The sequence below is a fragment of the Acinetobacter sp. ANC 4910 genome (assembly GCF_004331035.1).
Taxonomy (GTDB): Bacteria; Pseudomonadota; Gammaproteobacteria; order Pseudomonadales; family Moraxellaceae; genus Acinetobacter.
Window position 1 is genome coordinate 57,672 of sequence record NZ_SJNT01000012.1, and the last position, 47,410, is coordinate 105,081.

Below are 47,410 nucleotides of genomic sequence, written 5' to 3' on the forward strand. Positions count from 1 at the left end.
ATTGGCTTTCAATCCCTGACTGACAAACTCTGCTTGTGGAGATTGCACAGTCACTTGACGGTTTGTTTCTATTACACGGGTTTGCGGAAATGCCGTCAGCTCATCAGTTAAAAACTGCATTTTCCCCTGCCCTTGATCTAACAACTTGGTAGCAACAACCTGTTGAGACAAAACAACTTTTTTATTGTCTTCATAACCGTTGGCTTGCTTCGCAAAAAAAGTCGCATTTACAGCGCCATCTTTGTACATTGAAGCATTCAAGTTCTCGAGTTTAGTGGTTTGCTTTTGCATATCCTGTTCAAGTCGATCAATTTGAGCACGAATATATAAATTCCCAGCATCATCGGTTTGGGTTAGATTAATTTTTTCTGCGGAATAGGTCATACTCCGTGCAGATTCACTTTCTAATTTATTCCCTTTACCACTGTAATAGTAATAACCACCACTTACAGCAGCAATTGCAATCGCCGTGATATATAAAACTTTGGTATCCATAAGTGTGGTTCTTCACTAAAAACAATTATGTACGTATATAAGCATTAATGCGGGATTGTAATAAATTTTTCAAGTAGCTCTTGGTAAGTCCCTTTCGCCATAAGTAGCATGTCACAAACTTCACGTACTGCACCACGACCACCCATCGCTTGTGTGACCAAATCAGCGCGACGACGCACTTCAACATGACCATTCGGCACCGTTACTTTCATCCCTGCAATAGAAAAAGCTGAAAGATCAGGCCAGTCATCACCCATATATAAACAATCATCTGGTGAAAGGTTGAGTTGAGCACACGCTTCACGCAAAGCCACACCTTTATCTTCACGCCCTTGAAAAACCAAGTCTACGCCTAAATCTGACATACGCTTTTCAACGATATTACTTTTACGGCCTGTAATAATAATCACTTTCACGCCAGACTTTTGTACCAGTTTCATGCCTAAACCATCACGAATATCAAAGGATTTAATTTCATCCCCTGTATTGGTTAAAGTCACAAAACCATCACTTAAAATACCATCGACATCTAATACGAGCGCTTGAATATGACGTGCTTGTTCTAATAAAACATAAGATGCCATGGATTAATTTACCCCTGCTTGAATTAAGTCATGCATGCTAATCACACCAATGACTTTATTGGCATCATCCACAACTACAAATTGATTGATTTTTTTGTCGCGTAATTTTTCTAAAGCTTTTACCGCACGTGCTTCTTGAGAAATGGTCGCAGGGTTTTGAATCATTACTTCTGAAACTGGCAAGTTCACATCAAAACCTTGCTGCTTATCGATTAAACGGCGTAAATCACCATCTGTGAAAATTCCCAATAAACGATCTTCGCTATCTACAACCGTAGTTAAACCCAAACGCTTATTTGAAATTTCATATAGAACTTTATTCATTGGGGTTTCAGGTGCAACTTTCGGCAGATCTGCGCCCGTGTGCATTAGGTGTTTTACATGTAATAACAAACGCTTACCTAAAGCTCCAGCAGGGTGCGAACGTGCGAAATCATCCGCAGTAAAACCACGTGCTTCTAATAAAGCCACCGCCAATGCATCACCCAAAGCCAAAGTGGCAGTGGTACTTGAAGTTGGTGCAAGACCTAATGGACAAGCTTCTTGAATATTGCCTAAAGTAAGTGCCACATCGGCATTTTGTGGCATTGGGCCAGTATCATCAGCACTAATGGTAATTAAGGGAACTTCCAAGTGCTTAATTAACGGCATCAACATCATAATTTCATCACTCTTACCCGAGTTTGAAATTGCAATGAGTACATCACCACGAACTAACATGCCTAAATCGCCATGTCCTGCTTCGCCAGGATGCATGAAGAATGAAGGTGTCCCTGTAGAAGCAAATGTAGCCGCCATTTTACGACCAATATGCCCTGATTTACCCATGCCTGTTACCACTAAGCGCCCTTTGCACTGTAAGATAATTTCACAGGCATAACTGAAACGCTCATCTATTTGCGTTGCTAATACACCTAAAGCTTGTTCTTCAATGCGCAAAGTTTCTAATGCGGCTTTCTGAAAATCGATTGGATTCGGCATGGCTTGTAAATTCAACGTTGGCAACCTTAAACTCGATAAGAGTTGATTTCAGGGCAATTCATCATTATTTAAATAATGATCAACCCCAGTCTCAAGTAAAAAATAATTTTCGCAATTTTATCATATCTATGCAAATGCAACGTTTCTAAATGTATAACTTTTCACTTGCTTATAAAAATAACGTATAAAACTTTGTGAATCATGGACCTTACGTTATGATGAGAAATCTTTTTGTTATCGCAATATGTAAGCCCTATGCAGCCTTTTGTTCTTTACAATTCAGAGCAACGTAAAAAAGTAGAATTTGTACCACGTAAAGAAGGTCATATCGATATGTATGTCTGCGGCATGACCGTATACGACTACTGTCATATCGGACACGCACGTGTGATGGTTGCATTCGACTATATTATTCGTTTTTTACGCAGTCAGGGCTGGAACGTCAAATACGTTCGTAACATTACCGATATTGATGACAAAATTATTAAACGTGCCAATGAAAATGGCGAAACGATTACTGCACTCACTGATCGCTTTATTCAAGCCATGAATGAAGACGCGGAAAATTTAGGCTGCTTACACCCTGATGAAGCACCCCGCGCGACAGAATATATTGACCAAATGCAAAGCATGATTGGCAATTTGGTCAACAAAGGTACTGCCTACCCTGCAAGCAATGGCGATGTATATTTCCAAGTAGAAAAATTTGCCAAATATGGTCGCCTTTCCGGTCGCAAACTGGAAGATATGCAAGCAGGTGCATCGGACCGCGTTGATGTGGAAGTTGAGAAAAAACATCCTTTCGACTTCGTACTCTGGAAACATGCCAAAGAAAATGAGCCTGCTTGGGCTTCGCCTTGGGGTAATGGCCGTCCAGGTTGGCATATTGAATGTTCTGCAATGTCGACGTGCTGCCTAGGTAACCATTTTGACATTCATGGTGGTGGTTCAGACCTCATGTTCCCACATCATGAAAATGAAATTGCACAAAGTGAAGCATCTACAGATGAACAATATGTGAATTATTGGATGCATGTGGGCTTTATTAATGTTGATGGCGAAAAAATGTCTAAATCATTAGGCAATTTCTTTACCATTCGCGATGTAATGGATAAATTCCATCCTGAAGTAATTCGTTACTTTATTGTGTCTTCACACTATCGTAGTCCAGTGAACTTCTCGGATGTTGCGTTAAAAGAAGCCAAAACTACATTAAGCCGCTTCTATCATTCATTTAAAGCCTATCAACAACTCTATGGCACGAATATCGTTGAACAATTAGATGACAACCTAGTTGAACGTTTTAATGCTGCAATGCGTGATGACTTCAATACCGCTGAAGCAATTGCCGTGTTGTTTGAAATTAACAAAGAGCTGAACCGTTCAGTTAAAGAAGAACATGCTGAACATGCTGCGATTTACTATTCCACTTTACGCCATTTGACCAATATTCTTGGCATAGTACAGCATGATGTTGAAGACTTTTTAAAATCTGATATTGGGCAAGAAGTTCTGGGTTTATCTGAAGCAGACATTGAAGACCTTATTCAGCAACGCCAAGATGCAAAGAAAGCTAAGGATTTCGCAAAAGCCGATGGCATTCGTCAGTCATTACTGGATCAGGGTGTGGTTTTGGAAGATACACGTCAAGGTACGGTTTGGAGACGCGCTGATTAATTCAGCAGTTGCATGCGTAGAGAGTTGACAGTCAAATTAAACTCTCTATAATGCACATCCATATTGCGGGAATAGCTCAGTTGGTAGAGCACAACCTTGCCAAGGTTGGGGTCGCGAGTTCGAGTCTCGTTTCCCGCTCCAAAATTAAAAAGGCGCTTATCCAAAAGATAAGCGCCTTTTTTTATTGATTTTATATAAGTTTATTTTTATAAAAATTTCTTATCTTCAAAAAGAAAACATGACAAAACTGTACTTTTAGAAATTCAGCATCAAAATACGACCAACACTATTCACACTCATCGAAAGCCATATTTAAGTACATCACAAAGTACGAAAACTATAATGCACAAAGCCCAAATCAAATAGCCATTTCAAATTAAGCGTTTTCAGCGCTATTCAATCCCATTGACTTCGCATCCTTTTCTCAATGGACAAGGTTCACCACCTAGCAAATTTTCAAGCATGTTTTGCATATGTTGCAATTGCATTATCTTCTCCTGAATCATGCCCAACTTTTCTTGCAAAATTGTATTAAATTGCGCGGCAGGAATCTCATTCTCACCAACAATATCAATAATTTGCTTTATTTCCGTAAGTGTAAAGCCAAGGTTTTTAGCGGTCAGGATCAATTTTAATTGTTGTAGTGTCTGTTCAGGATAATCCTTGTAGCCATTATTGCGTACCAATGGCTGAATCAATGCCATCTTTTCATAAAAACGAATAGTATCGCGACTCAGATTCATCTGTTGTGATAGTTCCCCGATTAGCATACAAGGCTTCCTTTTATATTTCTAAAAATTCTTGACCGTTGACTATACTCCACAGTTTAGCTTAAGCAATAACAATTAAACGAGTTTAATTTTATGCTTAAACCATCTCAAACTGCGCTTGTGGTCGGTGCAACCGGATTTATCGGAAAATTCCTTATCGCACAGCTACTTCGCGATAATGCAAGAGTATTTGCTATCTGCCGCAATGTCGATGAACAATCACTTCAGATACGTGATTGGCTGGCACAACAAAATATCGATTATCAACAGCTTAGTTTTCTTCAGGGCGATATTACTCAGCCCGATTTGGGGCTATCGCTTGAAGATTGGAAAACGTTGAAAGAGGTGAATTACCTATACAATACGAGTGCATTATTCAAATGGCATCTGTCTATGCAGCAAGCTCAAGCGGTCAATGTCGATGGACTAACCAATCTGCTACACAGCGTGAACAAGCATTGCCATTTAGAACGTGCGGTTCACTTGTCAGGCTTTATGTTGACGCTAGATCAGCATTTACAGGCAGTAGGCATATACCGAGAACATATCGAAAAAACTGACTGGCCAAAAATCTATGACACATTAGGTGCCTATGAAGCCTCAAAGATTCAAGGACATTTTAACTGGATTAAACAGACAGACCTATTAAATATACCTTGGACAATCATCCACCCAGCGACCGTCATTGGAGATGAAATAACAGGTGAAATTCCATCATCTCAACCCATTACTGCTCTAATTCAACAACTTCAACAAAAAAAAATGAATGCCCTTCCTGGCACATCAGAGCATTCACTCCCTTTAGTATCGGTCACAATGTTAGTGAATGCTATGTTGCATGCAAGTAAAGACCCTCACACACTTAAACAAGAAATTCTAGTCGCCAATCCCAAGCAGATACCCTTTCAGATACTAGTAAAGATCATTGCTCAGTCGTTACAGATTAATCCTCCGCGCCATTTTATTTCCATCTCTTTTCTAAAATGGATTTTGAAGTGGCGATGGTTAGCAAACAAACTAGATATGTCCCCAGAAATGTTAAATTTTCTCAGAATTGAGCAGCTTGATCTAAGTACATTCAATCAGCTAAATCAACAATGGAAAATCCCACCAACCGAGCTGAAAGAAACGATGCAAAAGACTGTGGAATGGGTTACTCACTGAAATGAATGTAATCGTTTAGCATGAAGCTCTTGCTATCTTTTAACTGCGACATAACCTTTATAAAAATCTAATCCACCGTGCATTTTTAAAATAGAATGCACGGCAATAATCAGCTAAACATCCATTGGTAGCATGTTGACCGCTTACTACTCCTTCATGCTAACCATCTGGGAAGAAATGAATGCGTCTATCGATGAAACGCTTATTCCGTACCCTGCATTTCCATACGCTCTAATGCTGCGCTATACAAACTATTTTTAGGTTTAGCAAAAATGTTACGCACCATAGGCTCAAAAAAATCAAGCGGAAGGATTTCGCCCTTAGGGTCAAATGCAGGATTGTCGTATAAATCGACAAATTCTCGCGTACGTTCATAGTGCTGATGCTCTGCAAACATATCCCGCATGTTTCGATCCATACCGATATAATGGAAAAAGTTATTTCCCTGAAAAACACCATGATTTTGAATCATCCAATGGTTGGCTTCATCCACAAAAGGCTTCAGAATTGCAGCAGCGACTTCAGGGTGATTAAAAGAACCCAACGTATCACCTATGTCATGTAACAATGCACAGACAACATATTCTTCATCACGACCATCACGATAAGCTAAAGTCGCGGTTTGTAAGCAATGGCTCAGTCGATCTATCGGGAAACCTGCATAATCACCATCTAATAGCTTGAGATGCGCGATAATACGGTCAGGCAACTCTTTACTAAAAGGTCGGAATTCTGCTGCAATAATATCCCAATCTTCTTGGGTGCTTTGATCCATCCGTGTAAAACTCGCATTTTTGCTCATGATTAGTTTTCCTTACTCAATCTTTATTTTTAAATACCACAGCGAAACAAAAGAATTTCCCAGATCAAGCCTTCGCTTTATCTATGCACACTGTTGACAACAACCTATCAGTCTCATACATTCTCGTCTAATGCATTATTTATAGGAAACTTATGCATTGAGAGCATCAATTAATTTAAAACAATTACGACATTTAGAATTACTTGCCGAAGAGCTTAATTTTTCGAGGGCTGCCGAACGCGCAAATCTTTCACAAACAGCGTTTAGTCGTAGTATTCAAGCACTTGAAACTGAATTTGGTTTACGTTTATTCGATAGAGATACTCGCTCTGTACGACCAACCCCAGCAGGTCAATATTTAATAGCGAAAGCACTTACCTTGCTTAGCAGAGCTCGGGACTTAGCCGATGATATCTACTACCTTTCCCATGCTGAATGTGGTGAGTTAAACTTTGGTACGAGCTTACTGGCGATTGATGGGCCGCTCAGCAGCGCGCTGATGGATCTAAAACAACAGTCTCCACAGGTAAAACTACATATAGAAGTCAGCCAAACGCCTAACTTACAAACGCACTTAGAACAGGAAAAGATTGAGTTTTTTGTTGCTTACCCAGGCGAACTTCAAGAGGATGAACGCTTCGAGCTTACTTGGCTCCCCTCTGAACCAGTGTCAATGTACTGTAGACCTGAACACCCTTTATTACAGCAAAACACTCCCCCACGACCCACACAAATTCCAACTTATCCTTGGTCAGCTGTAGCTATGGATAAATCTCTCTCACCACGTCTACGTTCCATACTTGGTATGAAGCCCAATCAAGCACTTCCGATTGGACTCACTTGTGATAATTTGCAATTACTCCATGACCTTACATTACATAGTGACAATATTCTGTTTACGTGGAAATCATGGTTAGATAGCAAAAGTGAACTCGTGAATCTTGGAGCTCTACTTCAGCCCCAGTTACCTACAATAGCAATGAATATCGAGTGCTCTATTGTGCAATTGGCCGACCGCTCACTCTCACCGTCCGCGCAGCGTTTAGTTGACTTAATTTTGATGCATGCAAACATACAGTGAGCTCTAAAGAAATAGTCGGAAAATGACTATCTTGAGCTAATAGCCTAACAACTAAATGAAAACATCCCTCTACACGAGTAGAGGGATGTTTCAACTTATCAATGGATTTATCAAATCATTATTTCATTCAACTATACGGACCGACATGACATAGTTGCGCTTGGTTTTCACCCAATAGCGACAATAATAGCAGACCATATTCCATTGATTTAAATATCAATTTAATTAAGTTTTCTAGAAAGTATCCGCAACCTTAATTACGGATACTTTCATGAACATAATTAATAAGGAACTTAATAATTAATAGTATAACTCAAGGCAAACGTTCGTCCTTCCGCAGGAATTGCCAGAAGTGAATTGGCATTCGTCACCGTAGCTTGTTGAGCAAATACGGTTTTATATTGCTTACCCCATACGTTATAAACCCCGAAATCGACTCGACCTTTTGCCATCGGGAAGTGCGCCAATACATCCATAGTGGTATAACCCTTGATCTCTGCCGCACTGTTACTATCTGTGATTCCAGCTGCTTTTAACGCCAGATCATCTTTATAAGCTTTGTCTGTCCCTTTAATAGCTAACATCTGAGCCCGTACACCATAACCTTCAGCATTGCTCCATTCTGCAAATAAAGTACCTTTCATTGGTGAAACTGCAAAGGCATTTAACTCGTGCCAATTATCCGCAGCATCTTTGTACTGACCACGTGTATAACCCAGAGTGCCCCCCACTTTATAGTTGTCCATAAATGGATAACTCACAGTGGCTTCTGCACCATAAATGCGTTGGTCGGTATCGACTACATTGACAGATCGGTCAGAGTTAAATTGAACGACTTTATCCGAGGTATTGTAGAACCCTGTTAAACCTAAATTTAAACCTGAATCTTGATTTAAACGCCAACCCAATTCATAGCTATTGACCGTAATTGGCTCAATACCCGAAGTCGTTAAGGTATATGCTGCGACATCACGTAAAACGCGTTGTACATCTGGATAGCTATAGCCTTGAGAGAAGTTGGCATAAAGTTGTTGTGCATCTGTCAACTTGTAAACAGTCCCTAAATTGAACAGGAATTTATCTGAATCAGTCGAATCCGCTGCCATTAAGGTATAAGGCTTACGTGCTGTTAAATAACTGTCGGTATCCGCTTGAACATATTGATAACGTACACCTGCCTGAATATTGAGCCGATCAGTTAAAGCATAATCTCCTTGTAAAAAAGTCCCGATATTCTGAATTTGAGTATCTGGTCCTGAGCCTTGTGTTTCACCCGTTGGGGTATAAACCAAACCTGTGTTGCTAGGCAGATAAAAGTCAGCCCATTGATGATCTTTTTCCCAGTCATAGTCCAAACCATAAGTCAGTTTTAACTCACGATCTGCCACTTTCAAATCGGATTGTAAGGTAGAGCGAATGCCCGCATAGTCCACATTGGACTGGCTTTGTTTAACACTTACGCCATCTTTCGAATAACCATAAGGGACAAATCTAGATTTTTCATTTCGATAGTAGGCTTCTACATTCAGAATCTGCCCTAAAAAATCCTGATTTTGATATTGGGTATTAAAAGCATAGCGTTCTGTGAATGGCTGTTTGTCTAAGCTCCACCCTTTAATCGCTTTTAAAGAAGGTTCAGTTTTTGTCAGTAGATAAGAATAATCAGGACCATATTCGGTATCTTGTTCATCTTTATAATATTGCGCGCCAAAACTTAAACTTTGGCTATCCGTCAAATTAAAATTCAGTCGTCCATTTACATCAATAGTATCGGTATCCATCGTGCTGCCCTGCCACGGGCTTAATGAAATACGATCACCTCGACCATCAAACTGGGAACCGCGGTTGGTATAATCCACCCCTAAAAAGCCATCCACTTTGTCATTCGCAAAAGAAGCGGTCTGCCCAACTTGATAAGCCAGACTGTCACTACGGAAATTATCGGCGGCGGTTACACCCAACTTGGTCTGAAAACTGACAGGTTCAGATTTGTCTGCTCGTTTAGTAATAATGTTAATAATACCGCCCGTTGCGCCAGAACCATAAATACTGGTCGCACCCGAAACGACTTCAATATGATCAATCATATTCGGGCTAATACTGTTCAGTTGACGCGCGACATCACGTGATCCTGTTTGAGATACCCCATCAATCATCACCAATACGTTACGGCCACGCATGGTTTGACCATAGTTACTGCTTGTTCCACTGCTTGGCGCAAGTGAAGGTACCAGTTGCGCTAAAATATCGGCAACTTTACGACCTGTTCCTGCCTGTTGTGCAATTTCATCTGCTGAAATGGTTTGAACTGTCCCCGCAATTTCCGCAATACTTTTTGGTGTTCGTGTTGCCGTCATTACCAGAGTGGGGAGCTTCGCTTCGGCATTTTGTGTTTCAGCCCCTATCGCAACGGAATCATTTGCATAAAGTTGGGTGCAAATTGCTGTTGTAAGCAAGCAAAGACTAAAGTGTGACAAGCGCATTTTTATTTCCAAATAGTAAGTATTAATATTGGTGCAAATAGTAATCATTATTATTACGATTGTAAAAACTTTTATTCCAATTTTTTATTTTTTTATGGATTTTAATGGCTATGTCTAAATTCAGTTGTGGGACTAAGTTTTGTTTAAAATACAAGCTAAACAATGTCTCCCTAATGGAAGACATTTCTAAAATACCCGTTATCTTTTTTATGAACGAGCTAATGCTCCACACCTTTCATAAAATTTATCTCTGAAACAATGATATAAAATGGCTGTTTTTTCTAACATGTGTATCTTTTTCTGGGCTTCAAAAGCAATCTCATGGGCAACATATTCATAAGATTTCACACTCTCATCGGGCTCCCCTACAATTTTCTCTGCTGGAGAATGCTCAAAAACAAAATAACTCATCATGCGCATTACAGCTTTAAAATGCCCTTTTCCCACCACACTTTCTTCGCCCAATAAGATATGCCACCCTAAATCATGCTCTGATGCAGGATAATATAAGGACAACCGATCCCGTTTAGCCTCGTATATTTCTAAATAGCCCACATCCTGCCCTTCAATTTGAATAATATACAAACGTTGATGGTCATCAATTAGCATCTTCTCAAAATAGACAGCCAGCTCCAGTTCAGGTTTGTTCAGTTGCCACTGCGGGATGACATGAGGTGTATGCATCCATTTATAAAGCAATGGAAAATCTTCAGGTAAAACCACTGCGCGCAGCGCATAGGAAATCCCTTTTTCTGCATAAGAAAAATAATGAGGAAGACTTGAGGATAATGTTTGCATAGAAGTCCTTTCTTTTTATCTTAGACCGATATTTAAATGCTGTGATAATACTGTTCAGTTGGATGCTGACTAAAAAACAGCTCTCTTTTTTGTTGTTCCAAAAGTTCCATATGTTGGAATTTTTCTGAATGGAGTGCAGCCACCTCAGGCTTTAAAATGAAAACGCCATCTGCATCAGCCACAATTAAATCGCCTGTTGAAATGATTGAATCAAAATATTGAATATCCTGGTCAAAGTCGACCAGACTTTCTCCTTCTGCTCGGGTGGTTAAACAACTCACCGCTTGAGCAAATACGGGAACTTTCATAGCACGTAAAGCACAAATATCAGTGACTGCACCAAGAACAATGATGGCAGCCAATTCATGGTAAATCGCTGCACGATGACGTTGTTCTCCCCAACAGGCACGGTAACCCAGTTTCCGCGCATCAATCACCAGTACGTCACTCGCTTTGCTTTCTAACAGTGCATTGCGTAGCAGCATGGCATTGATGGAGTTTAAAGTGACCGTTCGCACCCGCCCTACAACATGTTGAACTGAATTAACTGCATGAATTTCAGGTAAATAACCCGTATCTAAAACATGCCCAATGGTTGAGCTGGAAATATTGGCATACTGTGTAAATAAACGATTTAATTGATCTGACATGGACTTTGATCTCTTTCTTGATCCTTTTTAGCTAGAGGGCAACTGCTGCAATATTCACGTTTGGATTCAGGGAGTTGAAAATAAAAACAGCACTTTTTCCTTAGGTAACTTCCACTGTTTAACTTTCGTTTTTGTTCCAACAAAAGAAATGGATTTTGTTTTAAGCCAAAATATTCAGCGGATAAATTTGATAAGAATTGGCGTTGCTGCAAAATTTTTGTCAAAGTCTGTTGAGATGCATCTTGTTTCTGCATCAGATCATAGAACTGTAAAATCCTGAGCGCTGTGTTTTCCCAAAGCAAAAACTTCTGTACTTTGGCAACTTTACTCATGACCTCAAACACTTGACTTAAATCATTAAAAATCCTCAGCATGGTTGCTTTATAGGTTTTCTGTTGTGTCCACCACGTATCCCTTTTTAAAAAAGTGGGTTTAATATTTAAATGACGGTCCCAATACCATGTCGATGTTATTTGCACTGAAAGCGCAGACAATTCCCAAGGTAAACTCACCTGTTCCGTTAATAATGCGTATAAATAAGGGAACAACAGTGGAACTGCCCAATATTTCATAAACATTGAACCTGAACAGGTTAAGTTAACAGCCTGTATCCGTGTTGAAAATTCGGTGAGCACCTTTAAACACTGCTCAGGATCTAATAGATCGGCAAAACTATCTGCATCGTACATATGCAAATTGATTTGAATATTGAGCCTTTCAGCCAAAATATGCTTGGCTTGAGAAAGACCCAATGATTCAAATTCAGGCTCTGAGACAACATTCACGACAGAGATATGGGAACGCACGCTATACAAACCTGTTCAATCATGCTTTTCAGCAGTCTGTAACTTCTTGAATAAATTGCAGGTTTGGCCCATACGACTTGGCATGCTTCCAGTTCGATTATTTTGCTCGAGTAAAGGGCGAATAAGCTGTTTATATGGCCAATGCTCTTTTTCAAATAAAATATGCTGTAAGGCTGAACGGGCTTCATCACTGAATGGCACGGCATTTAGAGCCTCCTGCAACGCTTGAGCCAAAATCTGCCATAACTCGAATGTATTGAGCTGATAATATTCAGCAACTGACTCCAGTATGCTGGCTAAATTAACTTGTATTCCTAAGGTCTGTAGGTACAAAATAAGATCTTCTATCGAATCATGATAAAGCGTGATTCTGAAATCATGTGGGCTTAAATACTGCGGATCTTCCAAACCCTGTTGTTGTAGCCAAGGTAAATAAATGCGTAATGAGTCATGATCACGTAACATAAACCCAGCAAACTGACCCTGTTTGAGTACAATACAAATATTCTGACCATGAATTTCCCCCATTAACCCCAGATGGAAGAGCCTTAAATTCACGTCAAAAAAATCTCGACACAACATCTTGAAAGTCGCAACAATATTTTCTTTGGTCGACTGAAGCTTTTGCGCGTTTAAAATAAACTCAAATGGATATATTTCTCCCGCTAAACATTGTCCTAAACTGGCCATCGGAATAATTTGGTAAGGTTGTTGTAAGAGTTCAGCAGGAATACGGCGCCGTTGTACCGCTAAATGCATGGGCTGCTCATCAAATAAGGTCAAATTATCTGGAGTTAAATTTTCAGGCTGATGGGGTAAATATGCCCACCACTGATTTTCATCACACAACCATAAACGCGTGTTTAAAACCTCATCCAGTTTCTTTGCATCTTGCAACAGCTTTTGGTTTTTTTGCCCATTGATCATTTTCACAATCGGCAAAAAACGCAGTGAACCCAAAGACTTCACGGCCAAAGGCAGCTTTAGACTGTCCTGTGGTTTTGAGGCTGATAATAAGCTTCTTAAGGACGAACTCGCATACATTTCGGTAGATTGAAATTCCAATGGAATCATCACGCCATCTGCCAATTCTTGAGCAAATTTCTCCGACAAAATATGCTTAAATTGCCAAATATGCATCGGTAAAACCAAAAACTCATCACCGATTTCTTTTTGCTTTAATTCCTGCGCTAAGGCTGTATATTGCTCATGATCTAAAAAAATTTTAGCGGGTTGCTGGGTTTCAATCTGCGTTACCGCCTGACCATAGACCAGTTTTTCTTTTTTAACTGCGACCCAACACAAAGGAATAGGCTGAGAAAACTCTGGGCTAAATTGCAGATACTCCTCTGCCGAAAAACCATCTTTTAATTTGGCCAGCGGATGATATGGACGGTCCCTGAGTCCAGCATATTGTTCAAGTTGAATAAACAATTCGGCAGGACAATCTAAACCCCATGTTTCGGTATTAATCTGATGCTGTGCAGTGAGCTGACTTTGCATCATGGTCAGTTGCAGATCATCTCTAAATGTTTCTAACTTTGCAGTTTCACAGTGAGAAAAGTAGCCAAAACGCTGCATCACATCAAAAAAATCTAATGCGCTTAATGCGCGTAATTGATAATTTTGATCTGCTTGAATCCATACTTGGTAAGCAGGCATATGCGGTTGAATAACCCAATCCTGTTGAATTGCCTGCTGTAACGGGAGAACCATAAATTCCGAAAAATCGGCGTGAAATAAAAGTGCGAAAGAGGTTTGATCTAAATACGTCTCGAACAAAGCATTGAAATTCTGCTCAAAACGATCTTTTAACAGTGCCAATGCTTGTGGCTTAGTAAAAATGACATGCTCTGGAATATAACCTTCCACCAAAAAACTATTCACCAAATCCACCAAAATCATTTGGGTCGTTACGGTTGGTGAAAACAACATCGTATTCATTTTTAACCCTCTTGAGCAGTTGGTTTGCGGAACTGATAAAGTGGATTATTCACCAGACGAAGTTGCACCTCGCCATCTCCAAACAAACGTCTTTTGGTTAAAGATTCAATGCAGAACTGTGCTGCAAACACATCAAATTTTTCATATCTATTTTGATGTTCAGGATTTTGTTGTTGGAAATGATGAATGATGTTGGCCGCAATTTGCCAAAATTGTTGTTCAGGAAAATTGATTTTCTGCTGTAATGTCATCGCAATATCGCTTAAAGCAACGAAAAATAGGCAGGCACAACTAAAATCTCGTACAGCATTTAAATCATCGGTCAAAATAAATGACATGCGATTGGCTTTTGCATGTTCTGCGGGTAAGGCATGTAATTGAGGATATTCATGAGGATGAGTTAAATGTTCTGGACTAAAGCGAACACCATCGTGAAAATCTTTCAAAATAATTCGCGTAGGCCAGCCATTTTTATGCACTAAAATAATATTTTGACCATGCGATTCCGAGCCAATACCTTCTGCATGTAATAGAAATAAAATCGGTTGAATCACCACAGAAAGGAATTGTGTAAGCCACGCTTCCGTACCATATTTTTCTAGCCACGGTTGAATAAGCAACTGCCCATCACATTGAACATGACTGACGCCATTGAGTGGAATAGCATCTTCTTCTGGCTTTAAGTAAGCGTGAACACTTTCACGCCACAAACTCCCAATCGTGCCATAGGCTTGTTTGGCGTGTGACGTAGGTAATTTGCTAAAATCAACCGCAGTGGCATGCACTTCTCTTAAAATTGCAAAATCTAAAGACTTTGCCAGTTCACTATTTTCGATTAAACGCTGTAACCAATCCGTAATTAACGGACCATTCATTGCAGCATGTGCCGCTAAAATGCGTGAACTGGAAGTATTGGTTAAACTCATTGCAAGTTTAATATAGGGCTTTTCTGGATGCTGTAAATTGGTCAAAGTTCTTAAGGATTGTTGCGCTATGTACGCATCACTTCCGTGACCTAAATAGACAATTTTTTGTTTCGCAATTTCTTCAAAGAATGTATGAACCAGCGTATTTTCCCATTGCCAAGGATGTACGGGTAGCCAGGTATATTCGCTGGTATTTAAATCCTGAGCGCTCAAAGTTTGATCAAACAGCGCTTGATCTTGCTCAGTTAATTGTTGCTGTAAAAACTGTTCCGCATGAATAGACTTCGAGGCATTTTCTGAAAGCAAGGAATGATGGATGGCTAACCATACCAAGTGGATCGGCTGTGCGTATTCCACACCATATTTCAGGTTGTCCTGTAAGCTAAAACCAACACGTGACTTGTAACAAGGATGATAAGGATGACCATCCATTAAATATGTTTCTAGAACATCATAATTGTACTGTGTCGCAGGAAGTTGAAATTGGTTTTGACAGTGTTGCGATTGCACATCATGAATAAATGTCCGTTTTAATTCATAAATGAAATCTTCCAATTTAGCTGCGTTTGGAATCGCACGGACAATTTCCTCAATCACCTGATTTAATTGTGCCGCTGACTGTTGTCCCGCATGGTCTTGACGAATCACCTCTTGTTCATCCAAACGGACTAAACCAAAGCTCAGATAGTGCTTGCCTGCTGCACGGTACTGAATTTCTTTTTGATTTTGATCGAATGCTTGGATGATAAATACGTCATTTTCAAATTTTGCATCAATCACTTCTTCAAAAATTAAAGCCTGAAGCAATTGTTTGATGACACGTTGTTCTACTTTGTTCATTGCAGTTTGATCGGGTTGTTGCCAAGCTAAAGTTGCGACATAAGAGGCATTGTTTTTGTTCGTTAATGTGGGATGTAAATGACCCATAACCGATTCCTTCATATTAAATTTTAAATGTGTATATGTTGCTGTTTTTGATGTGGAAACTTCCATGCAAAAGGCAGTGCCAAGAGCGTTATGCAGGCGCAGAAGAAAAATAGCTCTTGAATGACGTGCCTTTGTACGATGGCTAATTCAGGACTTTCTAAGAAATTTTGCGTGTGTATTTGCAAATAAAGTGCAGCAATCACAACTGCAATTGCAGCGCAAAGCCTACGCAATAAGTTATTTACCGCCGCACCATGTGTCACAAGTTCTGGATTGGGTAAATGATTCAGTCCTGCTGTGGTCGCAGGCATATAAGACAAGCCAAACCCCAAACCATGCATCACCATGCAGAGCATTAATAAGACGATAGAGTGATTAGTTGCCAACCCTAAGCCGACAAAGGATATTGCGGTCAGTACGATACCGACACTTAACAGCCGTTTTGCCCCATGCTGATCTAGATAGCGACCAGCACGTTTACTACACAAGCTGGTGGTTAAGGCACTACTCATCAGTAACAGCCCTGACCACAGTGGACTTAACTGCAAACTATTTTGAATGAGTAAAGGAATCAAAAATAAGCTCAAAAATAAGCCGATGGTATGCACAACCGATAACATCAAACTGTAATTAAACTCACGACTTTGAAATAAAGACCAAGTAATAATGGCATCTGGCTTTTTTCGGCTAGCCCAAAAAAATCCAAACCCTGCAAAACCACTCAGTCCCAATAACCACCAGAACGTAGGCTGATAGACATCCTGCAATTGTTGAATGAGACTTAAAGCCAACAGCAAGCAAATAATGAAAATTGACAATAATCCAAAACCAAGCCAGTCAAATTTTAAATTCTGAATGGCGGGTTGCCGAGGCAGATAAAACCACCCCATGATTAAAGCAATAATTGCCAATGGTACATTTAATAAAAATAAGGCATGCCAACTGGATACAGCGAGCATCAATGCACCTAACATTGGACCACAGGCTAAGGTCAGCATAATCATTGCTCCCCATAGCCCCGTTGCGGCACCCCTCTGTTCTTTCGGCGTAACTGAAAAAATAATTCCCAATGACAAAGGAATCATCAGCCCACTGGCAAATCCTTGTAAGGCTCGGACTGTTAACACGGTCTCAAATTGCGAAGCGAAGGCCCCGAAAATCGAGCTCAACATAAAAAGACTTAATGCAGCTAAATACACACGATGCTTACCCCAACGCTGACTGAGAAAACCAGTCAGCAGCAAGCTTAGACTCATGGTTAAAAGGAAAATTACCATGACCCAACTTACTGTTGCTTCAGCAATTTGGAAATCTTGCATCAGTTGAGGAATAGCAGGATTAAAACTGCTGTTATTAATACTTACTGTACCTGTACCCAGCATCACTGAAAGCATGACGCAACGTTGCGACAGCAAAGCATCAGAAGTCGCGAGAGAATCTAACTTTGACATTTCAGCCATGCCTATTCCCAGCCCTACTTCATCAAATATTCAGGATAGTGATCCGCAGCTTTTCTTGAAATCTGCGATGACATCACATCCGTACGAGCATGAGTTTTAGATATCGCACTCTTCATAAATGGACGTTCAGATTCTTGGTAGTGAAAATCCTGAAAACTTTGTCGCCCTTCAATATTGAAATAGGACTCACCCAAAATCTGATTGGCAATTTTTGCAGAACGAAAAGCCCCTAATCCGAGGTCAGGTGTACCCACGCCATGATGTCGCAAATCAGTATTCTGAATATAAATTTTGCCTTCACCGTGATAGTTCAGTTGATGATGTTCATTGATCTCCCAATGATGTTGTCCATCTAGGGGAATATCACGACTCAGCTTCGTTAAAAAGTCTAACGAAGGATATTGATAACCCGTTGCCGCAATCACCATGCTGGCTTGAAGGTTTAAAACTTGCTGTTTCTGGGTTTGGAAAAATTTCAGTTGAATATTTCTTTCGTTGATTATTTCTGCATTTTCAAGCTGATGATGTCCTGCAATCGTGACATGTATCTCTGCATCTCCAATGCTACGCTGATATAAGCGCTCATAAATATCACGAATGGTTTTAGCACTAATGCCTTTATATAAATTTGCCTGTGTCACAGGTAAAGTATCTTTGAGTTTTTTAGGCAAGTGATAAAAATAAGACATATAGTCTGGGCTAAAACTTTCCAAACCGAGTGGCGTATTTTCCATCGGGAAAAACCCAGCCGAACGCGTCAGCCAATATAAATGAAATTGTGATTTACCCGTTTCAGGATGTATCTGCTTATCAAATAAATCTATGAATATCTCAGCGGCAGACTGACCTGAACCAATCAGAACTACATTTCCTGATAAATGATCCTTGCACTGATCGATATAATTTGATGAATGTATACACTGCTGTGTCTGCTCAGCCACCCGCTGTAACGGTTGCGGTAACTTAGGTATAGTGCCTGTACCTAAGACCAACTTTTGGGTTTGTTGAACCGACAGACGACCTTTATGCTCAGTAATCACCTGAAAACCACCTGAAATAGGTGCAATATCTGTTACGCGGCTTGCAAACTGTAAATTACGTAATTGTTTGACCACCCACTGACAATAGTGATTGTATTCTTGCCGTGGAATATACATATTTTCCCGAAAATAAAACTTATATAAACGCTGATGTGCTTTTAAATAATTCAGAAAACTATAGGGGCTGGTCGGTTCGACCAAACTGACCAAGTCTGCCATGAAGGGAACTTGCATCATCGCATTCGGCAACTGTATTCCTGCATGCCAGTCAAACTCATGCCGCTTATCCACAAATTGATATTTGAGTGAAGCATGTTGATTGAGCAATGCAGCCAAACTTAAATTAAATGGTCCTAAACCAATACCGATAAAATCAAGCATGTTCAGTCTCCACTACAGTTTGGGCAACATACAATGGGTTTTTTAAATTGACATAAATCGACTGTTGAGAAATATCCGCTTGTAGCTCGTCTAATTCATACAAGCGCGTCATCAAATTGCCCTTATAAGGGAATGTCGTTTGATGTAAAACTGTCTTTAACAATTGGCTTTCAGGATATTTTTGATATGCTTGAGTTAAATAAGATTGTAATTTTTCAATCAGTTGCTGTTCTTGAACTACCCCCGTTATGCCAATTGCATTAATCAAACCAAATAAGGTATTTCCAATAAAGTAATATCGGAAACGCTCATCCACTAAAGCCTGCGGGCAAACTGCCTGACCATCTGTCGCCAAGGTCGGAAAACGTGCCAAAATTTCGTTGGCTAATTCTTGAATATAATAAAAACCTTGATTGTCTCTAAACCAAACATTTTTTGGCATTCCATCTTCAAGTTCAATCAGTGTATTTTGCTGATGGGCTTCAAATGCCATACCAAACTCGTGGTACAACTCCATAAGGGGTAAAATTGTAATTTCTAAAAAGCGCTCGAACCACTGTAAAGCCACATCTGTTTGATTCAATCCAGTTTGCTTTGAAACTTCAGCAAAAATTTGACTAAAACGATTTTTAGATTCAAACGGATGATCTTGGCACAACGAAGCGATACAGGTTACATCATCACTTTGCTTGAACGGATTTTCCCGTAGAATACAGATGGTTTCATCCAGAACTTGACCATTCACTTTTAATGCAATCCAAGCGGGATCACTGATGGTCTGTAATCGTGGATTACGTTGTCTAAAATCTGCAAGACAGTCATCATTCCATAATTGATAGCTCAATAAACCACGATGGCACTCTTTATAAAGATTTACCCGAATCGAATTGGTCACAGCCACAGTCATTGAAGCCTTAAACATCCAAGGTGCTTGCTCACTATATAAAGTTCGCACGGATGTCGTCGCCTTAACATCCCAACCCAAAGCACCAAAATCAATCAATGCTCCCTCATGTAACAACTGCTGATACCAGTCTTTGTCTTTTAAATATCTTGCCTGCCACGGATGCAACGGCAGCAACGCGTAATCAGGATACTGCGCCATTTTTTCATAATGATAACTATTAAAGTATGGTGCTAAATCTTGTTTTAATTGACTTGGAATCGATAAGTTATGTGCATTATCATGGATGACATAATCTGGATGCACATATAAAAAATGCATTTTGAAAGCGGTCTGAGTTTCTGGAGAATAACGCTTCCAATCATCTTGCACGAAACCCTGACGGCTCTTTGGTGAAGGATGCATACTATGTCCAAGAACAAGCGCTTGCTCACTTTGAACAAAGTGTTGCTTCGGCGCAATAACTTCATCCATTTGATCTTTTCGATGAGTTAAAAACTGTTGTAATGCCCGACGGCTTTGAATCCAACACTCCAATAAAGATGAGGTATCCAACTGTTTTTCATTATCTTTTAGGGTTAGATTTTCCAATAAATTAGCGGCCAAATTTACAGCACTAATTTTTAAAATTTGATTGTCTTGCTCAACCCATGGTAAATCAGCCAAACGATGCCGACCCACTTTACTCATATATTCAAGCGGTGCATAAACATATCCAGCAAGGCTATCCAAAGGAATACACACCAAAACCTTGCCTTGACCCTGCTCACGTAAATGTTGTGATTGCTCAGCCACAGGAATCAAATGTCCATTTCCTGTTTCTTGTAGATATGAATTAATTAAATGTTGTAAAGCGATCTTATCCGTAATTGATTTCATCGTTATCACTTCTATCTATTAAGTAAAAATAGTGTGATGCGTACGATATACCGATCAATTTAAAATGTAAATGATAATTACTATTAATTACACTATCATTTAAAACAATGCCTATCCTGTCTCAAATATCGTCAATAAGGTGTGTTTATCAATACAAAATTGATGATGACAATGGAAAATGTTGTGCAATAGTTTAATGCTGTGTTGTGTTTAACAAGACTTGCTAAGCCCATTTCCACTACGATACATATGACTTTCAACATAATAATTTCATGAACCTCTGCCATACATAACAGGTATATAACCACCTTAAGCTGAATGATTCTGTACTTTATATTGTGGGTTTATCTTGTATAAATACTAAATATCTTCTGAGCTTAGTAAGATTATTTTGATCATCAAATTGAACTCATCACCTCAACTGAAGGCACAGATCAACCGTCGCTTTTCAGTTTTAGACTTCACTAGTATCAATAAATTACACAGCCAACTATGCCTAAAGGATGGAGGCATCAATAACGACTAAAAGTTAATTTTTTAGTCGTTCACCTAAATGTTGGAATTATTTTTTAGATTTTTCTTCATCTGAAATAGCTGACTACTGCTTGTCTATCGTATTCATCTCCCTGCTCATGGTGAACTCTAATAAGCAAAAAGGACATTGAATCGATTTCCTATATAAAAGATCTTCTAAAGTAATGACCAACAATTTACCGCATGTGGGATTAGGACACTGCATCGTAGGTTTTGTGGTTCTATTTGAATTTTATAACATGTTCTTCCCTTTAATATTAAATATAAAAGAAAGCAATGGATGTAAAAAGAGAGAGCTAAAGCCACTATTTTAGTCAGTAAATCAAATTCTTATACCTAAATGATTAAATGTAATACGTATTAATCACCTTAATGAGTAGAACTGATATGCAGACAATCTTTTATTATAGAACTACAATGCCATTAGCTCTTTTTTACTTTTGCCAAATACATGCTAGCTTAGAAATTAACTTTAAATGCCAATGAAGCAAAATCTCGGTCATCAACAGTACTAAAATCATTCGAACCAAAAAAGTTCACATAAGCAAGTTCGACATTATATTTTTGCCGATACGTTGCCGAAACTGCCGCAGCCAAACTCATTTGTCCTTCTTGAAAATTTTGGCTAAAACCATTCACATCATGACGAAAAATTAAGCTTGGTGTAATAACAGTTGCGGGGAAAATATCTTTATAATTGAGTGCCCCACGTATCCGATAACCATAGGACCATTCCGTAAAAAAGCCTTCTGTATTACAAAACCGCGCGTTTAAAGAATCAATTTCTGCATTGGATAGATGTGCCGTACCATAAGGTGTGCATTTATGTTCACCCGTTGCAGAATTATAAGCACCAGAGGACAATTCACTTCGACCAAAAGCCCCTACGCGTCCAAAACGGTGATTGCCTATATCCGAGATATGGTTCAAAGCAAGTTCCGCTGCCCAATTCAATGAATTTGCCCCTAAAAGGTTTGCATAACTATCCGCAGTACCGACTGAGAACTGTGTTACAGGTAGACGTACATAGCCCTGTAAATACTGTCCAAGTTCTGGGGTTAGACCCGGTTCAGTCAATGGCGTTTCATTGGATAAGACTTGTGCATACACAATATCCGTGCCATTGAGCTGTAAAGGCTGATTAGGCTTATGGGTTAATTCACTAAATACAGATGTCGTTCCAAACTTGCCTGATAAGCTCAGCCCATACATTTTTATATCTTCGGGATAAATCGAGAAAAACTGAGCTGTGTCAAAATTAGCAGGTCCCAGTGCCGTTACAGCTGTACCATCAAAGTTTGCGTTTCGGCTGTGAAAATTTGCAAAATAGAAGCCCAATTCCGCGTTATTTAGACTCGTTAAAGTTTGCTTGAGTGAAAAGCCGTATTGCCCATTATCTTTTGCATAACGACTATCTGAACGAGGTATCATAGTTTGAGCTTCTAAAGCAGTTTCAGATAATTTGTCGCCCGGCATCACTGTAAGAATAATCGGACCACAATGTTCTGGAACAAAGTCTGAAATTGCAAAAAAAGTCCCACAACCATCCACCACAGTAGGTCTGAATTTAAATTGATAGAAACCATCAAACTTCAGATTCTTATTCACCTCGGCCTGAAATGAAAACATTTCAACCGGAATGACTCTTTCCTTTGAATCTACTCCTGGTCGGGTCATCCCAGCATAATCAAATGCACTCACAGAATTTAAACCATTAAAAAAGAACTGTGATTTCCCCCAATTTAAAGTATGTTTGCCTAAATTTAACTTTAATTTTTCACCATTCTCCGCCTCAAAAGTCGTCCAAATATACGCATCCCAAAGCTCTATTCCTTTAAATTTTGCCAATCTTGGCCATTCCGAATCATCATAGGCTTTTAAATCACCATGACCTGTTTCATACGCATGGTCATACCAGTATTTTGTACTGAGCACCGCACCTGATCGCTTACCTTGAAGCTTAAACTCGGTGTACCCTTTTATAATTTCTGAGATAACATCGTTTTTACTGAAATTCACCCGCCCATCATCACCATTCACATCAATACTAGAACCCGTTTTTCCAATATGATTTGCATCGGGCTTATAAACTAACGCCGCTGATGCATTCTGTGTACTCCAATTGGCACCTAGGCTCAGTGTTGTATTTGTTTCAAATTTCCAATCCTCATTTAGATCAAAACTCGCTGCTGAAACTTCCGAGATGACCAAAGCAAGGCTTAAACAAAGAACCGTTTTTTTCATCAATGAAATATGATGATTTTGTCTGTTTAAAGACACAAATTGACTGACCATATCATCTCCATATCGATATGATTTAATTTAGTTATTTCTACGATTACCCTTCATTGGATGCGTAAAAGGATTTTTGTTTTAGAATTTTTATTGAAGTGACTTAAGCAAAATTTGGCTTAAAACACTGCGAAATGCGTCAGCGAAATATACCGACTGTGAAGTCTGCGTATGATTCGAACATCAAGAGACTGGCTTCATTCGCTATTAAGATGCGACGTGCCCGTGAATCAAATCTAGTCGCTTAATTAAGTCTTCCGCCTGTGACCAAAAACCAAATCCCGAGGCAGGATTAAGATGCCCAACAGCACCTGCAACAACAAGTTCACTTCCCCATGCTTTTGCCATAGCTTCGACAGCATCTAAACTTGCTAAATGATCATTGGTGCTGGCAACCACAATACTCGGGAAAGGCAATTTTTGATTTGGTAAAGGCAGCCATCCTTCTTGTTTAAGAATTTCAGGCCGAGGATAGTTTTCAGGCCAATTGGCGGATATGTCTGGTGGTGTAACCAATAATGCACCTTGAATCAGATGTTGATATTGTTCTACCCAATGTAATGTCATCAGCACACCTGCGCTATGCGCAACTAATATGACTGGTCCACTAATTTTTTCTAATTCAGCTTGAATTCTGCGTACTTGATTTGCACAGTTCAATTTGTCACTTTCTGCTGGTGGCACGTAGCGAACCTTAACTAGACGTGTTTCGAGAAGGGTTTGCCAATGTTCCGCAACATGATCCCGTAAACCCGGAATAATCAGAACTGTCGCTTGTGTGAATATTCTTTCCATCGTTCTACACCCCGAGCTCCTTGCTCTTTCAGGACAATGATTAATTTTTTCTCTTACTCACAATAAATTTTCAGCTCAATGCTCGGTATACATTTAACGACAACGGCTTTTCATTTGACGACAATAGGCTGTGAACGATTTTATAAGTTTCACTCATGTGGTCTAAGCTATGATGCAATGCAAGCGATACCCGATTGGAATTTTGACTATATTGAGTGCTTTGCTAAATCTATTATTTTCGTTATAACTAGAAACTAACCAGGATGGTTAAATACAAAAGGAAAAAGATCGTGGTTCCTCTCGCGCATACAGCTATGCTCAAAAACTACTTAACTGTGAGTCAACAGTTAGACCTCAATCCTTACCATTTATTGTCTAATGTCGGACTTTATCCGACTCAACTCCATGATCCCAAACAGCGTATTTCTGTGGATAAAGCGATTCAACTTTTAGAGCAATCCGCTTCTGAGAGTGGATGTGAAACTTTTGGATTGCATATGGCGGAACAGCGTCAAATTGCTGATTTTGGTGAGCTGAGTTTGTTACTCAACTATCAATTGACGTTACGAGATGCCTTACAAACGATTGTGCAATACCGTAATCTCATTAACAATGCACTGGAAATGTACATTGAAGAAATAGGAAATACTGTCATTATTCGCGTGGAGGTAATCTCTGCCACTCAGGGTTATAGCCGTCAATCTATTGAACTCGCTTTAGGCATTACCCATCGCTTTTGCGTTGCTTTATTGTCACAAAAATGGCGTCCTCTGAGCATACATTTTACGCATGCTGCACCACAGAATCTGGCAATCCATCAACGCATATTTGGCTGTTTACTAGAATTTGGTAGCGAGTTTAATGGTATTGTTTGTACATCTTCCGAATTAGATAAAACCAATCCTCAAGCCAATATTGCAATGGCAGACCATGCCCGACGTTATCTCGACATTGATATCTTGCAACATGAAAACGAGTCTTCAACCGTTTTTGAAATTCGTAAAAGTATCTACCTACTTTTACCTATGGGACGCGCGACCATTGAACAAGTAGCGCAAACACATGATGTCAATGTACGTACACTACAACGAAAATTAGAAGCAGCTCAAACCAGTTTTAGTATTTTAATCAATGATGTACGTCGCACCTTAGTGATTCGTTATTTGAATAATTTAAATTATTCACTTGCTCAGGTTTCAGATATTTTAGGTTATTCAGTACCCAGTTCATTTACCCGTTGGTTCATTAGCCAATTTGGGGTTTCTCCAACCACATGGCGCAATAATAAAGCAATAAATGATTCAACACTTGAGCCTTAAAGCGAGTTCATAATTTGATCCTAGAATGGCACAAAAGTTTTGCAGTACGTTGCTTCGACGTATGCTGCAAAACTTAAATGCATATTCGGACTAAAACAACCAATGCATCAACGTTAATACCAATACTACAAGGAAGATACTTTCACCGACCATCAATAGAATGGGTTTGATGCCAACCGTAGCTAATTCTTTGAACTGGGTTTTCATACCTAAAGCGCAAATAGAGATCACCAAACACCAGCGAGATAATTCATTCATACCACCTTGAACCATTGCAGGAATAAACCCCGTACTATTTATACAGGCAAGCATTAAAAAACCGACTGCAAACCACGGTAATAATGGAGGGCGTTTTCCTGTAGATGCAACACCCTGCATACGGGTAATCATTGCGGCACACACAATAACAGGGAGAAGCATTGCAACCCGCATCAGTTTGACTACTGTTGCTGTATCACCCGTTTCGGTTGACATGCTATAACCTGCACCAACCACTTGAGCAACATCATGAATGGTTGCCCCTAAAAATACGCCCGCTTGCTGTGGAGACAATTCTAACCACTGCACAATCATGGGATAAACAATCATGGCAATGGTAGACAGTGCCGAAACGCCTATTACTGTGAATAACGTGGCTTTTTCTTTTTGCGGATGGTTCGGTAAAGCAACTGATAACGCTAATGCCGCAGAAGCACCACAGATCGCTGTTGCACCGCCCGTTAACATACCAAATAGTTTCTGAAAGCCGATTAACTTCGCCACGATTATCGAGACTGAAATCGTGATGATAATTAACGTGATGACAAGTACAATTGGCTGCCAGCCCAGCGCAGTCATTTGCGCTAAAGTAATCCGCATCCCGAGCAGTGCAATACCAATACGCATGACTGTTCTTGCAGTAAATTCGATACCCGCTTTACACTTACTATCGGTTGCCAAGAAATTTAAGCCCATGCCTAACAGCAAGGCAAATAGCATCACAGGCGCACCATAGTGTTCCGATAAAAAACTGGCAGCGGTTGCCGCAACTAAACTAATTGCAAAACCGGGTGCAAGTTCCACAACACGCTGACGCAAGCCAATTTGTGAACTAAAGTTGATTTGACTCGAACTATTCATAGGTTTCTCCAGCATTGATGCGGATATACATCTGCTCTCCAATCTGTTCTATCGGATAAGATGTGACTCGTAGTTTCGTGGAATTGAGTAAATACCCAGTGGCTAAATCAAAACGCAAACCATGTGCACAGCACTGAATGACTTTTCCCTCTAGCCGACCACCGCATAAGGAAGCACCTTGGTGAGGACAACTGTCATCAATGACATAAAACTGATGTGCAACGTTAAATAGGGCCAATGTTTTATCCCCAACTTGCAAGAAGCAGCGCTCACCTAAAGCAGGGATTTTGGCTCGGGGAACTTCAAACTGAATTGTCATGCCACCTGCCCTCGATCCATAAGCACTTCAAGGATTGCCTGATAAAATGTTTCTGCTGTTTGAGCACCTGCCATTGCGTAGCTCGCATTGAAAATAAAATACGGCACACCTTTACCGCCTGTATCTTTAGAAAGGAATGGAATAGACGCCTCATGTAATGCAGTTGAAATCAACTCATCGGCATAACCACAATAGCTTGCTATTTTTTCTAAAACGGCGGGATCTGCAATATTTTCCGCATTTCTAAAGTATGCTGAGAATAGAGCGTCCAATAATCTTTCGTTCTGCTCAGCACTTCCAAATCTTGCAACATTAATAAAAAATGAGTGCACCTTTTCAGTATTTGGCATTCGCTGTATTCGATCCAAATTCAAATCAATCGATACGGCTTTAGCTGCCTGATGAACTTGAGCCTGTCGCATTTTAATTGCAGCGATACTTCCTAATCTTTTTAAATAAAAAGCCTCAAAAGGTACGCCATTTGTTGGAATATTTGGCAATAGCTGCACCCCTCTCCATTGAAGTTTCACCACAATGTTGGGATGGCTGTATCTTAATTTTTCTATTGCGACCTGTAACTGACGTTTCCCGATCATGCACCACGGGCAAATAAAATCAAAAAAAACTTCAATATTGATTTCACGAGTCATCACTTATCATCCGTATCTAATGCTGGGTTGTGTTGAATATTTATTGATATTGCCTGTGCATTAAAACGGGCAACATCGCGTACATAATGTTGTTTTGCGTAGAAAAATACTGCCGCAGCTGCAATGCTCATCAGCGGCATCAATTGAAACGCACTATGTAGTCCAATCAGGTCTGAAACTTTGCCGACCACCAAAGGTCCCAAAGCTAGACCTAGGAAATTGTTGGCTAAAGTTAATGTCGCAAAAGCGGTACTATGAACAGAGTTATGTGTGAGGTTTGCGACCATAGCGCTCGATGGACCATTGGTGCCAAGTGCAATGAACATCCCAAGACAGATCATGAGTAACTGTGAATTGCCCGCGGGCATAGCAAATGCAATGGATAACAACACACAGCCAATCAAGCAAAATGCAATGGCTAAAGTGACTTTACGAACGGGACGGTCTCGACCTAAGCGGTCACACAACATGCCGCAAAGAATGGTGCCAACCGCACTACTGAGTACGATAAGTGCTGCAATTAACCCAGCTTTGTCAGTGCTCATACCGTAGTAACGGTTGAGATAACTCGGGAACCAAACGATCACCGTACCACCCACAAACAACTGCAAACCACTGCCCATATAAGTCGCAATAACTGAGCGACTGGAATAAATAGAACGTAATGGGTTGGTCGATTTATCGTGTTTTTGTTCTGCGCGAAGTTGACGGCAAGTCTTGCCAATTTTTGTTTCTTTCACAATGACTGGATATAACAAGGCCAAAATCAGCCCAAATACAGCCATGCCTGCAAATGCCCAACGCCAACCGAAATGCTCGGCCATCACACCACCAAGCGCCATACCAAGAAATGAACCAAACACGCCACCCGCCATAAAAGCACTGGCTAAAGTGGCACGCATATCACGAGGAAAAACCGCAACCACGACTGCAATACCGACACTGCCATACGCGGCTTCACCCACGCCGACCATAAAACGTGCCATGAACATTTGTTCATAGCTTTCCGCAACAGCGCAACCTAAAGTGGCCAAACTCCAAAGCACAGCCATAAGCGTTAAGCTTTTCACTTTGCCAAATCGATCTGCCAAGATAGATAAAGGCAACGTCAATAAGCCCACCATTAAAGCCACAATGCCACTGAGTAAACCCAATTGGCTATCGCTCAGCGCCCACTCACTTTTGATTAAAGGAAAGACTGCATTGAGCACTTGGCGTGACATATAGTCAGAGATGAGCAAGCCAAAAGTTAAAGCAAAAACCAACCACGCATACTTACGTGGTACGTCAATCGATGTATCTAAACCATCTGTAGAACTGGCATATTGATGAGCGCCCATACGACCTCCGTGTATTTCTTATATTTTTAATTCTCATTCTGCATAAAAATTGCGCTTGATCCGCAGCACAACCATCTTTGTGACTCAGTCCGAGTCAACATTCCATTTGACTCGGCTTATGTTCGTTTACTTGTTTTAATCGTGACTTGTTAACCGACTTTACGATTCATTTCATATGAATTTTGGTCAGATGCAACTTCATGAATACGTTGCGGAACACCTTTTTGACCCGCTTTACGGTTCGGCGCCATACCATTGGCCAGCAAGGTTTCTTCAATACTGTTGTACTGCACACCAATGCGGTAGATCTCACGCGCTTCTTTGCCAGTCGCCACTTCACGACCAAGCTCATGGGCAATACGAACAGTTTGTTCAATTTGCTGCACTGAACCAAAACGCTGACCACGGTGATCAATAATCGTGTCTTCATTCCCCACACGTGCATGTAAGCCCATCGCCATAGACATGGTGTTAAATGGCAGAACATTTTTCAGTAATGATTCTGAGGTTAAGGTGCAGCCGTCTGGAACACGGTGAATAAAGTTAAAGAAGTTAAATGGATTTGGACCATCAAAACCACCACCAATACCAATCCATGTCAGGTTCAATGGCCCCATGTATAAGCCTTTACGTACCATACGCTCTAAGGTTTCTAAGCCGTGCATACCAGTTAACTGAAAGTGTGGCTGAATGCCATTTTGAGTTAGACGCTTTAAGTGTTCAGTCAACCATGCAGGTCCCGCAGGTACGGTCATTTCTGCATAAGCTTCTTGAATTGCAGGATGCTCTAAAGATGTACCTTTAAGATATTCTGGATACAACAGCTCCATAATATTCATTTGTGTGGTGTTGACTGCAACCGTCACCTGATCAGGTTTCGGAGTCAGTTCTGCCAACATATGACGGGTATCATCACTGAGCCAAAGCGCAGCTTCACCTTCACTTTCAGGCGCAAATGAAATTGAACCACCCACTTGAATAATCATATCAGGCACAGCTTCACGCACCCCTGCGATTAGCTCATTGAACTTAGACAAACGCTTCGAGCCTTTGCCATCCAGTTCACGTACATGCAAGTGCAGTACGGTTGCACCCGCTTCATAGCACTCCACTGCTTTTTGAATTTGCTCGTCCATCGTGACAGGAATGTCTTCTGGAAAATCTTCTGGCATCCACTCTGGGCCATAAGGCGCAACCGTAATCACCACTTTATCCATGTTTTCTGGGTGCAAAGAATCGTCAAAGAATTGCATGTGCATCTTCCTTTATATTGTTCAAATTGTGAGTTTAATTAAATGTTTTAGTTTTCAAACTTAGTACGTCTGGTCGCCAATAATGCCCGCGCGTTCCATTTTGCGGTGGCATGCAGGATAGTCCATCACGGCATAATGCTGTGTGCTACGGTTATCCCAAATGGCAATGCTGTTAGGCTTCCAGCGCCAACGAACTTGATACTCTGGAATAGAAGCTTGTGAAATGAGGTAGCGTAGTAAATCAGCGGCTCCTGGATTGGCATCTTGCCCAAAGCGAACGCGCTCTTTGGTGTGGTAGTTGGTAAAGTGAGTGGTAAATGCATTCACATACAGGATTTTTTCACCTGTTTCTGGATGCGTACGTACCACAGGATGCTCGGCATCTGGGAACTGTGCTTTCAATGCTAAACGCTTTTCAATTGGCATTGCTGCACCAAAACTGGCTTCGATACTATGACGTGCACGTAAACCATCAATTTTAGCTTTGATCTCTTCAGGTAAGTTCTCATAAGCCAAAATCATATTGGTCCACATAGTATCTCCACCGACCTGTGGCGCTTCGACACACCGTAATACGCAACCCATTGGGGGAATTTCACGCCAGCTGGCATCGCTATGCCACGCATTTTCATAACGATCGATCGGGCTGTCTGGGCTTTTATAAATTTGTACTAAGCCCGGATGATCGGGATGACTACCGACAGCTGGATGATCTTCCAATTGCCCAAAACGCTCTGCAAATGCCACATGTTCAGCACGGGTTAAATCTTGATCTCGAAAAAACAACACTCGATGCTTAAGAAGGTTCGAGCGAATTTCACTAAATAAATCTTGATCGTGTATCGCATCTGCCAAATTTATGCCGCTGAGCTCTGCACCAATATTGCAGCTTAATTGTTCAATTTGCATAAGAAATCCTTTCTAATAACAAACTTAAATAACGAAAATAGATGAACCCGTTGTTTTACGTGCCTCTAAATCACGGTGTGCTTGTACGGCATCTTTAAGTTCATAACGCTGATTAATTTCAATTTTGATTCGACCACTTGCAACATGGTCAAACAGCTCGTTGGCCAAAGCTTGCTTTTCAGCAGGATCCGCAATGTAATCTGCCAGCGCTGGACGGGTGATATAAAGCGAGCCTTTCATGGCAAGCAGCACTGGATTGAAATCTGGAATCGGCCCAGATGCCGTGCCCACGCATACCATTAAACCGCGACGCTTTAACGAATCTAATGACGACATAAAGGTGTCTTTACCTACACTGTCAAAGACCACATTGACACCAACGCCATGAGTTAATTCACGCACGCGCTCCGCCACATTTTCATGGCTATAGTTAATGACATGGTCACAACCATAAGCTTTTGCAATCGCTGCTTTTTCGTCAGATGACGTTGTGCCAATCACGGTTAAACCCAGCAACTTCGCCCACTGTGAAACGATTAAACCCACACCACCTGCCGCGGCATGCAATAAAATTGTGTCACCCTTTTTAAAATCATAAATACGACGCATGAGATAAGCAGAGGTTAAACCACGCATGGTCATAGCAGCCGCAGTTTCACATGAGATGCCTTCAGGAAGTTTGATCAGGACATTTGCATCTATTAATCGTGATGTGCTGTAAGCACCCAAGGTATTTAAAAAGCCGGTATAAGTGACACGGTCACCCACTTGAAAGTCGCTAACTCCTTCACCTATAGCCTCAATCACACCAGAAGCCTCCACGCCCATGCCATTTGGCAGTGGAATTTGGTAGGTACCGTCACGGAAATAAGTGTCAGCATAATTGAGCCCGACTGCCACATGACGTAGAAGAACTTGCCCTGCGGCTGGCTTTCCTACTTCTATATCTTCGTAGCGCATTACTTCAGGAACACCCGATCCATAGAATCGTATTGCTTTATTCGACGTCATTTTTCTATCCATGCTATATTTTTATTTAGTGACTAATCACACATCAAAACTACAACACTCAATAGAGCGACACTTTACATAAGACGACATTCGCTTAGCATTTTACGACACTGCTTTAGTGAAGGCTTCAATAGATGGTGATTCAATCGAGGTCAAAGCTTGAGATTATGATGTAAACCTTGAAGCGATAAAGCATGAAAATTATTTAACTCAACCACGCACAATATTTTTTAACTGGGAGTAAATTTGCGTAAAAAAAGCTCAAATTTAACCTGATCATTAACCCATTAGCCGAGTAACGATCAACTCAAATTCGAGCTGGCTATTTATACAGATTTATATCAATAGATGAATTTATCCGTGAAATATCAATGCATTTTTAATTGCGGTCTAGCCGACTTAGATAACACATCCTTTAACATCAAAATGCTGGTTTTAAATAGCCCATGCAATGCAATTTGGTGAAATCGATACAGTGACATATACATTAAACGAGCAACAAAGCCTTCAATATTGATATTGCCCATGACATGCCCAACACTATTACGGTCGCTTAAAGACACGAGTGAGCCTTTATCCTTAAATACAAACTCTGGAAGTGGCTGAGCTGCAATATAAGCTGCTAAGGCTTTTTCCAAAAAAATTGCCTGTTGATTGGCCACTTGAGCACGCGGTGCTAAAGGACGCTCCTTGCCTTCTGGTGTATAACTCGCACAATCCCCCATCGCAAAAATAGAATCATCTCGTGTCGTTTGCAAGGTCGACTTAACGATGAGTTGATTAATACGATTGGTTTCTAATTCGGCAATATTATTGAGAAAATCTGGGGCTTTAATTCCCGCAGACCAAACCTTTAAGTCAGCAGGTAATTGCGTTCCATCATCAAAATAAATATGGGTGTCATCAATCTTCTGCACTCGGCTTTTCGTTCTGACCTGAATACCTATGTTGAGTAATTCTGCTTCTGCCAAACTTGATATTTTCGTGTTCAGTGCAGGTAATACGCGATCTGCCGCTTCAATTAGGGTAATACATACATTATCGGGTTTAATACTGTCTAAACCATATTTACAAAATTGATGCGCCGCGAAATGCAATTCAGCCGCTAATTCGACCCCTGTTGCACCCGCACCAATGATCGCGATATTGAGTAAGCTGTGCTGCGTATCTTCGATTAAGGTATTGGCTTGAGCTTGCAGATACAGATTTAAAAACTCTTTCTGTAAATAATCTGCCTGTGCACGAGAATCCAGACATACACAATGTGCTTTTGCGCCTTCAGTATTAAAATCATTTGAAGTCGATCCTACTGAAACCACCAAAATATCGTAAGCAATAGAACGACATGGCGCAATTTGCTCACCTTGATGAGAACTTAATTCTGCAAGTTGAATCTTTTTTTCGGTACGATCGATATTGATCATTTTCCCCAAAAAGAACTCAAAATGATTTTTATTGGCATGTGCAAAGTAATTCAATTCATCATCATGTGAATTCAATGTTCCTGAAGCCACTTCATGTAAAAGTGGTTTCCAAATATGCGTTAAAGTTGCATCGACCAAGATAATTTCGGCTTTATTTTTTTTGCCTAAACGGTTCCCTAAACGCGTAGCGAGTTCGAGCCCACCTGCTCCACCACCGACAATTACGATCCGTTTCTTACAATTTTTGTTTTCCAGTTGCATTGTTGTTTCTCCAATTGTTTGATGGTTATGAAACATCCGATTCATAATCATCAAATAATTGTCTAGCGTTCCATTGCGCTTAGAGTTGTATCAAAATGTATCGCAAAATAATAAAATACAAATAAATGATAGTGAACATTTATTTAATAAATAGTATTAAAAATTTAACGAGATCAGAGGGAAAATTAAACGTTAAATATCAGCAACAAAAAATTAAAATTATTTATTTTTATATATTTTTCAAAAATATATTTTGACTAAATTTTAAAAACTCATATAAATTTTATGAAAACAAAGGAGATAAAATTCTGTTTTTTTAATGTACAATTCAACTTTCAATCGTCTTATTTTTAACCAAAATGAATAATTTTAAGAGAAGCAAAGAAAAAAATCATACAGATTAGGGGTACTCATCAGGAGGAATCATTGTGCGAATAGTTTAGAAAATAGCGTTTTTTGAACAATAAGTTGGCGGGGAAAAACCTGTAATTGAAAGACAAATTTTGTCTTCTGTATTTAAAGGCAAGTGGTGAATAAATATTGGCGCTTAAATAAGACAGTTTTTAATTATGATATCAAGAAAAAGTCATACCCCTTTTCCAAGAAGTATGACTAAAATTATTAGGTTTGAGCTAGTACAGTTTACTGCAACACAAATTAAATCAATTAGGCCAACAATTCGACTTTGGCAAGATTCGAATATTTAGCACGTGCGGCATGTAGCTTTTGATAACTATCAAGTAAACGTTGATGACGATCTAACCCTTCAAGTTTCATACTGGTTGGCGTTAAACCATAGAATCGAACGCTACCATCGACTGAACCCACGGCTGCATCCATGTGTTCATCACCAAACATACGGCGGAAATTGACTTCATAATCTTCAAGTTCCATTTCATCATCCAGTTCAACTTCTAACACGACATTTAAGCATTGATAGAACAAGCCACGTTCAACCGTATTGGTGTTGTATTGCAAGAAGGTTTCAACCAGATCTTTCGCTTCTTCAAATTGCTGTAAAGCTAAATAAATCATTAGTTTGAGTTCTAGAATCGTGAGCTGCCCCCAAACCGTATTGTCATCAAACTCAATCCCGATCAGGGTTTTGATATCGGTGTAGTCATCCAACTCGCTTTCTTCTAAGCGTTCAACCAAGGCTTCAAGCTGTTCATCATCTAGGCGATGTAAATTCAGTGTGTCTTCACGGAACCATAAGGCTTTATTGGTATTGTCCCAAATTAAGTCTTCAACCAAATACACTTCTGAATAGTCAGGCACTAATATACGGCAAGCTGTAGCACCTAAATGCTCATAAACAGCCATATAAACTTCTTTGCCCATATCTTTGAGGATATCGAACAAAATTTTGGCTTCATCGATATTTTTTGCATGCCCTTCTGCACTGAAGTCCCAGTCTACAAAGTCATACTCAGATTTTGCACTAAAGAAACGCCAAGACACCAAGCCACTCGAATCGATAAAGTGTTCTACAAAGTTATTCGGTTCAGTAACTGCCTGTGAACTAAAGGTAGGACGCGGTAAATCATTTAAACCTTCAAAACTACGACCTTGCATTAACTCGGTTAAGCTACGCTCAATCGCCACTTGCATATTTGGATGAGCACCAAACGATGCAAATACACCACCAGTACGCGGATTCATTAAGGTGACACACATCACTGGGTACTTTCCGCCCAATGATGCATCTTTCACCAAAATAGGGAAGCCTTGCTCTTCTAAGCCTTTAATCCCTTCAATGATACTTGGATATTGCGCCAGTACATCCGCAGGTACGTCTGGAAGTGCAATTTCACCTTCAATGATTTCGCGCTTCACTGCACGTTCAAAAATCTCGGATAAACATTGGACTTGTGCTTCGGCTAATGTATTACCCGCACTCATACCATTACTTAAATATAAGTTTTCAATCAAATTGGTTGGGAAATACACCACTTCGCCATCGGACTGACGTACATAAGGTAATGAGCAAATACCACGCTCAGCATTGCCTGAGTTGGTATCATATAAATGCGTGCCTAAAAGTTCATTTTCAGGGTCATAAATTGCTTTGCAATACTCATCCAAAATCTCTGGTGGTAATTCACCGTTTGGACCAGGTTGGAACCATTTTTCATCTGGATAATGTACAAATTCTGCATTCGCAATTTCTTCACCCCAGAATTGATCGTTGTAGAACAGATTACAGTTCAAACGTTCAATAAACTCGCCCAAGGCCGAAGCTAAAGCACTTTCTTTGGTCGCACCTTTACCATTCGAGAAACACATCGGAGAATGTGCATCACGAATATGCAACGACCACACATTAGGCACAATGTTACGCCAAGACGCAATTTCAATTTTCATGCCTAAGTTAGCCAATAACGCTGACATGTTGGCAATGGTTTCCTCTAAAGGTAAGTCCTTGCCTGTGATATGAGTCAAGTGTTCAGACGCCAGATTCGGCATTAAAAGCGCTTGTGCATCTGCATCAATACTTTCAACTTCTTCAATAACAAAATCGGGGCCTGTTTGAATGACTTTCTTTACTGTACAGCGGTCAATCGAACGTAAAATCCCTTGGCGGTCTTTTTCTGAAATATCGGCTGGTAGCTCAACTTGGATTTTAAAAATCTGTTTATAACGATCTTCAGGATCAACAATATTATTTTGCGATAAGCGAATGTTATCGGTTGGAATGTTACGTGCAAGGCAATAGACCTTAACAAAGTAAGCGGCACACATCGCTGAAGATGCTAAGAAATAGTCGAATGGTCCTGGGGCTGAACCATCGCCTTTGTAGCGAATAGGTTGGTCAGCAATTACAGTAAAGTCATCAAATTTAGCTTCGAGTCGAAGGTTATCGAGATAATTGACTTTAATTTCCATGTTGGCACCTAATGATGCTTATATGCCTACGGCAGACAGATAAGCGTCGAAAATATTGAATTAAAAGCAGAATGCAATGAAGAAATTGGTTTGCAAAAAGAATCAGCCAAAGGCTTGGAGCTGATTAAAAAACGGCTTAACGAATGCGCGTAGATTTTACAGATTTCTGGCTCAAAGTGGAAATGCTATCTTGAGATTTATGCAATTTTTCCCATAAGCCCGTACATTTTAAATATGCACTATATTCAATTGTTAGGTTTTTCAAAACAAAACACATCCAAACAATATGTATAGCATGCACTGTGCAAATGAATCATGTATTGATAAACATGGTGATATTCCCCTGAATTCTCAGAGAAATATCAAAAGTCTGTCCTTGGGTCAATTCGACCTATGCAAGCTTGGCATCACAATTTTGATGACAATATGCCTAACTCAATTTCTCTAACTGAAAATCTTCAAATGCATCAAATGGTCGCCCTGAATTTGGGTCAATAACTTCCACATAATTTTGCCCCCATACGATGAGGTTACGATCTTTCACACCATGAAGTTCAATCTGGAGCTTTCCATCATCATTGAACGCAAATTTTCCGTTAAAAGTTTCAGACTTCTTGCTGCCACTATTCCCTTTCCGCACCAATTCAAAGCTTTGATCCTGATTCAATGTTAAGTCAACTGTTGATCCTTCACAGCCATCACAGAACGTGGGACAAGTCACACATGGCGTAATGCCTCGGTATTGCCCCACCCAAAGCTGCAATTGAGGATCTACAACTTTCATCGTTTTTTCAGTTTCACGAGTTGAATGCTCAGCTTGTTTTGACTGGCTACAGCCCAAACACAAACTGGCAAAGACCAATGAACATAGTAATGATGTTTTCATTTAGAATGTCCAGTTCAAAGTAGCGGTTGCCTTAAGTGGTTCACCAGGCTGAACCCAATTATTGGTATAGCTTGCAACGTAATAATCTTGATCGAAGAGATTATCGATATTCAATTGCACGCGTAAATCAGGACGAAGTTGTGCATACGCACCCACATTTACAACCGTAAAATCAGGTAAGCTCGTAGCATTATCAATATAGTTTGCACTGCGCTTGCCATAATAATTCACATGACCAATCAAACCAGCATCATATCCCGCAAGGTTGAATTGGTAATTTGCACTCAAATTTGCCGTATGCTTCGGGATATTCTTTAATCTTGCTCCTTTTGCCTCAACTTCACTCTCTACAATTGAAGCATCCGTAAACGTATAATTTGCATTTAAACGCAGATGATCTGTGAACTGGTGTTGTAATTCAAATTCAACCCCGTGGCTTTGCACGCGTCCACTATCGACGTAACTATCACTGATTCCTTCAGTTAACAGATGTTGTTTATCGAGATCAAAATAAGTGAGTCCCAACCAACTTTTGGCTTGGAATTGATATTTTGCACCGACTTCCCAACTTTCAGTTTTCTCAGGATCATACAAGTCATTGTTTTTATTTAATCCTGTATTCAGTTCAAAAGCTTTGCCCCAATTCGTATAGAAAGATAGTTTCTCAGTTGGTTGATAATTGATTCCTGCACGCGGAGTAAATGGTGTAAACGCTTGTTCAGCAGATTTTCCACTACGATGGTCATCGATTTGCTGTTCTAAACGATTTGCACGTCCCCCAATCAAAACGTTCCACTGATCATTCAAGAAGATTTGATCTTGCAGGTTAAAGCCCAGCATTTGCTGCGTTTCTTTGGTGTTTTTGGTGGTTCGTGTTAATGGCAAAATATTCTGACCATATACAGGGTGATCAAGATTAATCTGACTCGATGCTCCCGCAGCACTACGGCGTTGTAACTGATCAATCGTATAGTGACCCACTTCTATGTTAGTGACCAACTCATGTCGAATTGATCCCGTATTAAATTTACCCCGCAAAATCGACTGAAAGTTCGTAGTCTCGGTTTCAAATTGACGTGAACGACGGAAACGGTTTGCGGTCTGTCCATCTGCGGCGATGGAAGAAATTTCAGTCGACGTCCCTACTCGCTCACCATGACTATAAGTAAGGGCTGTCGTGTTGTTCCAATCATCATTAAATGCATGATTCACACGCAGTTGAACCATTTGATCTTGAATTTCAATATCACCGTCGCTAGGTTCGCCCAAAAATGTTTTTTTGTTCAGCTTCAATTGCCCATTAACCATTGGAATACCTCTGTCGAATACCCCTTTCGATTGAGCAAACTCGGTATCCAAATTCAACTGGGTTTGCGCTGAAAGCTTCCAAGCCAGTTGCGGCGCAATATAATAATGTTGATTATCTACTTGATCCCGAAAGCTCTGATTATTTTCATAAGCCAATCCCAGTCGATAAGCCAGATCCTGATTCATTGCACCTGTGGTATCCAATGCAGCACGATACTCTTCAAGCGTGCTGCCACTTAGACTTAGGCTATTTATAGATTCCCATTCGGGTTGTTTGGTCGTGATATTCATAATCCCACCAATTGCGCCTTGCCCATACATCGCTGCCATCGGGCCTTTTAGGAAATCAATCGCGTGGATATTCACCATATCTCGAGGTGTATGAATACCACTCACCGAACTTAAACCATTACGCATGTAGATGGTGCCCATATTCGGGTCTGTGCTAAATCCTCGAAAAGAATAATTATCCCAAAAACCACCACCATAACTGTCTTGATAAACAACACCATTGACCAATGACAAGGCATCACTGACCCGCTGAACATGATGATTTTGAATGTCCTCATTGGAAACATGGGACTTTGTAAATGGAACTTCTAATAAGTCATGATTAAACTGGGTAATCGCCTGAGATGAGGTGTGTCTTTCATCCTGCTTTTCAGCGGTTAAAGTGATGGTCGACAATTGGGTTGCTTCTGTTTTTGCTTCAACCTCTACTGCATGACTGGTTTGAGCATTTAAGCCAGATATTGCACCGAGCATTACACTACATAAAACTTTAAAAATTCGAGGGCTAATCTGTGCTTGAACATGTGACGAAACCATCACGCCATTCCCTTTAAGGAACGGATTTAACTTGAATTGAGACATTTCAATTCCTTTAATGCGTAAAATCCCCTAAGAACTCTCCATGCTTAGAAAAGTTCTCTGACTAATTGTTGTGAAATTTAGGCAAATAAAGGTGGGGCTCGCCCTTGAGGCGTGAGAAATAGTCGCTGTAAAACAAAAAAGACATGTTTAAACGCTTTTTGAAATGCAAGCATACGAACTTGCAAACGCTTAAAGACTTCTTTGATTTCGATATTAAGATGAGCAACCAGATGTGTATACACCGTACAGAAAATACAGTGATGATCAACAGAATGTTTGTGCTCAGAATCTGAGTGCTGCATGTTTTGCATAGCATGTACAGATTCAGAATGCGAATGGTGGTTAGTCTGCTGAGTTGCTTTCGTCTGAACTGCTAATTCAGCAATAGTGATACAGACCTGAGCAATTTGGAACTTCTCAGGTAATAAGGGCTGCAAAAAAACTGCAACATGTATCCACATCGCTATTAAAGCGAGCACGAAAGATGCTCTCAACCCAATCCCGTCTAAAATGATGAACGCGGAAAACTAACATAGATGTAACACTTGAATCAATTATCCTTCCTAAAATCGAAATACTGTTAAAAACCATTCATTGCTCAACAATCACTAATGTTGAATCAAAGTAACATTCAGTTCATTTTTGAAATACCTTGTTCTTTTATCACCCTATCAATCGTTTTTTATACTTAGAGGATGCACGATATTTATGCATTCATAATTCCACATCAACATTTTGAAAATTATGTTTTAAGAAGAGTTGAGAAACATGCGAGTCACGTCTCTATCAGACGATTCAACTTTATTCATGTGGCTATAAGGCAGCTTTTAAATATTCCACATTTGTTCTATGGAAGTAATTTGACTATACACATGCTGATGTTCTGCATGTTTGACCGCACACCACAGCTCCATAAAACGCTTACCCAAATAGGTCTGTAAAATATGGTTTTCTTTAAACAAGGCTAAAGCATCCAACTGATTTGTAGCTAAAAAAACATGGTCAGCGGGATCACTAACTTGGTTCATTGCTGTAGGAACGACTAAACGATGGGTCAAACCATGTAATGTGCCTATTAACATCATGGCAGTGGTCAAATATGGATTACAGTCCGCGCCTGCTACACGGTATTCTAATCTGCTATTTTCAGCATCTGAACATGGAATCCGAATTGCGACATTGCGGTTATTCAGTCCCCAATTTGCCTCTAAAGGCACATGGTTGCCTTTCTGGAAGCGTCGAAAAGAATTGATATTAGGTGCAAGTATCGCCATGCTTGGCGGTAAAAGTAGAATCAGCCCACTAATCACTTTTAATAATTCAGCAGATACCAATTCATTTGGCTGCATACGAAACACATTCCGTTTGGCTTGATCTAAAAGGCTCATATGAAAGTGCATACCACTCCCTGCTTTATGAAGGTCAGGTTTTGCTAAGAAACTGGCCCTTAATCCATTTTTTAAAGCCACTTGTTTGATCGTGCGCTTTAAAAGCATAATTTGGTCGCATAATTTAAGAATATCGTCCATATGCTGAATATTAATTTCATATTGCCCAGCAGATGATTCCGCAACGATGCCCGTAATATTGATGCCTTGCAAAGTCGCAATATACTCAACTTCATCTAAAACCTGTTGATAGCTATTAGGCGCCTGAACGTCAAAACATTGGCTAGATACCATAGTCCCTGCATTTGCATTCAGATCAGACAGGTAAAATTCTAATTCCGCAGCCATACAAGGATATAAATGCTGTTTTTCGAGTTGTGCCAATATTTTCTTTAAGATATTTCGTGGCTCATATTCGCAGTCATCATCCCCTTCTTTCATACTTAATAATAATTGAGCATTCAATTCAGGCTCTAACGGACAAGGTTGTAAACTTCCCAATACTGGTTTGCAAAAATAATCTGGCTCACCAATTTGTTTGCCTAAACCTGTTTCTTCTACCACCACCCCGTCTAGGCTCATCGCATAAATTGAAAGTGGAAAATAACACCCTTTACTCAGTTTTCTAAGACTGCTGACATCAATTCGTTTACCGCGCACATGCCCGTTAATGTCATATAAACAAATATCAATATGCTTGGTATTGGGATATCGAGTGAAATAGCTTTCTACTTCATCTAAAAACAATATTTCGTCTAAATCTAAAGTTGAGCTATCAAGGGGAATGTTTATTCTAGAACTGTGTTGTTTATCTTGTATCGTGAGTAAGCTACTCATTATCTAAACCCTATTCATTTGAATGGACTCAAGATAAATGAGGCATGCCATGAAGTAACGTAAATGTTGCGTAAATTTTAAAAATAACCATACAAAACAAAATATTAAAACTTATTAAACCTTTATTTTGATTTGTATAAAGATGCTCATTTCAGACTTATGACTGCATCACCTTAAATAAAAAAAGCCCGAAATCATTTCGAGCTTTTTTAAAATCAAACTAAATTTATATCCCTTATGGGCAGACTCATTTTTATGGGCTTAGAGGTTTTTCTTGGCTTTAAAAACCTGTAGTTTCTACGGGTAAATGCTTACCTAACAAAGAAAAAGTAACGTCCGCAACTTCCAACGGGTCTGAACTGGTCCAGATAATATGATTCCCCTCATTTGGACGTTCAGACCTTAAATGATATTGATTGAGCTGCCGAATTAGTTGTGCTGTTACAGCTTCTGAAGGCTCAATAATTTGAATATCACGACCGACAATATCCTGAATCGTATCTGAGACAAATGGATAGTGTGTGCAACCTAAAATAATCGTATCGACTTTTTGCTCGACCAGCGGCGCTAAAATATTGTTTAAATAGTCTTTAACTTCCGCTGTGTGTGCTTTACCCGTTTCAATTTTTTCGGCCAGACCAATACAAGGCACTAAAGACACTTTGATATCTTGTGCGTAAGTTTCGATTAAATTCTTGAGATTTTTTCCCTTAACCGTCGTCGCAGTTGCCAACACAGCGATATGCTTACTCACGGTCATTGCCACAGCAGGTTTTACTGCTGGTTCTATGGCAATCAGTGGCACATTAATTTGTGCTCTAATCGTTTCAATCGCTACCGCAGTCATGGTGTTACAAGCAACAATAATCGCTTTGCACTTCCCGTCATTTATAAGATTTGAGATTAGGTGAGTAGTTCTTGAAACAATCCAGTCGCTTTCTTTGTCGCCATAAGGAACATATTTCGAGTCAGCGAAATAGATAATGTCTTCATTCGGAAGAGCCTCCCGAATATGCTTAAAGAGAGACAACCCGCCTAAACCAGAATCAATCATTCCAATCGGGCTATTCTTCTGATTCATTATTTTTCCAATTTAAAATTCTAAAAGAAACTCTATTTTTCATTATTATATTATATTTTTAGTGCCCTTTTAAATCAGGCCTTAACTGAAGGCCTGATTTAAAAATATATCCTTAACTTATTGATTAAATAAATATTGATAAACAATATACGCAGCCAGTTTTGCTGTTCTATTGTCTAAATCAAATTTTGGATTGCACTCAGCAATATCTAAAAGTTTGATTTTTCCAGTCTCTTGAATATGCTTAAAAATTGCTTCAAAAGTGGCTAAATCAATTCCTTTTACAGCAGGTGCACTGACTCCGGGTGCAACCGCGGCTGCGAAGACATCCAAATCAATCGTAACGTACAAGCAGTCTACTTTTTCAATAAAAGCATCAACTGCCGCAAGCACGTTGTTTAGGTTAAAAATATTAACCTCATGATCTCTTAAATATGAACAATTCAGCGCATCGGCTGTATCAAACAAAACTTTAGTATTGGCATGGTTAGCGACCCCAATACATAAATAATTAAATTGTTTTTGATGATGCTCAGATAGTTTTGCAGCTTGCAAAAATGGTGTCCCAGAAGATGCCTGTTCTGCTTCTCTTAAATCAAAATGTGCATCAAAGTTAATAATGCCAATATTTTTATCAGGTTCATGGGTTTGCAAATACTGAAACAGCCCGCTAAAGCTGCCATAAGCAACCTCATGCCCACCGCCCAAAACAATCGGTTTTTCACCTTGCGCGAGTGACTCAGCGACTTGGTCTGCAAGTGTTTGTTGCGCCTGTTCTAACAAGCCATTTTCGCAAATAACATCTCCACGATCGGCAATGCTTATTGGCTGATGCACAGGTAAATTGGCGAGTTGCTTACGAATCGCATTCGGTGCTTCAGCAGCGCCTATTCTCCCTTTATTGCGCTGCACGCCTTCATCCGAACAAAAACCAATCAACACATACTCTGCACGCTCCGACTGATTCATAATGTGGAAAATACGTTGATGATGGATTGCATCACCATCATGTCGCCCCGTCCATTGGAATATATTGCTCATTTGATTATCTCGATAAAATTAATAACCTGTGCCAGAAACCAACACTTAATCTTTCTCTAAAGTCCGATCAAGCTATACATTAGAATTTCAATTCCTGTGCTTGATGTATGATTCGTTTGGTTAAATCGCCACCTAACCAATAGGTAATTTCAGATGGATGCTCAATTTCCCAAGCAATAAAATCTGCAACTTTACCGACTGCTAAACTGCCATGTGTCTGCTGCAAACCTAATGCCTTCGCTGCATGAATTGTGGCACCTGCTAGTGCTTCTTCTGGTGTTAAGCGGAAAATCGTACTGGCCATGTTCAGCATTAAACGTAATGACAAACTAGGAGATGTACCGGGATTCAAATCTGTCGAGATTGCAATCGGGACATGATGTTGTTTCAGCGCATCAATGAATGGATATTTTGTTTCTCTTAAAAAATAAAATGCGCCCGGCAAAAGCACTGCAACGGTGCCCGATGCTGCCATGGCTTTCACATCATCTTCAGTAATATATTCCAGATGATCTGCGGACAAGGCTTGATATCGGGCTGCCAAACTCGAACCCGCTAAAGCTGATAATTGTTCCGCATGAATTTTGACTGGAATTCCTAAATTTTGAGCTGCCTTAAAGACCCGTTCAACTTGTTCAGGGGTAAATGCTAAATATTCACAGAAAGCATCAACTGCATCGACCAAACCTTCAGCATGCAGTTTAGGTAGCATTTCCGTACAGATATGCTCGATATAAGCATCGCTTCGACCTTCATATTCAGGTGGAAGTGCATGTGCAGCTAAGCAGGTGCTTTTCACGGTAATGGGTAAATGTTGGGATATTTGACGAATCACGCGTAGCATTTTTCGTTCATTTTCATAATCAAGCCCATAACCTGACTTAATTTCAATGGTGGTGACCCCATCTTTAAGTAAACTTTTTACGCGCTTCAAGGCACTATTTAAGAGTTCTTGCTCGGTTGCCGCACGAGTTGCTCGAACTGTACTTGCGATTCCGCCACCCTGAGCCGCAATTTCGACATAACTTACACCTTGCAGTCTTTTTTCAAATTCAATACTCCGATTACCCCCAAAAACACTATGGGTGTGGCAATCAATAAAACTCGGCGTGACCCAAGCTTTATTTAAATCATTGGTTTCATCATAATGATCATGTGCTAAGTCTTGTTCTGCCCCAATCCAGCAAATATTATTCTCTAAAGTGACAATAGCTGCATTCTCAATGATGGAATATTTTCCATCCTGCATTGTGGCAACGTGACAGTTGTGCCAAAGTTTCTTCATGACTTATTCCTAAGATTGCTCAAATACCCATTTATATTTGAGCAATCAATATTTAACGCTCTAATTTAAGATTATCGGGAAGCTCTGATTCAACTTTTACTGTATTTTGTTTTGGTTTTACCCAAATATTGAAGGCAATCCAAAGCAATGCTAACCAACCTGCACCAACATATATGGCTGGGCGCGAGTCTGGGAAATAACCAATCATTGCCAAAATAAAGAGTAAGAAAACAATTGCGAATGCTGGTGCATACGGCCACCCAATGACAGGAAAATCAAGGGCTTTAATTTGCTCAGTCGATAGCTGACGACGCATTGCAACCTGAGAAAGTAAAATCATCAACCAGACCCAAACTGTAGCAAAGGTCGCTATTGAAGCAATGATCATGAAGATATTTTCAGGGATGAGATAGTTCAGAACAACACCGACTAACAGTACGCCCGCCATGACAACAACCGTCATCCATGGCACACCGTTACGTGATAGTTTTTGGAATACTTTAGGTGCTTGACCATGATTAGCCATACCAAATAGCATACGTCCTGCACCAAATACATCACTGTTAATTGCTGAGACTGCCGCTGTAATGACTACAATATTCAAAATGGTTGCAGCTGATCCAATACCCAGATTTTCAAAAATTTGTACAAATGGACTACCCTGACTACCAATTTGGTTCCATGGGAAAATTGACATCAATACAAAAATAGTCAACACATAGAATAATAAAATACGAACAGGTACTGCATTAATTGCACGAGGAATGGTCTTTTTAGGATCTTGTGATTCGCCAGCAGTTAAACCAATAATTTCAATACCACCAAAAGCAAAAACCACTACAGATAAACAAGCCACTAAGCCCGTGATTCCATTAGGCATGAAACCTTCATGAATCCATAAGTTCTGAATACCCGGTACAAAACTGCTATGGTCTACATGAAAACCATAAAACATTAACCCGAAGCCACCTAAAATCATGGCCACAATTGCAGTGACTTTGACAATCGACAGCCAGAACTCCAACTCTCCAAATACCTTGACGTGGATCAGGTTTATGCCACCTAAGAACATAATCAGTGAAAGAATCCAAATCCAACGCGGTACATCGGGATACCAAAAGCCCATATAAATACCAAAAGCAGTAATATCGGCCAAAGCAACAATGATCATTTCAAATACATAAGTCCATCCCGTAGTAAAACCTGCCAATGGACCAATATATTGTGTGGCATATTCACTAAATGAGCCTGAAACTGGATTTTTAACCGCCATCTCACCCAATGCACGCATGACAATATAAATGGCAATGCCGCATACAATATAGGCCAATAAGACAGATGGCCCTGCCAGTTTTATGGCAGTAGCCGAACCATAAAACAGTCCTGTTCCAATGGCTGAACCTAAAGCTAAAAATCGAATATGACGGGTATTAAGCCCCCGTTGAAGTGAAGCCTGTTGTGACATATTAATCTCCAATCCTTGAGGAAATTGAGTTAGTTACGACCACTCCATGTGGCCGTTTTTTTATCCATCACATATTTATAAACTTGGCAATAAATTCGGAAGCAGCAATTCATTTAAGCAACCGCTTGCCAGCAATTCACTTGCCTGCTCAATATCAGGAGCAAAGAAACGGTCTTCACTGTAGTAAGGCACTTGGTCGCGCAAGATTTTACGGGCTTGCTCAAGTTTAGGCGAGCTTTTTAAGCCTTCACGGAAGTCTAGACCCTGACAAGCGCCTAACCATTCGACCGCTAAAATGCCACGAACGTTATCGGCCATTGGCCAAAGTCGTTTTCCTGCATTCGGAGCCATTGATACATGGTCTTCCTGATTGGCTGAAGTT

38 protein-coding genes and 1 tRNA gene (1 of these 39 running past the window's edge) are annotated in these 47,410 nt (G+C 40.1%); 5 read left to right on the top strand and 34 right to left on the bottom strand.

What is annotated here, in order from left to right; genetic code table 11:
• The 3 genes in view from lptC to E0H82_RS13035 are tightly spaced (at most 44 nt apart) and all read right to left on the bottom strand, a layout consistent with a single transcriptional unit that may run on beyond the window.
• Positions 1-495: the 5' portion of an LPS export ABC transporter periplasmic protein LptC gene (gene lptC, locus E0H82_RS13025; RefSeq protein WP_131265186.1), read on the bottom strand. The gene continues 60 nt to the left of window position 1, outside the view; only the first 495 of its 555 coding nucleotides appear in the window; its start codon is at positions 493-495; its stop codon lies beyond the left edge, outside the window.
• A 44-nt stretch (positions 496-539) separates the two neighbouring features.
• The gene (locus E0H82_RS13030; RefSeq protein WP_131265187.1) at positions 540-1,079 is read right to left on the bottom strand and encodes a KdsC family phosphatase; all 540 of its coding nucleotides are present in this window, start codon (positions 1,077-1,079) and stop codon (positions 540-542) included.
• Positions 1,080-1,082: 3 nt separating this feature from the next.
• A complete protein-coding gene (locus tag E0H82_RS13035; protein ID WP_131265221.1) occupies positions 1,083-2,060 on the bottom strand; it encodes a KpsF/GutQ family sugar-phosphate isomerase in 978 nt (325 codons plus the stop codon).
• A gap of 255 nt (positions 2,061-2,315) precedes the next feature.
• Here E0H82_RS13035 and cysS point away from each other — a divergent pair, with 255 nt between their 5' ends.
• On the top strand, positions 2,316-3,737 hold the full coding sequence (cysS, locus tag E0H82_RS13040; protein WP_131265188.1) for a cysteine--tRNA ligase: 1,422 nt from the start codon (positions 2,316-2,318) through the stop codon (positions 3,735-3,737).
• A 65-nt stretch (positions 3,738-3,802) separates the two neighbouring features.
• A tRNA-Gly gene (locus tag E0H82_RS13045) sits at positions 3,803-3,878 on the top strand.
• Positions 3,879-4,129: 251 nt separating this feature from the next.
• Here E0H82_RS13045 and E0H82_RS13050 read toward each other — a convergent pair.
• Entirely contained in the window at positions 4,130-4,507 is a 378-nt protein-coding gene (locus E0H82_RS13050; protein WP_131265189.1) for a MerR family DNA-binding protein, read from the bottom strand.
• A 93-nt stretch (positions 4,508-4,600) separates the two neighbouring features.
• Between E0H82_RS13050 and E0H82_RS13055 the strand changes: the two genes are divergently transcribed.
• Positions 4,601-5,671: an SDR family oxidoreductase gene (locus tag E0H82_RS13055; RefSeq protein WP_131265190.1), complete on the top strand. Its 1,071-nt coding sequence runs from the start codon at positions 4,601-4,603 to the stop codon at positions 5,669-5,671.
• Positions 5,672-5,873: 202 nt separating this feature from the next.
• Here the strand turns inward: E0H82_RS13055 and E0H82_RS13060 are convergent, their stop codons facing one another.
• The gene (locus tag E0H82_RS13060; RefSeq protein ID WP_131265191.1) at positions 5,874-6,473 is read right to left on the bottom strand and encodes an HD domain-containing protein; all 600 of its coding nucleotides are present in this window, start codon (positions 6,471-6,473) and stop codon (positions 5,874-5,876) included.
• 157 nt (positions 6,474-6,630) lie between these two features.
• Here E0H82_RS13060 and E0H82_RS13065 point away from each other — a divergent pair, with 157 nt between their 5' ends.
• On the top strand, positions 6,631-7,554 hold the full coding sequence (locus E0H82_RS13065) for a LysR family transcriptional regulator (RefSeq protein ID WP_131265192.1): 924 nt from the start codon (positions 6,631-6,633) through the stop codon (positions 7,552-7,554).
• Positions 7,555-7,847: 293 nt separating this feature from the next.
• Here the strand turns inward: E0H82_RS13065 and E0H82_RS13070 are convergent, their stop codons facing one another.
• The 11 genes from E0H82_RS13070 to E0H82_RS13120 all read right to left on the bottom strand — a co-directional run bounded on the left by E0H82_RS13070 (position 7,848) and on the right by E0H82_RS13120 (position 24,373).
• Complete coding sequence (locus tag E0H82_RS13070) at positions 7,848-10,037, bottom strand: TonB-dependent receptor (RefSeq protein WP_131265193.1); 2,190 nt, start codon at positions 10,035-10,037, stop codon at positions 7,848-7,850.
• A 207-nt stretch (positions 10,038-10,244) separates the two neighbouring features.
• A complete protein-coding gene (locus E0H82_RS13075; protein ID WP_131265194.1) occupies positions 10,245-10,835 on the bottom strand; it encodes a GNAT family N-acetyltransferase in 591 nt (196 codons plus the stop codon).
• 32 nt (positions 10,836-10,867) lie between these two features.
• Entirely contained in the window at positions 10,868-11,485 is a 618-nt protein-coding gene (locus E0H82_RS13080) for an RraA family protein (RefSeq protein ID WP_131265195.1), read from the bottom strand.
• Complete coding sequence (locus E0H82_RS13085; RefSeq protein WP_228258663.1) at positions 11,470-12,291, bottom strand: (2Fe-2S)-binding protein; 822 nt, start codon at positions 12,289-12,291, stop codon at positions 11,470-11,472. Before E0H82_RS13085 ends, E0H82_RS13080 begins: the two co-directional genes overlap by 16 nt.
• Positions 12,292-12,306: 15 nt before the next feature.
• Entirely contained in the window at positions 12,307-14,235 is a 1,929-nt protein-coding gene (locus E0H82_RS13090) for an IucA/IucC family protein (protein ID WP_131265196.1), read from the bottom strand.
• A 2-nt stretch (positions 14,236-14,237) separates the two neighbouring features.
• Complete coding sequence (locus E0H82_RS13095; protein WP_131265197.1) at positions 14,238-16,088, bottom strand: IucA/IucC family protein; 1,851 nt, start codon at positions 16,086-16,088, stop codon at positions 14,238-14,240.
• Between the two features lie 23 nt (positions 16,089-16,111).
• The gene (locus E0H82_RS13100; protein WP_131265198.1) at positions 16,112-17,548 is read right to left on the bottom strand and encodes a DHA2 family efflux MFS transporter permease subunit; all 1,437 of its coding nucleotides are present in this window, start codon (positions 17,546-17,548) and stop codon (positions 16,112-16,114) included.
• Positions 17,549-17,562: 14 nt separating this feature from the next.
• Positions 17,563-18,969, bottom strand: coding sequence for a lysine N(6)-hydroxylase/L-ornithine N(5)-oxygenase family protein (locus E0H82_RS13105; protein WP_131265199.1), 1,407 nt, complete (start codon positions 18,967-18,969; stop codon positions 17,563-17,565).
• Positions 18,962-20,752 carry an IucA/IucC family protein gene (locus tag E0H82_RS13110; protein WP_131265200.1) on the bottom strand — a complete coding sequence of 597 codons (1,791 nt, stop codon included), beginning with the start codon at positions 20,750-20,752 and terminating at the stop codon, positions 18,962-18,964. Before E0H82_RS13110 ends, E0H82_RS13105 begins: the two co-directional genes overlap by 8 nt.
• A gap of 993 nt (positions 20,753-21,745) precedes the next feature.
• On the bottom strand, positions 21,746-23,581 hold the full coding sequence (locus E0H82_RS13115) for a DUF1302 domain-containing protein (RefSeq protein WP_131265201.1): 1,836 nt from the start codon (positions 23,579-23,581) through the stop codon (positions 21,746-21,748).
• A gap of 204 nt (positions 23,582-23,785) precedes the next feature.
• Entirely contained in the window at positions 23,786-24,373 is a 588-nt protein-coding gene (locus tag E0H82_RS13120; RefSeq protein ID WP_131265202.1) for an RBBP9/YdeN family alpha/beta hydrolase, read from the bottom strand.
• A gap of 290 nt (positions 24,374-24,663) precedes the next feature.
• Between E0H82_RS13120 and E0H82_RS13125 the strand changes: the two genes are divergently transcribed.
• Positions 24,664-25,692 carry an AraC family transcriptional regulator gene (locus tag E0H82_RS13125; protein ID WP_131265203.1) on the top strand — a complete coding sequence of 343 codons (1,029 nt, stop codon included), beginning with the start codon at positions 24,664-24,666 and terminating at the stop codon, positions 25,690-25,692.
• A 90-nt stretch (positions 25,693-25,782) separates the two neighbouring features.
• Here the strand turns inward: E0H82_RS13125 and E0H82_RS13130 are convergent, their stop codons facing one another.
• From E0H82_RS13130 to E0H82_RS13215, 18 genes are all read right to left on the bottom strand, one after another.
• Entirely contained in the window at positions 25,783-26,811 is a 1,029-nt protein-coding gene (locus E0H82_RS13130) for a YeiH family protein (protein WP_131265204.1), read from the bottom strand.
• Positions 26,804-27,130 (bottom strand): Rieske (2Fe-2S) protein, encoded by a 327-nt coding sequence (locus E0H82_RS13135; protein ID WP_131265205.1) that lies wholly within the window; start codon positions 27,128-27,130, stop codon positions 26,804-26,806. Before E0H82_RS13135 ends, E0H82_RS13130 begins: the two co-directional genes overlap by 8 nt.
• The gene (locus tag E0H82_RS13140) at positions 27,127-27,780 is read right to left on the bottom strand and encodes a DsbA family oxidoreductase (protein ID WP_131265206.1); all 654 of its coding nucleotides are present in this window, start codon (positions 27,778-27,780) and stop codon (positions 27,127-27,129) included. The genes E0H82_RS13135 and E0H82_RS13140 overlap by 4 nt, the downstream gene beginning before the upstream one ends.
• Positions 27,780-29,120, bottom strand: a complete 1,341-nt coding sequence (locus tag E0H82_RS13145; protein ID WP_131265207.1) for an MFS transporter — start codon at positions 29,118-29,120, stop codon at positions 27,780-27,782. The genes E0H82_RS13140 and E0H82_RS13145 overlap by 1 nt, the downstream gene beginning before the upstream one ends.
• A gap of 149 nt (positions 29,121-29,269) precedes the next feature.
• Positions 29,270-30,373: a 3-keto-5-aminohexanoate cleavage protein gene (locus tag E0H82_RS13150; protein WP_131265208.1), complete on the bottom strand. Its 1,104-nt coding sequence runs from the start codon at positions 30,371-30,373 to the stop codon at positions 29,270-29,272.
• Between the two features lie 60 nt (positions 30,374-30,433).
• Positions 30,434-31,282: a TauD/TfdA dioxygenase family protein gene (locus tag E0H82_RS13155; RefSeq protein ID WP_087014966.1), complete on the bottom strand. Its 849-nt coding sequence runs from the start codon at positions 31,280-31,282 to the stop codon at positions 30,434-30,436.
• A gap of 24 nt (positions 31,283-31,306) precedes the next feature.
• Positions 31,307-32,293 carry a quinone oxidoreductase family protein gene (locus tag E0H82_RS13160; protein ID WP_131265209.1) on the bottom strand — a complete coding sequence of 329 codons (987 nt, stop codon included), beginning with the start codon at positions 32,291-32,293 and terminating at the stop codon, positions 31,307-31,309.
• 368 nt (positions 32,294-32,661) lie between these two features.
• Positions 32,662-33,978 carry an NAD(P)/FAD-dependent oxidoreductase gene (locus E0H82_RS13165; RefSeq protein ID WP_131265210.1) on the bottom strand — a complete coding sequence of 439 codons (1,317 nt, stop codon included), beginning with the start codon at positions 33,976-33,978 and terminating at the stop codon, positions 32,662-32,664.
• A gap of 666 nt (positions 33,979-34,644) precedes the next feature.
• Positions 34,645-36,864, bottom strand: coding sequence for an OsmC domain/YcaO domain-containing protein (locus E0H82_RS13170; protein WP_131265211.1), 2,220 nt, complete (start codon positions 36,862-36,864; stop codon positions 34,645-34,647).
• A gap of 430 nt (positions 36,865-37,294) precedes the next feature.
• Positions 37,295-37,750: a copper resistance protein NlpE N-terminal domain-containing protein gene (locus E0H82_RS13175; protein WP_131265212.1), complete on the bottom strand. Its 456-nt coding sequence runs from the start codon at positions 37,748-37,750 to the stop codon at positions 37,295-37,297.
• Positions 37,751-39,931: a TonB-dependent receptor gene (locus tag E0H82_RS13180; RefSeq protein WP_228258664.1), complete on the bottom strand. Its 2,181-nt coding sequence runs from the start codon at positions 39,929-39,931 to the stop codon at positions 37,751-37,753. It abuts the gene before it with no gap.
• A 77-nt stretch (positions 39,932-40,008) separates the two neighbouring features.
• Positions 40,009-40,410: a DUF2946 domain-containing protein gene (locus E0H82_RS13185; protein WP_323052916.1), complete on the bottom strand. Its 402-nt coding sequence runs from the start codon at positions 40,408-40,410 to the stop codon at positions 40,009-40,011.
• A gap of 348 nt (positions 40,411-40,758) precedes the next feature.
• A complete protein-coding gene (locus E0H82_RS13190) occupies positions 40,759-42,156 on the bottom strand; it encodes a glutamine synthetase family protein (RefSeq protein ID WP_131265213.1) in 1,398 nt (465 codons plus the stop codon).
• 280 nt (positions 42,157-42,436) lie between these two features.
• Positions 42,437-43,237 carry a glutamate racemase gene (gene murI, locus E0H82_RS13195; protein ID WP_131265214.1) on the bottom strand — a complete coding sequence of 267 codons (801 nt, stop codon included), beginning with the start codon at positions 43,235-43,237 and terminating at the stop codon, positions 42,437-42,439.
• A gap of 117 nt (positions 43,238-43,354) precedes the next feature.
• Positions 43,355-44,278 (bottom strand): formimidoylglutamase, encoded by a 924-nt coding sequence (gene hutG, locus E0H82_RS13200; RefSeq protein WP_131265215.1) that lies wholly within the window; start codon positions 44,276-44,278, stop codon positions 43,355-43,357.
• Positions 44,279-44,357: 79 nt separating this feature from the next.
• Positions 44,358-45,563 carry an imidazolonepropionase gene (hutI, locus tag E0H82_RS13205; protein WP_131265216.1) on the bottom strand — a complete coding sequence of 402 codons (1,206 nt, stop codon included), beginning with the start codon at positions 45,561-45,563 and terminating at the stop codon, positions 44,358-44,360.
• A 52-nt stretch (positions 45,564-45,615) separates the two neighbouring features.
• Positions 45,616-47,028 (bottom strand): amino acid permease, encoded by a 1,413-nt coding sequence (locus tag E0H82_RS13210; RefSeq protein WP_131265217.1) that lies wholly within the window; start codon positions 47,026-47,028, stop codon positions 45,616-45,618.
• A gap of 75 nt (positions 47,029-47,103) precedes the next feature.
• Positions 47,104-47,410, bottom strand: a 307-nt coding sequence (locus E0H82_RS13215) for an aromatic amino acid lyase (protein ID WP_165492956.1), incomplete at its 5' end; no start/stop codon positions are given.

Coding starts and splice junctions, on each gene's coding strand:
- E0H82_RS13175 (WP_131265212.1), bottom strand. CDS start 37,750: ATGAAAACATCATTACTATGTTCATTGGTCTTTGCCAGTTTGTGTTTG.
- E0H82_RS13115 (WP_131265201.1), bottom strand. CDS start 23,581: ATGGTCAGTCAATTTGTGTCTTTAAACAGACAAAATCATCATATTTCA.
- E0H82_RS13150 (WP_131265208.1), bottom strand. CDS start 30,373: ATGCAATTCTTTGACGATTCTTTGCACCCAGAAAACATGGATAAAGTG.
- E0H82_RS13210 (WP_131265217.1), bottom strand. CDS start 47,028: ATGTCACAACAGGCTTCACTTCAACGGGGGCTTAATACCCGTCATATT.
- hutI (WP_131265216.1), bottom strand. CDS start 45,563: ATGAAGAAACTTTGGCACAACTGTCACGTTGCCACAATGCAGGATGGA.
- E0H82_RS13035 (WP_131265221.1), bottom strand. CDS start 2,060: ATGCCGAATCCAATCGATTTTCAGAAAGCCGCATTAGAAACTTTGCGC.
- E0H82_RS13030 (WP_131265187.1), bottom strand. CDS start 1,079: ATGGCATCTTATGTTTTATTAGAACAAGCACGTCATATTCAAGCGCTC.
- E0H82_RS13140 (WP_131265206.1), bottom strand. CDS start 27,780: ATGACTCGTGAAATCAATATTGAAGTTTTTTTTGATTTTATTTGCCCG.
- E0H82_RS13180 (WP_228258664.1), bottom strand. CDS start 39,931: ATGTCTCAATTCAAGTTAAATCCGTTCCTTAAAGGGAATGGCGTGATG.
- cysS (WP_131265188.1), top strand. CDS start 2,316: ATGCAGCCTTTTGTTCTTTACAATTCAGAGCAACGTAAAAAAGTAGAA.
- E0H82_RS13090 (WP_131265196.1), bottom strand. CDS start 14,235: ATGAATACGATGTTGTTTTCACCAACCGTAACGACCCAAATGATTTTG.
- E0H82_RS13155 (WP_087014966.1), bottom strand. CDS start 31,282: ATGCAAATTGAACAATTAAGCTGCAATATTGGTGCAGAGCTCAGCGGC.
- E0H82_RS13160 (WP_131265209.1), bottom strand. CDS start 32,293: ATGACGTCGAATAAAGCAATACGATTCTATGGATCGGGTGTTCCTGAA.
- E0H82_RS13130 (WP_131265204.1), bottom strand. CDS start 26,811: ATGAATAGTTCGAGTCAAATCAACTTTAGTTCACAAATTGGCTTGCGT.
- hutG (WP_131265215.1), bottom strand. CDS start 44,278: ATGAGCAATATATTCCAATGGACGGGGCGACATGATGGTGATGCAATC.
- E0H82_RS13120 (WP_131265202.1), bottom strand. CDS start 24,373: ATGGAAAGAATATTCACACAAGCGACAGTTCTGATTATTCCGGGTTTA.
- E0H82_RS13110 (WP_131265200.1), bottom strand. CDS start 20,752: ATGAAATCAATTACGGATAAGATCGCTTTACAACATTTAATTAATTCA.
- E0H82_RS13190 (WP_131265213.1), bottom strand. CDS start 42,156: ATGAGTAGCTTACTCACGATACAAGATAAACAACACAGTTCTAGAATA.
- E0H82_RS13135 (WP_131265205.1), bottom strand. CDS start 27,130: ATGACAATTCAGTTTGAAGTTCCCCGAGCCAAAATCCCTGCTTTAGGT.
- E0H82_RS13095 (WP_131265197.1), bottom strand. CDS start 16,088: ATGGGTCATTTACATCCCACATTAACGAACAAAAACAATGCCTCTTAT.
- E0H82_RS13075 (WP_131265194.1), bottom strand. CDS start 10,835: ATGCAAACATTATCCTCAAGTCTTCCTCATTATTTTTCTTATGCAGAA.
- E0H82_RS13055 (WP_131265190.1), top strand. CDS start 4,601: ATGCTTAAACCATCTCAAACTGCGCTTGTGGTCGGTGCAACCGGATTT.
- E0H82_RS13165 (WP_131265210.1), bottom strand. CDS start 33,978: ATGCAACTGGAAAACAAAAATTGTAAGAAACGGATCGTAATTGTCGGT.
- E0H82_RS13145 (WP_131265207.1), bottom strand. CDS start 29,120: ATGGGCGCTCATCAATATGCCAGTTCTACAGATGGTTTAGATACATCG.
- murI (WP_131265214.1), bottom strand. CDS start 43,237: ATGAATCAGAAGAATAGCCCGATTGGAATGATTGATTCTGGTTTAGGC.
- E0H82_RS13105 (WP_131265199.1), bottom strand. CDS start 18,969: ATGCTTGATTTTATCGGTATTGGTTTAGGACCATTTAATTTAAGTTTG.
- E0H82_RS13170 (WP_131265211.1), bottom strand. CDS start 36,864: ATGGAAATTAAAGTCAATTATCTCGATAACCTTCGACTCGAAGCTAAA.
- E0H82_RS13080 (WP_131265195.1), bottom strand. CDS start 11,485: ATGTCAGATCAATTAAATCGTTTATTTACACAGTATGCCAATATTTCC.
- E0H82_RS13070 (WP_131265193.1), bottom strand. CDS start 10,037: ATGCGCTTGTCACACTTTAGTCTTTGCTTGCTTACAACAGCAATTTGC.
- E0H82_RS13060 (WP_131265191.1), bottom strand. CDS start 6,473: ATGAGCAAAAATGCGAGTTTTACACGGATGGATCAAAGCACCCAAGAA.
- E0H82_RS13050 (WP_131265189.1), bottom strand. CDS start 4,507: ATGCTAATCGGGGAACTATCACAACAGATGAATCTGAGTCGCGATACT.
- E0H82_RS13100 (WP_131265198.1), bottom strand. CDS start 17,548: ATGGCTGAAATGTCAAAGTTAGATTCTCTCGCGACTTCTGATGCTTTG.